Annotated in this window: 48 protein-coding genes, 1 tRNA gene and 1 pseudogene (1 of these 50 running past the window's edge); 30 read left to right on the top strand and 20 right to left on the bottom strand. The window is 69.2% G+C overall.

Annotated elements, in window-relative coordinates; all coding sequences use genetic code 11:
• From ALLO2_RS07970 to ALLO2_RS25460, 4 genes are all read left to right on the top strand, one after another.
• Positions 1-255 (top strand): transposase (locus ALLO2_RS07970; RefSeq protein WP_157493309.1); only part of this gene is annotated, 255 nt, incomplete at its 5' end.
• A 138-nt stretch (positions 256-393) separates the two neighbouring features.
• Positions 394-624: a hypothetical protein gene (locus ALLO2_RS07975; RefSeq protein WP_023841042.1), complete on the top strand. Its 231-nt coding sequence runs from the start codon at positions 394-396 to the stop codon at positions 622-624.
• Positions 625-716: 92 nt separating this feature from the next.
• A complete protein-coding gene (locus tag ALLO2_RS28085; protein WP_349256632.1) occupies positions 717-1,049 on the top strand; it encodes a DUF6527 family protein in 333 nt (110 codons plus the stop codon).
• A 164-nt stretch (positions 1,050-1,213) separates the two neighbouring features.
• The gene (locus tag ALLO2_RS25460; RefSeq protein WP_011435339.1) at positions 1,214-2,011 is read left to right on the top strand and encodes a hypothetical protein; all 798 of its coding nucleotides are present in this window, start codon (positions 1,214-1,216) and stop codon (positions 2,009-2,011) included.
• A gap of 143 nt (positions 2,012-2,154) precedes the next feature.
• Here the strand turns inward: ALLO2_RS25460 and ALLO2_RS07980 are convergent, their stop codons facing one another.
• Complete coding sequence (locus ALLO2_RS07980) at positions 2,155-3,255, bottom strand: hypothetical protein (protein ID WP_011435340.1); 1,101 nt, start codon at positions 3,253-3,255, stop codon at positions 2,155-2,157.
• A 346-nt stretch (positions 3,256-3,601) separates the two neighbouring features.
• On the opposite strand from ALLO2_RS07980, the gene ALLO2_RS07985 reads away from it, so the two are divergent.
• Positions 3,602-3,847, top strand: coding sequence for a helix-turn-helix domain-containing protein (locus tag ALLO2_RS07985; protein ID WP_011435341.1), 246 nt, complete (start codon positions 3,602-3,604; stop codon positions 3,845-3,847).
• Between the two features lie 19 nt (positions 3,848-3,866).
• Here the strand turns inward: ALLO2_RS07985 and ALLO2_RS25465 are convergent, their stop codons facing one another.
• The 6 genes from ALLO2_RS25465 to ALLO2_RS08010 form a co-directional block, all read right to left on the bottom strand.
• Positions 3,867-4,460 (bottom strand): hypothetical protein, encoded by a 594-nt coding sequence (locus ALLO2_RS25465; protein ID WP_011435342.1) that lies wholly within the window; start codon positions 4,458-4,460, stop codon positions 3,867-3,869.
• A 110-nt stretch (positions 4,461-4,570) separates the two neighbouring features.
• The gene (locus ALLO2_RS07990) at positions 4,571-5,395 is read right to left on the bottom strand and encodes an alpha/beta hydrolase (RefSeq protein ID WP_035730995.1); all 825 of its coding nucleotides are present in this window, start codon (positions 5,393-5,395) and stop codon (positions 4,571-4,573) included.
• Between the two features lie 83 nt (positions 5,396-5,478).
• Entirely contained in the window at positions 5,479-6,078 is a 600-nt protein-coding gene (locus ALLO2_RS07995; protein WP_023841041.1) for an ATP-binding protein, read from the bottom strand.
• Positions 6,075-6,422 (bottom strand): recombinase family protein, encoded by a 348-nt coding sequence (locus ALLO2_RS08000; protein WP_011435345.1) that lies wholly within the window; start codon positions 6,420-6,422, stop codon positions 6,075-6,077. The genes ALLO2_RS07995 and ALLO2_RS08000 overlap by 4 nt, the downstream gene beginning before the upstream one ends.
• Before the next feature lie 171 nt (positions 6,423-6,593).
• A complete protein-coding gene (locus ALLO2_RS08005) occupies positions 6,594-6,815 on the bottom strand; it encodes a hypothetical protein (protein WP_035730910.1) in 222 nt (73 codons plus the stop codon).
• A 651-nt stretch (positions 6,816-7,466) separates the two neighbouring features.
• Positions 7,467-8,978, bottom strand: a complete 1,512-nt coding sequence (locus ALLO2_RS08010) for a helix-turn-helix transcriptional regulator (RefSeq protein WP_051874994.1) — start codon at positions 8,976-8,978, stop codon at positions 7,467-7,469.
• A gap of 197 nt (positions 8,979-9,175) precedes the next feature.
• Between ALLO2_RS08010 and ALLO2_RS08015 the strand changes: the two genes are divergently transcribed.
• From ALLO2_RS08015 to ALLO2_RS08025, 3 genes are read left to right on the top strand one after another with little or no spacing between them, the layout of a single operon-like run.
• The gene (locus ALLO2_RS08015; protein ID WP_035730912.1) at positions 9,176-9,856 is read left to right on the top strand and encodes a hypothetical protein; all 681 of its coding nucleotides are present in this window, start codon (positions 9,176-9,178) and stop codon (positions 9,854-9,856) included.
• Positions 9,853-10,995: a radical SAM protein gene (locus ALLO2_RS08020; RefSeq protein ID WP_011435349.1), complete on the top strand. Its 1,143-nt coding sequence runs from the start codon at positions 9,853-9,855 to the stop codon at positions 10,993-10,995. The genes ALLO2_RS08015 and ALLO2_RS08020 overlap by 4 nt, the downstream gene beginning before the upstream one ends.
• A gap of 13 nt (positions 10,996-11,008) precedes the next feature.
• Positions 11,009-11,650 (top strand): hypothetical protein, encoded by a 642-nt coding sequence (locus ALLO2_RS08025; RefSeq protein WP_011435350.1) that lies wholly within the window; start codon positions 11,009-11,011, stop codon positions 11,648-11,650.
• Here the strand turns inward: ALLO2_RS08025 and ALLO2_RS23190 are convergent.
• From ALLO2_RS23190 to ALLO2_RS25475, 3 genes are all read right to left on the bottom strand, one after another.
• The gene (locus tag ALLO2_RS23190) at positions 11,647-12,579 is read right to left on the bottom strand and encodes a PfkB family carbohydrate kinase (protein WP_011435351.1); all 933 of its coding nucleotides are present in this window, start codon (positions 12,577-12,579) and stop codon (positions 11,647-11,649) included. The genes ALLO2_RS08025 and ALLO2_RS23190 overlap by 4 nt on opposite strands.
• A 2-nt stretch (positions 12,580-12,581) precedes the next feature.
• Entirely contained in the window at positions 12,582-13,019 is a 438-nt protein-coding gene (locus ALLO2_RS08035) for an NUDIX domain-containing protein (RefSeq protein ID WP_011435352.1), read from the bottom strand.
• A 2,996-nt stretch (positions 13,020-16,015) separates the two neighbouring features.
• Positions 16,016-16,558, bottom strand: a complete 543-nt coding sequence (locus ALLO2_RS25475) for a hypothetical protein (RefSeq protein WP_131728909.1) — start codon at positions 16,556-16,558, stop codon at positions 16,016-16,018.
• A 186-nt stretch (positions 16,559-16,744) separates the two neighbouring features.
• Between ALLO2_RS25475 and ALLO2_RS08045 the strand changes: the two genes are divergently transcribed.
• The 11 genes and pseudogenes from ALLO2_RS08045 to ALLO2_RS28095 all read left to right on the top strand — a co-directional run.
• The gene (locus ALLO2_RS08045) at positions 16,745-17,035 is read left to right on the top strand and encodes a hypothetical protein (RefSeq protein WP_011435354.1); all 291 of its coding nucleotides are present in this window, start codon (positions 16,745-16,747) and stop codon (positions 17,033-17,035) included.
• A 233-nt stretch (positions 17,036-17,268) separates the two neighbouring features.
• Complete coding sequence (locus ALLO2_RS08055; protein WP_023841038.1) at positions 17,269-17,469, top strand: hypothetical protein; 201 nt, start codon at positions 17,269-17,271, stop codon at positions 17,467-17,469.
• Complete coding sequence (locus tag ALLO2_RS27775; RefSeq protein ID WP_023841037.1) at positions 17,462-17,590, top strand: hypothetical protein; 129 nt, start codon at positions 17,462-17,464, stop codon at positions 17,588-17,590. Before ALLO2_RS08055 ends, ALLO2_RS27775 begins: the two co-directional genes overlap by 8 nt.
• A complete protein-coding gene (locus ALLO2_RS08060; RefSeq protein WP_011435356.1) occupies positions 17,587-17,817 on the top strand; it encodes a hypothetical protein in 231 nt (76 codons plus the stop codon). Before ALLO2_RS27775 ends, ALLO2_RS08060 begins: the two co-directional genes overlap by 4 nt.
• A 179-nt stretch (positions 17,818-17,996) precedes the next feature.
• Positions 17,997-18,155, top strand: coding sequence for a hypothetical protein (locus tag ALLO2_RS25480; RefSeq protein ID WP_023841036.1), 159 nt, complete (start codon positions 17,997-17,999; stop codon positions 18,153-18,155).
• A gap of 451 nt (positions 18,156-18,606) precedes the next feature.
• Positions 18,607-19,326: a hypothetical protein gene (locus ALLO2_RS08065; protein WP_023841034.1), complete on the top strand. Its 720-nt coding sequence runs from the start codon at positions 18,607-18,609 to the stop codon at positions 19,324-19,326.
• A gap of 339 nt (positions 19,327-19,665) precedes the next feature.
• Positions 19,666-21,963 (top strand): type IV secretory system conjugative DNA transfer family protein, encoded by a 2,298-nt coding sequence (locus ALLO2_RS08070; RefSeq protein WP_011435358.1) that lies wholly within the window; start codon positions 19,666-19,668, stop codon positions 21,961-21,963.
• 157 nt (positions 21,964-22,120) lie between these two features.
• Positions 22,121-22,903, top strand: coding sequence for a replication-relaxation family protein (locus ALLO2_RS08075; protein ID WP_035730919.1), 783 nt, complete (start codon positions 22,121-22,123; stop codon positions 22,901-22,903).
• An 89-nt stretch (positions 22,904-22,992) separates the two neighbouring features.
• Positions 22,993-23,358 carry a helix-turn-helix domain-containing protein gene (locus ALLO2_RS28090; protein ID WP_035730921.1) on the top strand — a complete coding sequence of 122 codons (366 nt, stop codon included), beginning with the start codon at positions 22,993-22,995 and terminating at the stop codon, positions 23,356-23,358.
• A 50-nt stretch (positions 23,359-23,408) separates the two neighbouring features.
• Complete coding sequence (locus tag ALLO2_RS08085) at positions 23,409-24,074, top strand: ImmA/IrrE family metallo-endopeptidase (RefSeq protein ID WP_011435361.1); 666 nt, start codon at positions 23,409-23,411, stop codon at positions 24,072-24,074.
• Between the two features lie 18 nt (positions 24,075-24,092).
• Positions 24,093-25,109 (top strand): annotated as a pseudogene (locus ALLO2_RS28095) (recombinase family protein); the annotation flags it as partial.
• Positions 25,110-25,809: 700 nt separating this feature from the next.
• On the opposite strand, the gene ALLO2_RS08095 reads toward ALLO2_RS28095, so the two are convergent.
• Positions 25,810-25,893: transfer RNA gene (locus ALLO2_RS08095), tRNA-Leu, on the bottom strand.
• Between the two features lie 427 nt (positions 25,894-26,320).
• Between ALLO2_RS08095 and ALLO2_RS08100 the strand changes: the two genes are divergently transcribed.
• The gene (locus ALLO2_RS08100; protein WP_011435363.1) at positions 26,321-26,833 is read left to right on the top strand and encodes a hypothetical protein; all 513 of its coding nucleotides are present in this window, start codon (positions 26,321-26,323) and stop codon (positions 26,831-26,833) included.
• 71 nt (positions 26,834-26,904) lie between these two features.
• Here the strand turns inward: ALLO2_RS08100 and bcp are convergent, their stop codons facing one another.
• From bcp to ALLO2_RS08120, 4 genes are all read right to left on the bottom strand, one after another.
• Positions 26,905-27,396 (bottom strand): thioredoxin-dependent thiol peroxidase, encoded by a 492-nt coding sequence (bcp, locus tag ALLO2_RS08105; RefSeq protein ID WP_023841032.1) that lies wholly within the window; start codon positions 27,394-27,396, stop codon positions 26,905-26,907.
• A 154-nt stretch (positions 27,397-27,550) separates the two neighbouring features.
• A complete protein-coding gene (locus tag ALLO2_RS08110) occupies positions 27,551-28,363 on the bottom strand; it encodes a thioredoxin domain-containing protein (RefSeq protein WP_011435365.1) in 813 nt (270 codons plus the stop codon).
• Complete coding sequence (locus ALLO2_RS08115) at positions 28,320-28,886, bottom strand: MauE/DoxX family redox-associated membrane protein (RefSeq protein ID WP_023841031.1); 567 nt, start codon at positions 28,884-28,886, stop codon at positions 28,320-28,322. The genes ALLO2_RS08110 and ALLO2_RS08115 overlap by 44 nt, the downstream gene beginning before the upstream one ends.
• Positions 28,883-29,653 carry an SCO family protein gene (locus ALLO2_RS08120; protein ID WP_011435367.1) on the bottom strand — a complete coding sequence of 257 codons (771 nt, stop codon included), beginning with the start codon at positions 29,651-29,653 and terminating at the stop codon, positions 28,883-28,885. Before ALLO2_RS08120 ends, ALLO2_RS08115 begins: the two co-directional genes overlap by 4 nt.
• A 453-nt stretch (positions 29,654-30,106) precedes the next feature.
• Here ALLO2_RS08120 and ALLO2_RS08125 point away from each other — a divergent pair, with 453 nt between their 5' ends.
• Complete coding sequence (locus ALLO2_RS08125; protein ID WP_035730926.1) at positions 30,107-30,532, top strand: DUF3618 domain-containing protein; 426 nt, start codon at positions 30,107-30,109, stop codon at positions 30,530-30,532.
• Positions 30,533-30,592: 60 nt separating this feature from the next.
• Here the strand turns inward: ALLO2_RS08125 and ALLO2_RS08130 are convergent, their stop codons facing one another.
• The 3 genes from ALLO2_RS08130 to ALLO2_RS27780 form a co-directional block, all read right to left on the bottom strand.
• On the bottom strand, positions 30,593-31,936 hold the full coding sequence (locus ALLO2_RS08130; RefSeq protein ID WP_035730927.1) for a YbhN family protein: 1,344 nt from the start codon (positions 31,934-31,936) through the stop codon (positions 30,593-30,595).
• 63 nt (positions 31,937-31,999) lie between these two features.
• Positions 32,000-32,428, bottom strand: a complete 429-nt coding sequence (locus ALLO2_RS08135; RefSeq protein ID WP_035730929.1) for an ATP-binding protein — start codon at positions 32,426-32,428, stop codon at positions 32,000-32,002.
• 301 nt (positions 32,429-32,729) lie between these two features.
• Positions 32,730-32,858, bottom strand: a complete 129-nt coding sequence (locus tag ALLO2_RS27780; RefSeq protein WP_023841030.1) for a hypothetical protein — start codon at positions 32,856-32,858, stop codon at positions 32,730-32,732.
• A gap of 499 nt (positions 32,859-33,357) precedes the next feature.
• Here ALLO2_RS27780 and ALLO2_RS27785 point away from each other — a divergent pair, with 499 nt between their 5' ends.
• On the top strand, positions 33,358-33,492 hold the full coding sequence (locus ALLO2_RS27785; RefSeq protein ID WP_255361186.1) for a hypothetical protein: 135 nt from the start codon (positions 33,358-33,360) through the stop codon (positions 33,490-33,492).
• A 915-nt stretch (positions 33,493-34,407) separates the two neighbouring features.
• Here the strand turns inward: ALLO2_RS27785 and ALLO2_RS08145 are convergent.
• Positions 34,408-35,073 (bottom strand): hypothetical protein, encoded by a 666-nt coding sequence (locus ALLO2_RS08145; protein WP_011435372.1) that lies wholly within the window; start codon positions 35,071-35,073, stop codon positions 34,408-34,410.
• Positions 35,074-35,495: 422 nt separating this feature from the next.
• On the opposite strand from ALLO2_RS08145, the gene ALLO2_RS08150 reads away from it, so the two are divergent.
• The 3 genes from ALLO2_RS08150 (at position 35,496) to ALLO2_RS27020 (ending at position 40,457) form a co-directional block, all read left to right on the top strand.
• On the top strand, positions 35,496-35,885 hold the full coding sequence (locus ALLO2_RS08150; protein WP_035730931.1) for a co-chaperone GroES: 390 nt from the start codon (positions 35,496-35,498) through the stop codon (positions 35,883-35,885).
• Positions 35,886-36,317: 432 nt separating this feature from the next.
• Positions 36,318-36,617, top strand: coding sequence for a DUF4193 family protein (locus tag ALLO2_RS08155; protein WP_011435374.1), 300 nt, complete (start codon positions 36,318-36,320; stop codon positions 36,615-36,617).
• A gap of 123 nt (positions 36,618-36,740) precedes the next feature.
• The gene (locus ALLO2_RS27020) at positions 36,741-40,457 is read left to right on the top strand and encodes a LuxR family transcriptional regulator (protein WP_232234968.1); all 3,717 of its coding nucleotides are present in this window, start codon (positions 36,741-36,743) and stop codon (positions 40,455-40,457) included.
• A 72-nt stretch (positions 40,458-40,529) separates the two neighbouring features.
• Here the strand turns inward: ALLO2_RS27020 and ALLO2_RS25490 are convergent, their stop codons facing one another.
• Positions 40,530-41,003, bottom strand: a complete 474-nt coding sequence (locus ALLO2_RS25490) for a hypothetical protein (protein WP_011435376.1) — start codon at positions 41,001-41,003, stop codon at positions 40,530-40,532.
• A gap of 936 nt (positions 41,004-41,939) precedes the next feature.
• On the opposite strand from ALLO2_RS25490, the gene ALLO2_RS08170 reads away from it, so the two are divergent.
• The 5 genes from ALLO2_RS08170 to ALLO2_RS08190 all read left to right on the top strand — a co-directional run.
• Positions 41,940-42,833 carry a LuxR C-terminal-related transcriptional regulator gene (locus ALLO2_RS08170; RefSeq protein WP_011435377.1) on the top strand — a complete coding sequence of 298 codons (894 nt, stop codon included), beginning with the start codon at positions 41,940-41,942 and terminating at the stop codon, positions 42,831-42,833.
• A gap of 1,476 nt (positions 42,834-44,309) precedes the next feature.
• On the top strand, positions 44,310-51,848 hold the full coding sequence (locus ALLO2_RS08175) for a type I polyketide synthase (RefSeq protein WP_035730934.1): 7,539 nt from the start codon (positions 44,310-44,312) through the stop codon (positions 51,846-51,848).
• Positions 51,841-57,078, top strand: a complete 5,238-nt coding sequence (locus ALLO2_RS08180) for a type I polyketide synthase (protein ID WP_051875006.1) — start codon at positions 51,841-51,843, stop codon at positions 57,076-57,078. The genes ALLO2_RS08175 and ALLO2_RS08180 overlap by 8 nt, the downstream gene beginning before the upstream one ends.
• Positions 57,079-57,080: 2 nt before the next feature.
• Complete coding sequence (locus ALLO2_RS08185) at positions 57,081-57,458, top strand: acyl carrier protein (RefSeq protein WP_235186826.1); 378 nt, start codon at positions 57,081-57,083, stop codon at positions 57,456-57,458.
• A 6-nt stretch (positions 57,459-57,464) separates the two neighbouring features.
• On the top strand, positions 57,465-57,671 hold the start of the coding sequence (locus ALLO2_RS08190) for an alpha/beta fold hydrolase (protein ID WP_011435381.1). 747 nt of this gene lie beyond the right edge of the window; 207 of the gene's 954 nt are visible here — the first part of the coding sequence; the start codon lies at positions 57,465-57,467; its stop codon lies off the right edge, out of view.

Here is a 57,671-nt window from a genome sequence, read left to right on the forward strand (position 1 = left end):
GACATGATCCTCCGCTTCGTCGTCGACCTGACCGTGCCCTTCTCGAACAATCAAGCAGAAAGGGACGTCAGGCCGGTCAAGGTCCAGCAACGCACCTCCGGTGGTTGCTGGCGGACCCTGGCCGGCCTCGTCGACTTCGCGGTCGTGCAGTCCTACCTGTCGACCGCGACCAAGTGGGGCCTCGACACCCTCGACGTTCTCGAACGACTCTTCACGACCGGCCCCTGGCTNCCGCCCGCCGCTGAACCCGGCTGACGCGGCCAGCCTGCCATACCGTCAAACGACGAACCCCGTGCGCATCGCGCACGGGGCGCTCCGCCTGCCCTGACGCCGATAAGCGCCAAGCGCACCGCCTACCACCCGAGCTGAACAGCTACCACGACTCTGAGCACCGTGGATTCGCGCAAGCATCTTGACGCCGACCACCGGCTGCCGTTCGGGAAAGCGAATGATGCCAACGACTACAACCGCAACATTCAGATTGCCGATCTGAACGCACTCAACGCCGCGCTGGCTGTGATCAAGTGGAAGAAGCTGGCCGGCTTCTACCTGGACCTGGAACGCGAGCACTACAGCGCTTATGCTGTGAACGGCAATACCTTGATCAATGAGGACCTGGGGTGACCAGGCTGGACGCAGTCCGGCATGAGTTCGTGGAGTGTATACCTGAGACCCTGATTCAGGGTGTTGTCTACGTGTCAATAGCCTATGCCACTGTGGCCCATAGTTGCTGCTGTGGATGCGGAAACGTGGCTTACACACCGCTGGCGCCTGGCCGGTGGGCGTTGACTTTCGATGGAAGATCGATCTCTTTGGACCCGTCGATCGGCAACTGGAGTTTCCCATGCCAGTCGCACTACTGGATAGAGCGCAACCGCGTCCACTGGCACGCGGCGTGGACGGCGGAGAAAATCCAGAAAGGCCGAGCGCGGACATTGCAAATGATCAACAAAGACATTGAACGAACCGATGGTGCGAAAAGCGCTACAACCGCAGTCCAAACGAGGTGGCGCGGCTGGTTTGCGCGGCTTCGCCGCCGGTTCAAGTAGGTCGCGCCCTCCTCCAGAAAGCATGCTTGCGGCGTCGATCGACGCCGCGACGGGCCAACGGAGGCGTAAGGTCTCAGATGTGAATAGTTTGGCGTCTGTATCGGTGATTTTTGGATCGCAGTAAACTCTCGCATAGATGCGAGACGGAGAGATGTAGGTGTGCAGTGGGCGAAGAGAAGGACGCCGTCGTTGCAGTCGAGACTGTCCTAGCGGCTGCAACAGTGGGCAGTGTGAAAGTAAGACTCCGAAGCTACTTTTCCTCGCACTACCTATACTCGGCGCAGTTCTTCAGCAGTGAGGCCGGCCGGATCGAGGTGGCAGCGAGAGAAAGAGGCGAATCGCCGCTGTTCGACCCACGCCATCGGGCCTTCGTTATCAGTTCTATTACCGCGTCCTGTGCGTTTCTGGAGGCGATGGTTAACGAGTTGCTGGAGGACATCGCGGACGGTTTCGCAGACGGAGTCTTCAGCGACTATGTTTCACCCCTCCCCGACAACACCAAGCGTGTTATTGCGGTGTTCTGGCGAAAAGAGAAGGCTGGCCGAGTCGAGACGGTACTTGAGAAGTCGGACGTCCTGACGAAGCTCGATATGATTCTGGCCACGGCTGGCTTGCCGCGGATCGACACCAGTCGGCGTCCCTGGCAAGAGGTCGACCTTGTCATCAAGATCCGGAACGCACTGACGCACTACAAACCTCAGTCGCTCGGAGACGATGACGTACATTATCTAACTAAGAAGCTGCAAGGTGGTGATCGATTCCAACTTAACCCGCTTGTGTCGTCGGGAAACCCGTACTTTCCGGACAAGGCGCTTGGGCATGGCTGTGCTGACTGGGCTTGGCGTTCCTGTAAGCAGTTGGCGGACGAGTTTAGTGACGCGCTCGGGATAATGCCGAACTACCGGCGAGCTGTGTTGTCGCCTGAAAGCCTGTCTCCTGATGCCTCGCGACTGTTGCCGTAGTGGTTACGTTAGCCGTCCGGCGAGATAGTGCGGCGCTGATTGAGCGGGCGGGATGGCGCTGGGAGATCATCCTGCGAAGCTTTGTCGGCCTTCGATGTGCAGTCCGCGCATTCTCAGAAGGGCGCGAACTGGCTCCGATCGAGTCAGAAGTGGGCCAACTCCCGGTCCAGGACCCAGCCGAACGCCACCCCGCTCTTCGGGAAGACCCATCCGTCGTAGCGGACGCCGACGGATGGCGAGCTGGTGCCCTTCGGGCCGCGGGTGATCCGTGTTGGCTGTGCTCCAGCGATGAAATCCAGGACGTTGACGTGCCGGATGCCGCAGTCTGCGTAGGTGAAGTCGATGTCGACACCCTTGCAGGGCGCGCCAAAGTCAAGGTAGAGCACGTGCCCGTGCTGCTGGACGAGGACGCGGTAGGTGTAGGCGATTTCGACCTCGTGGTCGGTGCCAGTCTGGGCGTCCAGCGTGACCGTAAAGGACTGGCCGCCGGAGCGCTTGCTCCGGCGGGTCGGCCGCGGCCGACCGTCGACGGTGAAGTCCAGTAGCTCGAAGACTCCGGGAGAGGCAGCGTCCAAGCCGGCGACGGGTTCGAAGTACCACGCCACCGCGTTCGTGGGATCGAGCAGCAGCTCCCGGTACTCGTCCGGGCTGGAGGTGCAAGCGAAACGGCGGGTGGTCTCGGCCAGCTCGGCGCGGTACTCCCGGCGGATCGTGGCCACGAACATGCTGCCGTGACCGGAGACCGGTCCCTTGTCCCACGGCGACAGGCTGACCGAGACGCGCATGTCGTGCCGCCGCTCGGTGGCGGTAGTGACCTGGTGCCGAAGATCGGCGTAGAGGTCGTCGGCCATGGCTTGGTCGCCGAGCTGGATGGCCAAGGTGTTGCGGACCACCCGGTCCAGCGTCTCCGGCGACGCTACGGCGGTCAGAGCGTCCGGCGCGAAGGCGAAACCGTCGATCACGGCATCGCGGATAGCTGGAGCCTCTTCCTTGAGCACCTTGCGAAGGCGTTCGTTGGCCCGTTCGTCGGCGTCGGCCTCGCTGATGTAGTTGAAGGCCACCACAATCAGGCCGCTACCGAAGAGGGTCGAGCCGATCTCGGAGAGCGGCAGCCACATCAGCCACGGGACGGCTGCGGAGAGGTCCGCCTGCCGGCTCGCGATCAGGAAGGCTGCGCCCAACCCCGTGAGGATCACGGCGAGCAAGGTGAGCTTCGTGCGGTAGAGACGTTGGAGCGGCGTCATAGGTTCAAGATCAGTTTATCATGAGTTGATCTTGTCCGCGTATGCAAACGGCACGGCGCTCCTGTCCGCTGGACTCGGAGCGCCGTGCCGCCGCGTGACGTAGGAACTCGGCTCAGCCGCCCGTACCCCCGCCGCCGCCTCCGTCACCACCGCTGCGAAGCGTCATCGGTCNCCNCCTCCCTGGGACTCGCGTCATCGACGGCNGGGCCGGCAACTCTGGCGGCCCCGCCAATCCCGGCTGACGCCGGGACGAGACTCAGGCTAGATGCAAAGTCATGGGACGTATATGCATGGGACGTATGCGCTCTGGATGCAGACACGCTAGACGTATGGGCTTGGGGTCGTCATGGCGACCCCACCACTCTCAACGGCTGCGCAGACGTTCGGCGAACGGGTGCGTGCCCAGCGGCACGAGCTGGGCCTGAGCCAGGAGCAACTGGCCGACGAGTGCGGCTTGCACTGGACGTTCGTTGGCCAGGTGGAGCGGGGCCGGCGGAACATCAGCTTGCACAACATCCTCAAGTTGGCTGACGCGCTGAAGATCGATCCTGCGGAGTTGGTGCGTGGGTTGCAGGCGCCATCCAACGAGTAGACCCTCTTCGTGGTGGCGATCACGGCCCGGCGCTGGTCTCGCTTCGGGGTAGCGGCGGTATCTGCTGCAGAACGCCTATCATCTCTGCGGCCAGGCGGGCGTATTCCTGGGCGGAGGCGGTGGTCAATTGCACGAGCTGAGGTGCGTGGACTATCTCGTTCCGAAGGCGCCCAAGACCCTTAATAGCGTCGGCTGCTTCTCGATTGATAGCGCCAGCTTCCTGTAGGAGCTGGACACTGCCGAGGGGTGATCGTCGTCTACCTGACTGAACATTCGTCCGCTCTAGGGCTGCGACGATTTCCCGTTCAACAGCAGTCCATGCCAAAGGTATGGCGGCAGCCGGCGAAACTGCAGCTACCGCGTTGACTTCAGTCACGAGATCGGAAATCTCGTCCCCGACTTCCGGACTTGTGTCAGGTCTGGCCGCCTGCGCCTGCTCGTCAATCTCTGACAGCTCTTGCCGAAAGGCGAGTTCAAGATCCTTGTACTTTAGATTGGACAGCCTCGGCAGCAGCCTGAGAAGGGGTCGACGGACCACCAGCGCGATGACGCAGACAGCCATCGGCCAAGCCAATGACGAGATGACTGCCGCAACGAACTGTAAGGCGCTCACGCCGGTACCCCCGATTCACGCGAGCCCTCTTCCATCGGCGTCGCGCTGCTTGGGAGATCATAGGCGGCCGTGGAGCCCACCCTGCCAGCAGGGCCGTCCAGTGCGGCCGTCTACATACCGTCCGTCATCCACTCGGCCACGGTCCGGATCNCGAACGCCTGCCACTCCTGGCTCTGCGGCTGGAGATACCGAGGATCGTCGTGCACGGCGAAGCCGTGCTGGGAGCCTTCGACCTCCACCAGGCGGGTCTTGGCGGCGAACTTTTCCAGGGCTGCGCGCGTCGACTCGATGGGCACCAGCGTGTCCTTCGTGCCGTGTACGAGCAGCGTAGGCGCGACGATCTCCCCGATGGCCTCGTCGGGCCGCAACCAGAAGACCTCGTTGAGCATCGGCCGGCCGTGCTTGAGCGTCGGCGTGAAGGTGATCGCGCCCTGCTCGTCCAGCGTCCGGGCGGCCTCGTCGTCGATGTGGTCGTCGTGCCAGTACGGCCGGCTGTCGATCGTGCGCCACTTGTAGTTGAACTGCGGGTTGAGCAGCACCAGCCGGGACACGTCCTCCGGTCGTTTGGCGGCNTAGTAGCCGCAGATGCCACCGCCGAAGCTCGCGCCGAGCAGGCTGACGTGGTCAACGTCCGTGGCGTCCCGCGCCTCGGCCAGGGCCACCCGGATGTCGTTGAGGATCGACGACAGCGTCAGCTCCTCCTGCCGCCCCTCGCTCTCCCCGTGGCCGCGGAGATCGAAGCGCAGCGATGCCACACCGGCCTCGGCCAGCCCCGCGGCCAGCCGAGTGAAGAAGCCGCCCTCCTCGCGGGTGACGCCGCCACCGTGGACGAGGACCGCGGCGCGTTCGGGAGCCACGTCCGGCGTCGCCAACGTGGCCGTCAGGTGCAACCCGTCCAGCGTGCGGAGCGAGATCACGGTCTCGTGCACGGGCATGGCACNCCTTCTGGCGTTACGGGCGTCGGCCACGGCCATCCTCTGGCGAACGGTCAGCCTTGGCCAGAGCTACAGCCTGGCAGCTATGACCGGAACCGATCACCGGGCGGGAGGTTCCAGTCCAGCGCCCGCAAGCCGTCGGCGACCCGTTGCAGCACGGCCAAATCGTCGAAGACCTCGATGGGCGCCGGTGGGTCGGCGGGCGCTCGCCGGCGAGGTAGTTCGGGAGCAGGCGAAGCGGTCGCCGTAACCATCGTCAAGGCGAAGCTGCACCACACGACCTTGCCGCCGGTGGCCGGACGATAGAAGGCCCAGCGGGTGCTCAAGGTCGACACCAGGAGAAGACCGCGTCCGCCTTCGGCGTCGAGGGCCGGTTCTCGATGGATGGGCGCGGAAGCGTCGGCGTCCCAGACTTCGATGATCAGGTCTGCGTCGGTGCGTGTCACGCGGGTGGCGATGACCGGCACCCGGCCAGCCGAAGCACGGCAGGCGTTCGTCACCAGCTCGGACGCGAGAAGGGTTGCCGTCTCGACCAGGTCCGCCAGGTTCCACGCTTGCAAGACCGCNGCGACATGCCGGCGAGCGAGGCCCGGCGCGGCGTGATCCGCCTCGAACTGCCGCACCATATGCACCGGCACCGCGGCGGCCGTCTCCCGGTCGGCCGCGGCCATCGCGCCGTTCACGTACGCGGACCGATGGAATGGGCGTCCGAGGCTTCCACCACGAGCACCGCGCCGCCAGCGTTGCCGATCTCCACCTCGATGGCCTTGCGGACCTGCGGGGAGGTGGAGAGGTGCTCCGCCGTGACGACCAGGACGCCGCTTCCCGGGGGGCGCTGGAGCCGCGCCAGCAGCTCGGTCAGGCCGGGGCGCATGATGCGGGCCGGCGGCATGTGCCGGTCCACGTACACGTCGGCCAGCTTCAAGCCCTCGGCTACGGCATGGGCTACGAGGAGATCGTGGAAGCGATCTTCTTCGGCTTCATCGTCATCTTCCAGTCGGATGTAACCGAACACGGTGGCGGACATACGTCCCCTCCATCCCGTCGAGGTGGCGACGTCCCGGACCGAGGAGTCGGCTCGACCCAGTCCGGGACGCCTCCGGCAACGGTGACCGCGGAGAGGGAGTGGGGCTATGCACCCGAGGTATGGGCAGCACGCGGACCAGGTGTGCGCGGTTCGGCAGCAGAACGACGACGCTCAGCGAGCGTCGAGAGTTCCCAAGCCCGCCCAGTCCGCCATCCCGGCTGTGATCAAGGACTTGACCTTGGCCTGGCCCTCCACGCGCACGACATCGGTGAAGCATGCGCACTCTGTCAGGGGGCTGTTCCGCGCCACGCACACCACGATGCCCGTCACCTGGAGCCCCCGGGCAGTGGCGATCAAGTTCTCACCGACCGCCGGCAGTGGCAGCCGCTTCACCAGCTCGGCCGCGAACTGCCGCTCGACGGAGGACCGATTTAGTAGCTCAAGCGTCCGGTCGGTGACCTCAACCAGCCCTTCACGGAGTCGGTCTTGCGCCTCCAGGATGGTCCGCGCCAGCTTGGCAAGGGCGCTACACCGGCGTCCTGACCAGTGACGAGTAAGCCGTTGCCACGTCTGGTCACTGACGTACTCGGTCGCGCGGCCGATGATGAGTTCCCGAAGATTGGGATCGGCGATCAGGCTGCCGAATGACTCCGCGGCGGAGCGTACCCGCAGCTCCTCAGCGTTCGGAGGCGGCGGCGCTGAACGGCCTGGCGCTGATGACGTGGTTCTTGGACCCGCTGGTGTGCGTGCCGTGCTGCGACGCGCACTGATCTGAACGAACGACCCCGACGGGTGATGCCGACAGTGCTGGCCGGCCTCCTTGACGGGATTTCTGCAACTCGTGCCGCGCCGGGTAGTCCCCCCGCACCTGAACCGGACCATGCAATGAGCGTCCGATCTGCCGCGCTACGTAAGCAATAGCCGAGTTGGCCATCCATTGTCTAAGCGAAGTAGTGCACCGCGACCTTCGGATTCGGCCCGTATGCGCTGTTGACCTGGAGTCGCCCACGAGGCTCACCCAGGTAGCAGGACGTGCGCTGCCTGTTACGCCAGCATCGCTTCGCGNANCTCNCGCGNCCCCGGCCGCGACCGCCACGGCGTCAAGCTCTGCGCCACGTCCGCCAGGATGGCCGAGGTGCGTCCGGAGTTGGTGGCACGCGCGATCTGCAAGGCATCGAGGGCGACGGAGGCAGCCTCGTCCGGGTGCCCGCTCAGCGCCAGCGCCGCTGCCCGCCGGGCGCTGAACAGCGCGGTGTCCCGCCGCGACAGCGCATCTCTGGCCAGTATGTCGGCGAAGATCCCAGCGGCCTGGTCGGGCACGCCAGCTTCGGTGTAGACCGCCGCATCCCGCAACTGGAGTGTGACGGAACTGAGACGGGACGCGGGAGCCTCGACCTCAGCATCAAGGGTCTGTCGAGCAATATCCAGCTTTCGCTCGATGACCGACAGCGCCCCTCCGTGCGTGGCCAGCGCCAGCGCTTCCTGCTGTACTTGCTCAGCCCGAAGCGCCGGCGGTGCGGTGGGACAGACCCGGCCCGCGGCCTCAGCCAGGTTCAACATGCGGGCCAGCTCGCGGCTGTCGTAGGCCATCTGCGACTTCTTGACCAGTACATACGCCTGCATCGGGACGTCTTGGGCTTCCTGCGCCCACTCCATCGCCCGGTCGTACCAGTAGCTGGCTGAGCCAGGGTCATGGAGGTCTCGATAGAGCCAGCCGGCGAACTCGGCGCCGTCCGCCCCGACCGCCAGCAGCTGACGACGGACGCCTGGTTGCACATCGCGGGCGTGCTGCTGAATGGCCCCAAGGACGCCGAGCACCAGCGGTAAGACGCGCAGCGGTCCCAGCTGACCGTCGTCGGTCTTGCACTGCTCGAACTGTCGGGCGAAGAAGCCGACCACCGAACCGTCCAGGTAGCGGCGGGCGTCCTCCAGGGCGGCGGCCATGTGTTGCAGCTCGTCCAAACCGGCGAACGGCAGCACGCGCACGGCCTGCCGTCCAACGGACGTGGCTTCAATCTTCCTCGTTCTGGAGGCCGCCACGTCGCCAAGCACGGCGTCGAGGCCATGCGCGGAAGCGGCTTCGGCATCGACCGGCAGCATGACCTCCCGGCCGGCCAGCAGAACGGGCAGCAAGACCGAAGGGCGATCGTCGGCGGCTGAGCGGGTCCGCGGCTCGCCGGGCAGGTCGAACCACAGCAACTCGGCCGGGATACCGAGGATCTGGCTGTAGCGGATCAGCTTGGTGAGCTCTTCGGGCGCCCGGCCGTTCTCGATGCGGCTGAGCTGGGCCTGGGTCATGCCGAGCCAGGTGCCGACCAGCTCCTGGGACAACGTTTGGCCGTGGAACGGATGCGTCCGGTAGGCGAAGAGCACCCGGCCCATGTGCCAGGTCGCCAGGGCATCCCTCATCTTGTCGAGCTGCCAGAAGTCCGGCGGCACGGTGGGCGGCCGGGTCTGAGCCTCCAAGTTGGCGCTCTGGCAGGGGCTGCACAGCTTCCGCGGGTTGTCGCCCGCCAGCCGGTGCCCGCAGCGCGAGCAGTGCCGGGGCTCGGTCATCGCTGGACGGCCTCCCGTTCCACGCGCGCGTTCACGACCAAGGTCAACCTACGACGCTAACACCCGCTGTAGCAGGGTCTATGCGCCGCGCGTATGTCGGTCACCTTTTGTCGGCGTGGTGCCAAACGCAGCTCGCGCTGACGCTGGGGACCGTTCCGCCGAAGCGGCGGCACTCCCCGTGCGAAAGGGGTTCGTCCGTGCCCCTCACCTTGGCTGTCTCCGTCTTCGGCCCGCCGGCCGCCGGCAAGACCACGCTCACCGTGGCGCTCGGCGCGCACCCCGGCGGGGCCGTCTTCCGTCTCCGCGAGCACGTGCCGCAGACCATCCTGGCGGCCACGGCGACCAGCGCCGAACGCCTGGGCTGGATCGACGACTTCACCGTGGTGACGGCGCTGCGTGGTTACCTCGACGCCACGGTCCGGGCCGGCGAGGCGCACACGCTGTTCTTCGACAACTTCCCCGGCAACGGCACCCAGGTGCGGCTGTTCCTACTCGCCCTGCGCCAGCACGCGCCGGAGTGTGTGGTTCGCGCCGTGGAGCTGGCGGCCGATACCACCACCTTGTACCGCCGGGCCACCCGGCGGCGGGTGTGTCACAGCTGCGAACGCGATCCGATCCGTGATCCCCGGCTGCCAGCCGAAGCCCGTGCCGACGACGCCCACGCCTGCGCCCGCTGCGGCGGCGTCCTGCACCCCCGCCGGGGCGATGCCCCGCGGCTGCTACGCGCCCGGCTCAACCGCTACCGCCAGACCGCCGATGGCATCCGCGGTGCCTTCCAGGAAGCCGGCGTGCCGGTCTTCCAGCTCAACGCTGCTAGCGGCGCCAGCCAGATCTTCGAGGACATCACCGCCCTACTGACGAGCAGGAGCACTCCGTGACGACCGTCCACCTTGATCCGCCACGCCTGCGGAGGGATGACGACTACGGCCACGCCCGGATGCCGCGCCGGGCCAGCCTGCCCGCCCCCGATCGGATCGAGCGCATCGCCTACGGCCGCTTCCGCAACGTGTACCTGTACATCACCGAGGCGTGCCAGCTCCGGTGCGAGCACTGCTACATGGGCGAACGGCTGGACCGGGCGCTCAAGCTGACCTTGCCGCAGATCCGGGACACCCTCGCCACGTGGCGCCGGATGGGCGGCAGCAAGCTGACCATCCTCGGCGGCGAGCCGACACTGCACCCCAATTACGTGGACGCCATCCGGCTCGGCCGGCAGCTCGGCTACGAGGACGTCATCACGACGACCAACGCCCAGAAGCCGGCGGCCCGCAAGTTCCGCCAGCTCGAACCGGAGGACTTCGCCTACGTCCAGGTCAGCCTCGACGGCGGCAGCGCCGAGACCCACGACCGGGTACGCGGTGCGGACACCTTCGCCACTGCGCTGGAGACGACGGCCGAGCTGACCGGCCGTGGCTTCGACACCCGGATCATCTGCACCGTCAACCAGGCCAACAAGCCCGACGCCCTGAAGTTGCTGGACATCGCCGACGAGATCGGCGTGTCCCTGGTGAAGTTCCACGTCTTCTCGACCATCGGCGTGGGGCACGGCAACGCCGACATGGCCATCGGACCCGCGGAGTGGGTGACGTTTTGCGACGACCTGAACGGAATTGCGCCGGCCTACCGGACGCGGGTCTGGTACCAGCCGACGTATGCCCGCCGCGACCAGATGGCCCGCTACGCCGCCGAGGGCTACCAGGGCTGCATCGGGCGGACGCTGGACCGGATCTCGATCTTTCCCGACGGCAGGTGCTACGTCTGCTCCTACCTGTTCGACACCGACCTGTACTTCGCCCGGATGCAGGACGGGCAGGTGGTGCTCAACCGCGGTGACAACGAGTTCGATCTCTTCACCCGGCCGCTGGTCACGAGCGCCTGTGGCGGCTGCAAGGCATCAGCCTGCCAGGGCGGCTGCCCGGCCGAGGAGATCGTCATGGGCGGCTCGTCCTGCGCTGCCGAGCCGGACATCGTGCCGGTGTGCCGGCTGTGGAAGTCCAGCGCCAAGCCCGAGGACTGAGGAGAAGATTCAGATGGAACATGTCATCGAGCCACTGCGCGGGCTGGACTGGAACGACATCGACGCCGTAGAGCACGCCACCCGCAAGGCGCTCACCCAGTTCGCCGACGACCCGGATCTGATCCGGGTCGCGCTCCTCGAACTACCGAACCGGCCGGAGCTGCTGGCCTTGTGCGAGCACTACGACATCCTGGACAAGATCGTGCTGTACCAGGATGACGCCGGCATCCGGGTGCGGCTGCATGTCTTCCTGCCCGGCTACTTCGACCGGCCGCACAACCACCGCTGGTCGTACGCCAGCCGCATCGTGCGCGGGGAGTACCGGCACTACCTCTTCGGCGACCTCGACGTGGACGCCGAACCGGAGCCGGGCTCCCTGACTGCGCTCCAAGTCCGGCAGGAGCAGATCGGCGACACCTACGCCCTGCACCACAGCATGGTGCACGCCGTAGTGGCCGAGCCATACACGGTGTCCCTGGTCATCCGCGGGCCGGCCGTGAAGGAGCGCTTCCTGGTCATGGACCGGGGGACCGGCGAGCGCTGGTGGCAGTACGGGGCCGAGCAGGAGACGGCCGGCGACGCGGCCCGTAAGCGGATGACCAGGGAACGGCTGGACGAGCTGACGGGGTTGCTGCGGGAGTGGGATCTCTTCTAGCGGACGGCCGCCGGTAGCTGATCCAGCGATTCACCGCACGCCAGCAGTTCCGTGAGATGCGGCAGCGGTTCGTGGTGGGCTCGCGCACACCGGAGCCCACCACTGGCCGAGGCCAGGGCCAAGCTGTCCCGCATCGGCCAGCCGTGGAGCAGGCCGTAGAGCAGCCCACCGGAGAACGCCGCGCCCGCGCAGTGGGTGTGGCGCACCGTGACCGGGACGGCCGGCACGGAAACAGTGACATCCGCCCCCACCGCGCACGCCCCGGCCGCCCCGGCGGTGACTACCACCCACGAAGCTCCGGTCTGGCCCAGCAGGGTGGCGGCTACGGCCGGGGCAGTTTCGTGCGCGTCGTCGTCGACGTTGGTCTGGATGATCAGATCCGGGCAGTCCCGGAGGACGGACGCCACCATCGGTGTGAGGACCGACCCTCCGAGGTTGACCAGCAGTGGCACGCTGGGCGTCCGCGCGGCCTGGATGGCCCGGATCGCGGCCGGTTCGATTACCTTGTAGCAGTCGACGTAGGCGTAGGAGGCCCTGGCCAGCGGTGCAAGGTCGACCGCGGTCAGGGCCTCGGCGACTCCTTGTAGGTACGGGAACCAGGTGCGCGTGCCGTCCTCGTCCGCCACGATCACGATCTGCGGCGTCGCCAGGCCGGGCACCGTCTCGACGGTGGTCAGCACACGGCCCCGGTGGAGCCAGGCTCTGACCTGGTCGCCCGGCGCATCGTCACCGATGTTGTTGCTGATCACGAGCGCTGGGATGTCGAGCGCGGCCAGGACGGCGGCGACCATCGGGCCATCGGCAGCGATGGAGGCTTCAGACCGCTGCACCTCGGCCCCGTGGTTGGCCTGCGGGAAGCGCTCGACGTTCCACAGTGACGCGGCGGCCAGGTAGCTGAAGCAAACCACCGGGCCGGAATCGGTGGCCACGGCTACCAGCCGTAGGTCGAGAAGGGCTGACCGGCGGCGATGTGCTCCAGGGCGGTGCGGCAGTAGGCGATCAGGTGGGTGGGCAGCTCGTCCAGCGGGAACCAGGCCAGCTCGCTGCACTTGTCGGGCTCGCGGTTGTCCGGCTCGCCGTCCCATTTGCGCACGGCGAAGAAGAAGGCCGCCCGGCCGCCGCTCGACGAATTGTGCATGACGTGCGCGAACTCGACGGCTTCCGGCTCGATGGTCACGCCGATTTCTTCCTTGGCCTCGCGGACGAGGGCCGCGATCACCGACTCACCCGCTTCGAGGTGGCCGGACGGGAGGTGGTAGGCGCCGTCTTCGTAGCCGGTGTTCTGGCGGCGGCCGAAGAGCACTTGATCGCCGTCCAGCAGGAGAAGATGGACGTCAGCGGTGAGCTGGTGACGGTGAGAGGCGGTCATGTGCCGGACCGTAGTGAGCTATGTGGAGCATGTCCATACGTTTGAGGTATAGACCTATCCAGCGAGCGCCCTCTGTGGTTGACGGAGAGAAGCCACGCCGTCATTCAGACGTTACTCTGCACTCGTCCCGAGCCAGCAGCTATTCTCGGAGGAGAAAATATGGCGGCACTCNGCCTACCTTCTCCGCAACGGTCATCTTGTCAGGACGGCTGATCAGCGATGCCGCTTCCTGCGCTCTGGATCGTATTTCCTCCGCTCGCCTGTCAGGTACATCTCCGAGAATAGCGCAAGCCAAGGCGGAACATAGTACATCGGCATGCCAGAAACGGCTGACCTCGACAAAATCTTCTGCGAGAGAAAGCGCCCATTCTGCAAGCTGCGCAAACCGAGCGGGCTTTGCAGTGCCGGCATGTACTGCGATTATGACTTTCAACTGAGTGGCCATACAGACCGTAGTTCCGACCTTATAGCCAGAGTCTCTACAACGGCTACCCAGATCGGTGAGCATCCTGTTCGCCTGCTTGTTGTCGACCAGCGCAGTCATCACCGCCCGAGCAAACTCCACCTCAAGAAGAGGCAGAGAACTGCCAGTCTTTGCGAACTTCAGCATCAGGTCCTGATAAAGGGCCAGGAGTTGGTCGATGTTGCCGCCGCTCGGAGCACCACGCAACATCCGTTCCGACTGTATCCGCAGGCCGGTTTGGGTAATACGTCGACTCAAGAACGCATCCACAATGCCGGACTTGCCAAGTTCAAAGACCTCTGATAGAAGTGCATAGATCCGTTCATTTGCAGAATTCAAATCGCCTCGGCGAAGGTCGAGATCCGCAAGGCGACGCCCCGCTTCAAGCGCATACAGGCCGAATTCAGCCTTCTCGCTAGCCAGCAGTTTGTAGAATTCCGAACTCTGCATGTAGCAGGCTTCGGCCTCCTTCCACTCGCATCGTTGAAAATGGAACACGCCAAGGGCATAGCTGTGCTGGGCGGGAGTAAGAGGCATTTCAGTTGCCAAGGGATGGTCGATGTGCCAGCGAGCATCCTCGATCACGTCGGTCGTGTAAGCCTCGGTTAGCGGCCTGAGATCGCTCGATAGAAGCGCCTCGTACACATACGCATCAGGTCGACGCGCACGCACCGTATTGAGAACATCTCCGACCTCATCAAGGATTCCGAGTTCGAGTGCTTCAGTCTCAAGGGCCGTGAAGCGCCGGGACCAGGGTTCAGATAGGACCGACCGGGCGCCATTGACGGCCTCCGCTGACATCTCTTCGCGCTGCCTTCCACGGCGGAGAAAAAGTGCCGGCACTTGGCATAGCGGATCTGTCTCGTCCCCTTGCGAGAAGGCAATGCCAGTTCTGACCGCCGAGCCGCGAGCCGAAATATCGAAGCTCGCGAGCATGTACTCGACTTCTTGCGGCCAGGAGGAAGGAATCGGTGCACCGCCCATCCAAGATGACAAATTAAGTCGATGTGATGCTACTCTATAGGCTTGCACGGCGACGGCAGCCAGTGCGTCGCCTCGGATCGAGGCAACGAGTTCACGTGTCAGACTGTGTATATGGAGGAATGGTAGCGCGTTTGGGTGTACTAGGTTCCAGCGTTCGATGATTCGCAGGCCTTTGCTAAGGATTGCCTCATCTTCGAGATTTAGCTCTTTGCTGATTTGGCCTTCGACCACGTCCGATGGCGGCCACGATAGACGCAGAGCTTCCTGGACAGAGCGCACGGGGTACGCAAGGATCACCAGGTCGAGTGCAAGAAGCACATACTGCGGCTGGCGCTTCAGGGCGTCGACAATCATGCGGTAGATCGCTGTGATCGTCGTATCCTCGTCGTCGCCGTAGCTCTCTAGCACGACCGCTACATTCTCGCGCAGACTTTCAAGGAAGGCTGTGAGATCACCATTGTAAGGAGCGTTTATCAGACAGGCGCATCCGTGCACTATCGCGAGCGGCCTGAAGTCTAGCGCCTCAGCAAGATATTTTTTACCATCCTCCTGCAACCCTTGACTGTGCAGGGAAACTAGCTGAACAGCCTCATCGTTCGCCATATTCATGACTTCGATTGGCGCGATGTTTACCACTTTGCTGTCGAGATTCTTTCGACTGGTAATAATTATCCGTGACCGCACTCCCGGCGGCACGAATCTCTCCAGTTCAGTACGAGAGTCTATGTTGTCGAGTACAACGACCGGTGGCGGTGTTTCACTGGTGACGAGTTTTCTGAAGGTTACAACTAGCTCACTTACGCCGACATCCGAAACCGCAAATCCGTGACGATCAAGCATCTCGCGGAATGAATCTTCGACTGGCCCCTTACCCCCTTCTTGAAAGGGTATGACCGGAATCCAGTCGTGCGCCGCAAACCGAAGGAAACTCCGAGTCAGGTGGAGCGCCAGTGTGGTTTTTCCGGTACCCGCCTCACCGTGAATCAGAACCAGACGCTCTCCAGAGGAAAGCACCTCAGAAAACCTCTTCTCAAGATCCGGTCGCGAAACATATTCCGGATCTTCGGCAAGTACGAAATGCCGATCGGAGATTTCCATCCGCTGCAGGATGGCCGCCAGCCTGTCACGGAGATCTTCAATTGCGCGCTGAACGGTTTTCTCTGATAGGAGGGGCTCGCCGCAACCCGTCCGGATCTCCTGGAACGTTTCGCTGTACGACTTGTTGCTATCTGCAAATATTTCTGCACCGAGCTCACGCCAGGTGAATTTGTCCTGAAGGCGTGCCATGGGAGCAGCCTCAAGCTGAGCGACTGCTTGATCAATAAGGACCCGCAGCGCGCGTCCCGGGTTCTGTGTAAAAAGGCCAGGATCGCGGCTATCGAGGNTACGACGCAGCATCGGGATCGCAAGCGGCGGACTTTGGAAGTGCCGCGTGAAAGTGTGTGGGATCGAGCGTCGCGCTACTTCGTTGAGTTCGTCCGCGAGCTGGTCTTTATCTGACTTCACCGACCCATGATGGCCTACATCCGTACCGAAGGCAAACGGCTGTCTACGGCTGACCGATCTGGATGCCGTTGGGAGTCAACCTCGCACCGTCAGGTAGCCGAGAGAAGGACCCCGAGGCTTCCGATTCAAGGTCGGCAGCCTGTTCCGCGTTTCCGCGTTCCCTAATCTCTGCTGCCGCGAACATAGCGGAATCACCGGAAATCCCAGCGCTCGGCGTGCCGCCCACGTAGGCGATGAGTTTTCTCGCGAACGGGTAGTCAAATTCGGCCAGCCCTACGGCGCAATCCACGGCAGTCGTCCGTTGATGACCGTTACCGCTGTTTGCCCAGCGGCAAATAAGTTCTTTTCCACGCGACGGTTCACGCTCCGCAAGTTGAACCACAGCGCCCACCAGAACGGCGGTAAGTCTGTCAGCGGCCGCTTCGCCTTCCGGGCTCATCTCATATCCTGCCCAGCCCAATGCTTCGGCGAGCACCGTAACCTCGGTATCGGTCATGCTATCGAGGTCAAATAGTTGGCGCTCAGAACCCGACTCGCGCTCGGGCAACGGCGCGAAGAATTCGGGCTGTGGTGGCAATTCGGTCATTTCTTTACTGATTTAAACACGGCGGGTTGCTGCGGTCAATGATCTTTCAAATTATGGAGCTTCGAGTTGCCGGACACCCCTTGTCCGGCAACTTGTCCAGTAACCATCTTTCCCGGACATGCGGCTGATCCATAGCTTCCTCTCGTCTGCTGGGAAATGGGTCCCGGCGTCGAGAAAGGGAGTGACATGAGCGGAAGCAGTCTCGTTCCGCGCGGTGGAGGCGGTACACCGATTCCCCGCGAAACAGCCAAGGCCCTGGTGCGGCTCAACGGCGCGGTCGTGCACGAGCAGGCCGTGCTGCGTGCGGTGTCCAGCGTCACCGAGGCGGCGATGTCGGAGGCGGCCTACCTGATGCGGGTGCGCGGTCAGCTGGAGGCGGCTGCGCCGGACGCGAAGGAGGCCCTGGACCTCATCGCGAACACGACCAACATGAACCTCGCCCGCATCGTGCACCGCTTCGGCTCGGAGGTGAGCTGAGTGGCCGCGCTGATCGTGATTCTCGTGGTCCTGGCGGTCATGGGCGCCTGCGGCATCGCGTACGCCTGGAAGACGGCGCGGGAGGCCGGGATGCCCTGGCTTCGTGCCCGTCACATCCAGGACACCGCGCAGGCGGCCATGAACGACATCCGGGAGGAGACGCGGCGTGCGGAGGAGCGCATGCGGCGGGCCGCCTTCTTCCACGCCCGCAACCAGGGNGGCAGGTGGGGTCAGTGATCACGCAGATCACCCTGATCGCCCTCGGCGCAGTTCTGCTCCTCCTGGTGTGCGTCGTGTTCGTCCAGTGCCTCTGGATCAGTCGGCTGGACAGGGAAAACACGATTCGCGTGGCGCAGAAGGAGCTTGAGCGCCGACGGGCACGAGCCTCGGAGACGCCGCGTGACTCTGACGAGCGGAGCCACCCCGATGACTGACCTCATCTTGGTTGTGCTGATCTTCGTGGCCTTCTGGGCGGGCCGGCTCTACCAGTGGGTTCGGGATGCCCGGTCGACCATGGGCACTCCGTCCCGCAAGCGCTCGAAGGGCAAGCAGTGAGCACGCGCCGGCTCCACGACGAGGTGGTGGTCCGCGTGCCGCTGGAGGCGCTGCGGTCGGAGACCATTTCGGTCCTGACCGACTCGTACCAGACCCTCTTCATGAGCTGCTACGGCGAAGAGAAGGCCCGCCGGAAGGCCGCGGCCGTCCGGCTGGGCGAGGCACTGGCCAATGTGGACATCCTGCCGCTGATGGCCGAGAACCACGAGGATTATCGGCCGGCGTAGGCCGGCTCCCTCGCCGATTCCCCATTCACTAATCCCTGTCCCACCTGGCGGCAGGCTGGCGATAGCCATGCCTGCCGCCAGGTGAAAGGAGTTTTCGGTCTGGGGCGACGAAGTCGACAGCGACGTGACGCTGTAGGCGGTACCGCATTTCCAACCGGGAGAGAAAGGACTCTACGTAGATGGATTGGGACTCGCCGGTGGTGAAAGCCATCGTGGCGTTCACCGTGCTCTGCATCGCCCTACGGGTCGCCTACGAGGCAATCCAGCCGCTGGTCATCCCGGGCGCCATCGCGGCGGCCGTGGGAGCCGTGGTGTGGCTCGTGCTGCGGCGCCGATAGACGGCCAGGCGCCGGCAGCGNGTTTTNCACAGTTTCAGCAGGGGNCGTCGTGGGCGTCATCTATTTCTTCCTTGACAATGCGATCTTGTCGCGCGCATAAGGAGAAGTGGGGGGGTGTCGCCCATCATGGCCGGTCGGACTTCCGGATCGTTTGCGGCGCGTATGCCGTTCGCGCGACGCCAACAAGAGGTGCAACTACAAGGAGGTCTATGGTAAAAGGCGACAAGATCCGGGTACGTGGGAAGCCCCGGAAGGACATCGATGTAGAACTATTTATCCAGGCGCTTCTGCTGGCGTGCCGGGATATCGAGGAACAAGAAGGGGACGAGGTACGCNCCCCGCCCCCGCCAGCGACCGGCCAGAGTGCCGACGGCCCGGCGATCTAACCGCCGAACCGATTCTCCTGGCGGATGTATTCCTTTCTACTCTTCAGAGGAGCGTCATTACAAGCATGGACAGGACCGAACCCAAAACGGGGTCGGATTCTGTGGGCAGCGCCACGCCGTTCACCGGACGGACGGCTGTGGCGGTGCGGCACGGCATCACGGGCGTGGTCTTCGTCATCGCCGTCCTGGCGTTCGCCTTTGGCTTCGGCAGCGGCTGGTCGCTCGGCCTCCAGTTGGGCGTCCCCGGCTGGACGGCACCCTTGGTGGCCCCGGCCGTCGATCTGTCGGTCATGGCGCTGCTGGCCGCGGTGCAGTATCTGCGGGCCAACGGCGCACCGGGACGATTGGTCGGTCCCCGGCTCCTGCTCGTGCTCTGCGGCCTCATGACCTTCGCCCTCAACACCACCAAGCCGCTGCTGGACGGTGCTTGGGGACGGGCAGCCTTCGACGCTATAGCCCCCGGCCTGCTCATCGGATGGAGCGAGGTCGCGCCGCGCCTCTTGGCGCTGCTACACCAGCCGGCCGTCCCGGACGGTCCATCTCCCGCCGTCCCGGCCATCCGGGACGATGACGGGACGACCGAGGCCGAGGTCCCGGACCGGCCGCGTCCGCAGACGGTCCTGGCTCCCGCCCTTGTGCGCCGGGCGCGCCAGGCCGATGCCGCGCACCGCAAGGCCACCGGGCGGCCGATTACCCGCGATGCCCTGCGCGAGGAGCTACGGATCTCCAATGCCGTAGCCGGACAACTGGTCCGGACCATCCGGGCCGAGCGCCGGAACCAGTAGGCGGACGTTGCGGAATTCGCTACGGATCTACCAGAGGTACAAATACCGGGCGGCCTATTTCGCGCTTGACAGCCCGCTTTTGCGGCGAGCATAAGGAGAAATAGGGTCCGTCGCCACACTGCCGGCCAGCATCAAGGCCGCCCTCGGCAGGTTTGCCGCCCGCGACACCTGAAATCCAACCAGTTAGTAAAGGAAACGTATGACAGGACAAGAAACAGTCCGGGTGCGCCGTGCACCCAGGGCCAGCATTGCTATTGGTTCCGGCGCCCGGATGCCGAACCAGGCGGCCCGGTTCATGGTCGGGACGGCCAGCGGCCGAAGCGAGACGGAGGCCCGCCCGTGATCCCGGCCATCGTCGTGGCGGCCAGCACCCTCTTGGTGCTCGGGACCATCATCGGGATGCGGGCGCTCGACGCCCGGCGCTGGCGGACGTCCCTGGTGGCCTACCGCTTGACCATCCCGTTCGACCTCAAGCCCGACGACGTAGCTCAGTGGCTGGCGCTGGTTGCCGCAGCAACCCAAGCGCCGCGCTGGTCGCTGCTGGTTCTGCCGCCGCTGGGCCTAGAGATCGTGGCCACCCAGCAGGGGATCACGCACTACGTGCTGCTGCCGAAGGCTGCCGAGGCCCGTCTGCTGAACACGATCCGGGCGGGCTTGCCCAGCGCCAGGCTGGAAGCCGCCCCGGAGTTCCTGGACCGCCAGCTGCGTTGCCGGATTGCCGGCGAACTGACCATGACCTCCCGCCGCCGGCCGCTGTCGCGCGATCGAGCCGAGAGCATCACGGCCAGCCACCTGTCGTCGCTTCAGCCGCTGCGTTCGGGCGAGGAAGTACGGGTGCAGTGGGCGCTGACCAGCGCCGGGAACAGCGCTCCGGTGCACAGCGCCTCGGCCCGTGCCGGCGACGGCTGGTGGAGTACCTACCTCGTGGAGGGCACGGTGCCGGCCAATGCCGAAGCTGTACGCGCCCAGCGCACCAAGGAAGCCGATCCGCTGCTGCACGCCGTAGCCCGGGTTGGAGTCGTGGCGGCCGATCACCGGCGGGCCAAGACCTTGCTGGCGCGTACCTGGTCGACGCTGCACGGGCCGAACGCCCCGGGCGTCAGCATGGTGCGCCGCTGGCTGCCGGCCGACATCGTGGCCCGGCGGATGGAACGGCGGGCGCTGCCGTTGACCCGCTGGCCGCTGCTACTCAGCAGTGTCGAACTACCGAGCCTGGTCGGTTTTCTGCTGGGTTCGGTGTCGCTGCCGGGCATGCCGCAGGGCGGTAGCCGCCTCCTGGCTCCGTCACCGGGGATGCCCCGCACCGGCACGATACTGGCGCAGAGCAACTACGGCAGCGAGGCCGTACCCCTGGCGATGCGGACGCCGGACCGGCTGCGCCACCTCTACCTCTTGGGGCCGACCGGCGTCGGGAAGTCCACCCTGATCGACAACGTGGCGCTCCAGGATGCCGCCGCCGGCCTCGCCGTCCTGCTGATCGACCCCAAGGGCGACCTGGTGGACGACTTCCTGGCCCGCGTGCCGGAGGAACGGGCGGACGACGTCGTAGTGCTCGACCCATCGGCCACCGCCCGGCCGGTGGGCTTCAACCTCTTCGGGGGCCTGCGCACGGAGCAGGACAAGGAACTGGCCGTAGACAACGTGGTGCACATCATGGCCGAGCTGTGGCGCAGCTCGTTCGGCCCGCGGACCACGGACGTCTTGCGCAGCTCCCTGTTGACATTGACGCACACCACGGCCGCGGACGGCTCAGCCTTCACCCTGGCCGAGGTCCCAGAATTGCTAATGAATCCGACATTTCGCCGCTCCGTGACCAACCAGCCGAGTGTGCCGGCCGGGGTCCGACCCTTCTGGCACGCCTACGAGGAGATGAGCGACGTCCAGCGCTTGCAGGTCATCGGGCCAGCCATGAACAAGCTGCGGGCCATCCTGACCCGTTCGCCGTTGCGCCTCATGCTGGGGCAGAGCCAGGGCTTCGACCTCACCGAACTGTTCACCAAACGCCGCATCGTGCTGGCCCCGCTGTACAAGGGCGTCATCGGCACCGACACGGCGCAGTTGCTCGGCGCGCTGTTGGTGGCCCTCTTCTGGCAGCGCACCCTGGCACGGGCCGCCGTGCCCGCCGAGCAGCGGCGGCCGGTCATGGTCCACGTAGATGAATTCCAGGATGTCCTGCGGCTGCCACTGGACATCGCCGACATGCTGGCTCAGGCCCGCGGCCTCGGTGTCGGGCTGACGCTGGCGAACCAGCAGCTCGGCCAGCTCTCGGACGCCATCAAGTCGGCGGTACTGGGGACGGTGCGCTCGTCGGTCGTCTTCCAACTCGACTACGACGACGCCCAGAAGATGGCCCAACGGTTCGCGCCCCTGACCCGGGACGACCTCATGGGCCTGAGCGCGTACGAGGTGGCGCTCCGGCTCAACATCAACAACACCACGTATCGGCCGGTGACCGGGAAGACGTTGCCGCTACCGGATGCACTGCGTGACGGCCGGGACTTGGCCGAAGCCAGCCGCCAGCGCTTCGGCACGGCCCGCGAGGACGTCGAAGCGGCTTTGCGCGCCCGTGTCGGCCGCCCGGACGAGACCGGCACCGGCGGGACCATCGGCCGCCGTCGGCGAGGGGGCACAGCATGACCACCCACCCGTTCGCCCCACCGCTCGCCCACCCGATCCCGTCGACCACAGCCCGGCTGTTTCCGCTGTCCTGCCGGCATTCTTATCCTCTTCGTCCAGTGACACATGNCCNCCCCTANGGAGGTCNCCTATGNCCGCCGCCCGCCACTCACCGGCCATGATCGAGCTGCTGGTCGATCAGCTCAGCGACCGGGACCGAGCCATCCTGTACGACGTCGGCAAGGTGCGGGTGCTCAGCGGCGCACAGCTCACCCGACTGCATTTTCATGATCTCACTGCTACATCGCGTGACCGCACCCGGCGCGGAGTACTAGCCCGACTCGCCGGCCATGACCTTGTCGCCCCGCTGGACCGCGCGGTCGGCGGCGCCCGTTCCGGCAGCGCGGGATACGTCTACGCCCTCGGCGTCGCCGGCCAACGGGCCTTGCCGTTGCTCCATGCCGATGCGGTAGGTCTGCCGACGCGGGCGCGGCGACCGTGGACGCCCGGCCAGTCCTTCCTGAAGCACACACTGGCGATCTCCGAGCTGTACGTCCAGCTCGTGGAAGCGGAACGGGCCGGCCGGCTGACGCTGACCCGTTTCGCGGCCGAGGCTGGGGCCTGGTGGCCGGATGGGGCTGGCGGCCTCGTGAAGCCGGACGCCTCGGCCTGCGTGGCGTTCGGTGACGTCGAGGACTCCTGGCTTGTGGAGGTGGACCGGGCCACCGAGTCACCCGAGACGTTGTACCGGAAGCTGCGGCGCTACGTCGACTTCGCCGGTGCCGGTCAGCTCGGGCCGGACGGCGTCACGCCGCGGGTGCTGGTGACCGTCCCGCACGATCGCCGGCTTCAAGTGGTACGGGACATCCTCGCCCGGCTGCCGCCACCGGCTGATCAGCTCCTTGCCGCTGTGCTCTTTGACGAAGCGGTGAAACAAGTGGGGCGGGTACTGCGGGAATGAGCCTGATGATTGTCAACTATTNACAACGATAAGTATTGCAAGCTTGCAACGATAGAGGGATACTGGCAATGTGAAAGGAGGGCCGAGGCGTGAGTGAAGCTGGGCATCGCGAACCGCTGGGACAGCGTATCCGGCGTGCACGTCTTGACCGACAGCTTTCTGGTGTACAGCTCGCCAGGCGTGTCGGTGTTCACCCCTCCAACATCTCCCGCATTGAAAACGGCGACACGACGTCTCCAACGGCTGAGCTGTTGCAGCGCATTGCCCACGCCTTGGAGCTCGACCAGGCTGAACTGCTTGTCTNCCTCGGCCTGACCGTNCCTCGGGCTATCCCGCCACTGCATGCCTATCTCCGTGCGACCTACCCGGGCCTACCAGACGAAGCTATCCAGGAGGCCGAAGACGCGGTCACCCGGATCGCAGAGAGGTATGAGGCTGGCCCGCGCGAGACGTAGCTATCTATCCCAGCATTGACATGTAAGGCGTACCAAGAAAGGGGGAAGCCTTGAACAAGGACATTCTGACACGAGTCCGGGAGATCATTCCGGTGCGAGCCATCACCCAGGGCGAGGCCCTGATCTTGGCGGAGCGGCAGGCAGCGCTACTGCTCCAGCTCCTCGCCATCCGCGCAGTTCCAGTCGATGTCTTCAAGATCAGCGAACTGCCGAACGTCGAGGTGCAGGTGAAGCCGCGATACGAGATGTCGGCCATCGCTGAGCTACCGGAGACCTCGGAAGTCGGTGGTGTCACGCATATGCGACGCGATGGTCGAACGGTTTTTACCATAAACCGCGAGGACCCCGTGGGCCGGCGGCGTTTTAGTCTGGCGCATGAGGTGAAGCACCTCATCGACGATCCCGCGGTCGAGATCATGTACGCCAAGTTCGGGTACGGGAAGCCCGAGAATCGGGCGCGGCAGATCGAGCGGGTGTGCGATCACTTCGCCGCCTGCTTCCTCATGCCGCGGACGGTGCTCAAACGAGCCTGGGTGAACGGGCTCCAAGACCTCGAAGCCCTCGCGGAGCAATTCAAGGTGTCGATGTCGGCTATGCAGATTCGTCTGAAGTACCTCGGCCTGACGGACGAGGAGGAGCGGCCAGCCTCGGAATACTTCCGGCTGGACGGACCGTCCTTGATCTTCGGGGCTGACTGCCCCGACGTGGCAGCCTAATCGCAGAAAGGAGGAAGAGTGATCAACCAGAGACCACCAGCGATCCGCGGCGAGCAGGCCATCGCCTACTACCGCGTCTCATCTTCCGGGCAGGTCAATACCGACTACGACCCGGAAGGCATCTCGCTGCCGGCTCAGCGGGTGGCCTGTAAGCAGCGCGCCCGAGAGCTGGGCGTCGTCCTGGTGGACGAGTACATCGACCCGGGGAAGAGCGGCAAGACGATTGACCAGCGGCCGGCCTTCCAGGAGATGATCGCCCGCATCAAGGCCGACCGGCACATCAAGCACGTCTTCGTCTACGCCCTGTCGCGGTTCGCGCGGAACCGCTACGACGATGCGATCATGATGATGACGCTCGAACGGCTCGGCGTGCAGCTCCACTCGGCCACCGAGAAGAACCTCGACACCACGCCAGCCGGCCAGGCGATGCACGGCATGATCGCCGTCTTCAACGAGTACCAGGTGCGCGTCAGCGGCGAAGACATCAAGTACAAGATGGGCCAGAAGGCCAAGAAGGGCGGCACGCTCGGCGTGGCGCCCTTGGGCTACCTCAACGTCCGCGAGCAGTTCGAGGGCCGCGAGGTACGCACGGTGGCGCTTGATCCGGAGCGCGCGCCGTTCGTGGTCATGGCCTTCGAGCTGTACGCCACGGGCAAGTTCAACTTCCATACCCTCCGGGACGCCCTGACGGAGGCCGGCTTCAGGACCCGGCCCACGAAGCAGTGGGCGAGTCGCCCGATCTCGATCAACAAGATTGGCGAGATGCTGCGTGACCGCTACTACCTCGGCTACGTCCGCTACGACGGCGAGGAGTACGAGGGGCGGCACGAGCCGCTGATCTCCCAGGAGCTCTTCGACCGGGTACAGCGGGTGCTGTACGCCGAGCGGCGGGCCGGCACGCGGCACCGGACTCATGATCACTACTTGAAGGGTCTGGTCTGGTGTGACCGTTGCCGACGGCGGCTGATCATCATGCCTGGCAAGAGCAAGAGCGGCGTCCGGTACTTCTACTACATCTGCCAGGGCCGGCTCGATCACCAGTGCGACTTGCCATACATGGCCGTCAGCAGGGTCGAACGGGCCATCGAGGACTTCTACGTCAACGTCCGGCTGACGCCCGACTTCCGCGCGACGGTCCAGGCCCACCTCGACGAGATGATGGCCAGCACTTCGGACGCCAGTCGCCGCCTGCGGGCCCGGTACGAACGGCAGCTCAAGGAGCTGGACGTCCGGGAGGACGGTCTGCTGGACCTCGTGGGCGATCCCGACTGGCCCAAAGAGAAGTTGACAGCCAAGATCCGTGCCGTACGCGAGGAGCGCACCCGGCTGGAAGATCGGCTGGCCGAGAGCGACCGGCCGCTGGACACCGGGCACGAGGTGCTGGCCACCGTGCTCCGGCTGCTCGAAGATCCGCAGACACTGTACCGGCGCGCGGGTGTCCGTGCCCGCAAGGTCCTCAACATGGCGATCTTCACCAAGCTGCACGTCGATGTACAAGGCGAGCCGGTGGTGACCTCCGATGACCTCAAGGAGCCGTTCGCGGCCACGGTCTCGGCGCACCGCGCCTGGAGTCTCACCGAAGCCGTGGACGGCGTGCTGGCCGATCGGGAGCGCCAGGTTGCCCCGGCACGACAAAGCGGCGCTCCCCAGGGGGATGACGCCGCTCTCGATGATCTTTCTGACCGTGACCTCTTGATCACTGCTCTTTCGGGCGGGTGTTCAAGTACGGGGGTTCTGGTGCGGGAGGGGGGACTTGAACCCCCACGCCCGAAGGCGGCAGATCCTAAGTCTGCTGCGTCTGCCATTCCGCCACTCCCGCGTCACCTCCAGAGTAGCGATCGCCTCACCTGGGGGGCGCTCCGCCTCCCGCCGGGTTATGCCCCGCATCCTCACCAGGACCGCGGACAACCGCGGACAACAGTGGACAACCGCGGACAACNGTGGGCAGCCGTGGACGACCGTGGGCAGCCGCGGGTAGCCATGGAGGCTGCCCCAGTCCGGCCACGAACCTTCGTAGTGAGCCATTCACGAGGTTTACCGGTATCGGCCGGGTTTGGTGGACGCCAGGGCGGACAGATATCGACAGTCCAGAGGGCTCACGCCGCCGGTCGCCGAGGCTCGTCCCGCGGTCGTCGGGACGACAACCGTGAGAGGGCCGTTGTCGTCAGCCTGACTCGCACGGCTATCCGACCGGCGGCAGGGTTGTTTCGCGCCGGTTTGGCCAGGACGACTGGGAGACGATTCATATGACCCTCACCGAGGTCCCGCGCTCCGCCCCCGCCGATGTTCCGCCCACCGGCGAGGCACCGGCACAGGTCGAGAGCCCGCCGGCCAAGATCAGGGCCAAGATCAGGGCCGAGGCCAACGTCAGGGCCGGGAACGAGACCGGGAACGAGGCCCAACGGCTGGTCGGCCCCGGCCCCCGCCACGCCGCCCAGCGTGCCCTCCTCGAACGGAACCGGGCGTTGAAGCTCATCGACACCGGTCGGGCGACGACCGCGGCCGTCTGCGCGGTCCGTGACACGGGCCTGCGGGTGAACGGCAGGCCGGTCGCCGAGGTTCATCTGCTCATCGAACGCCCCGGCGCGTGGGGCAACGTGTATCCGGTGGTGCGCAGCACGGTCCTTCCCGACCCGGACGTCGACCTGAGCGAGGCGGCGACGGCTTCGTCGGGCCGCCCGCGTCGTATCCCCGTGCTGGTCGATCCGCACCGTCCGGAGAACGTGCTGCTGGGCTGGGATCTGCGGCCGGCGAGCTGACGAAGCCGTCAACGAAGCGGCCGACGAAGCCTGCGGGATGGGTCGGCCAGGCGCCTCAGGGACGGTCCCGGTCAGGCGGCTGCGAGGCCCAGGTCGCGCAGCAGCTTGGCGACATGACCGGTCGCGCGGACGTTGTACTGCGCCACCTCGATCGTGCCGTCCGTGCCGATCACGAACGTCGAGCGGATCACGCCGATGGTCTTCTTCCCGTACATTGTCTTCTCGCCGAAGGCGCCGTACGCGGCGAGCACCTTCCGCTCCGGGTCGGAAAGCAGCGGGAACGTCAGGGCTTCCGTGTCGCGGAACTTCACCAGCTTGGCGGGCTTGTCGGGAGAGATCCCGAGCACGTCGATGCCGGCGTTGTCGAGCTGGGCGAGGCTGTCCCGGAAGTCGCAGGCCTGCTTCGTGCACCCCGGGGTCGACGCGGCCGGATAGAAGTAGACGACGACCCGCCGTCCCCGGTAGGACGCCAGGGACACCTCGTTCCCCTCGGAGTCGGGCAGGGTGAAGTCGGGTGCGATGTCGCCGGGGACCAGACGGGCGGCGTTGGCGGTCTCAGTCATGGCCCGAAAAGTAGCCGTGGCCCGCGCGGGACGGCAAACCCCCGGCGGACAGATCCCCAACGTGGCGAGGTTCGGGGGACCTGGGCACGGTCTGTGCACCGTGGACCGTGCCCAGGTCCCCCATCTGCTCAGGCTGCCCTGCTCAGGAGCCCGGTCAGGCTGCCGCGTCGACCGCCGCGCGGAAGCCCTCCGGGGTGAGCTGCTCCCCNGACAGCCGCTTGCCGTTGACGAAGACGGTCGGCGTGCCGGTGACGCCGGCCTTCGATGCGTCCTCGTCAACCTTGGCGACGTACCCGTCGTAGGTCCCCTCGTTGACCGCTTTCCGGTACGCCTGCGAGGTCAGCCCCGCTTTCGCTCCGAGCGTGATGAGCGTGTCGTTGGTGAAGCCGCCGGTGCGCTCCTCGGGCTGGTTCGCGTACAGCACATCGTGCAACTGCCGGAACCTGCCCTCGTTGGCGGCTGCCGCCGCCGCGTTCGCTGCCCGCTTCGACTCCGGCCCGATGAACGACATCATGTGGTAATCGATCTTGATTTTGCCGTCGTCAAGGAGCTTGCCGATGGTCGGCCCGGTTGTCTTCTCCAGCGTCCCGCAGATGGGGCACTGGAAATCCTCGTACAGGTCGACGGTGACCGGCGCGGACGCCTTGCCGACGACGATGCCGTGATCGGTGCCGGTGGCGCTCGCTGGCAGGACCACCGGCTTCGACTCCTCGCGGGAGTTCTGGACGGCGAAGCCAATCACGCCGACCAGGACGAGAACGGCCAGCACCACGCCGGTGATGATGCCGCGCCGCCGTCGCCGTTCCCGCGCTGCCGCCGCGGCCCGCGCCGCCGCGGCCTTGGCCCGTCGCTCCTGTCCGCTGACCGTCTTGCCTCCACTTGCCGGGGGGGTCGCGTCGGGCCTTGCGCCGCCGCCAGGGGCCCTACCGCCGGTTGTCAACGGTGCCTTCTTCGACTTCGCAGCCATCAGCGGTACTCCCGGAAAGATCGTTCACTGGTTGGTCGAGGAGACGGTCCACCGCCAGGTAGCCGCTCGGCCGCCAGGCCAGCAGCCCGGCGGCGGCGAGCAGCAGGCTGTCGCGGATCAGCTCGGAGGTGTAGTGCGTCGGGGCGTCGGCAGTGAGATCACCCCCAGAGGAGAAGCAGCCGCAGTCGATCCGCAGCCCCCGGGTGGCGGCCGACGCGATCGCTGCGATGTAGACGGCGAACATCACCGCGGACACGACGGCGGACAGCCGCACGGCGAGCCCCACGACGAGCAGCATCCCCAAGGCGATCTCCAGGAACGGGACGCCGTACGCGATCGGCTGCACGAGGGCATCGGGCAGGATGCGGAACGCCCGCACGGAGCGCACCATCCCGTCCGGGTCGTTGACCTTCAACAGCCCGGCGACCAGCCAGACCACGCCGAGGCCGAGGCGCAACACTGTGGAGACGGCGCGACTGGCCGGCTGCATGGGGGTGACAAGGCTGTAGGTGATCGGATTCAAGACCGTGCTTCTTCTGATCCGGACCGCTCGGCGGTCAGTTTGGGCAGGTCGTCGATGTATTCCTGGACGCTGGTCCCCGCCAGGTACAGCGCGCGGATCCTGTCATCCCGAGAGAAGACGATGACCTGGGCGCCATGGGTGACCAGAACGGAGCCGTCGGCCTGGACCTCCGGTTTCTCCAGGGGAACGCCCAAGGCCTCGGCCTCGGTACGGATCCGGTCGAACGGGCCGCGGACGCCGATGAAGGTTGCGTTGAACTGTTTAAGCCAACGGCTGAGGACCGCCCCCGTATCCCGATCAGGGTCGGTCGTCACGAAGACGACCGTCACCTGGTCACGCACGTCCGGTTTCACCTCGCCGAGTGCCGACGCGAGGTCCGCCATCGTGGTCGGGCAGACGTCCGGACAGTGGGTGTAGCCGAAGAACAGCATAGTGATCTTCCCCTGCGTGCGTGTGCGCAGGTCGAAGGGACGGCCGTCGGCGTCGGTGAGGTTGAGGGCCGGCTTGGCCAGCCGCCTGGCCGGGACGGTGCCGTGCAGGCTGCCGTCGCCGCCGTTGCCCACATCGACGATCTTCACTCCGGTGTCGGTTCCCGAGCCGGCGCAGGCGGTGAGCAGCGCCATCGAGGAAGCGACCAGGACCGTGGCAATGGTTCCGGCCAGCGCCGGACGGCGCCGCCGGGAGCGCGACGGGGGGAACTGTCCAGGCGGGGAACCGGCGTCGTGACGGGAACCCGTGTCGTGACGAGGATGGTGGACTGGGGACATGACGCTCCAGGGCAGGGCCGGGCAGGACGGATCGGGGCCACGGAAAACGTGTCCGCCTGACTGCGGCAGGTGCTGACGGTGGGAGTCGCCCGGGGCGACTCCCACCCGGGCCAGAGCACCGCTGGCCGTCGCGCACAGCGTTCAGCGTAATGTCCCGCCGGACGGATTCCGGTGTGCGGTTGCTTCCGCCTGTGGCGCCAGCTGCGCGGTGTCTGCGGCGCCAGCTGCGCGGTACGGAGACCGGGACCGGACGGGGCGAGACGCCGCGCGTCAGGGCGCCCGCGTGACGTGTCGCGCCACTGGCGGTTTNGTCTCGCCGGGCGGNGATGTGTCTGGCACGATCGTTGCAGGCCGGTCGCACCCGACGGAGATGTCCGTGGCGTCCATCGACGCCGATCGACGCCAGCCGCGGGAGCGCGTCCGCCATTCGCAACGGACGAGAGGGCGACATCGGTGCCGCAGGACCCGGCCGTGATCCAGCAACAGATCGAAGAGACCCGCGCCGAACTGGCGGAGACGATCGATTCCATCACGGAGATCGTCAGCCCGCGCCGCGTCGCCGAGCGGGCCCAGATGCAGCTGCGGGTGAAGACCGCCGAACTGCGCCACAGGTACGGTCCGGCCCTCGGGATCGGCCCGGGGCCGGCGCTTCCCGAACTGGAAGCCGGCGTCGGAGCCGATGGCGTGGACCGGCGGGGGGNTGCGGGCACGCTGACCGGGGGNGCGCTGGACGGCAGGGCGGNGCCCGGCCCCTCTGGCGGCGCCACCGTGGTCCGGGTGGTGCGCTGGGAGCGGGTCGTTCTCGTGGGTGGAGGTGTGCTGCTCCTGGTGGGTGGGATCCGTCATCGCCGTCGTCGCCGGTCGTCCCGGCGCGGGTGAGCGGCCCGCCCGCCCGCCTGGGCCGCTCCCGGGCCGGTCGCGCCGACTCCCTGCCCCCGCCTACAGGTCGCCGGTGCGGCGCAGCCAGGCCAGCATGAGGATCCCCGGCAGCACCGGCAGCCAGAAGCTGATCAGGCGGTAGACGAGGACCGCGGTGAACATGGACGCCGCCGTACCGCCCGCGGCCGCGAGCCCGAAGGCCAGTGCCGGTTCGATCGCGCCGATGCCGCCGGCTGTCGGCGCCGCGCCGGCTACCATCGAGCCGNTGAGGTAGACCGCGGCAACGGACAGCAACGTCATGCTGGTGCCGAATGCCCAGACCGTGCAGGCGAGCGCGAGGATCTGGAAGAAGCGTGTCCCTGTTTGGGACAGCAGCAGCAGCAGAGCCCGGCACGGGGAACGGGCGAGGATCTTCAGATGGGTGTCGAAGGCCCGCACCGCCGGCCGGGCCTTCGACCGGATCCGTGGATGGGCCACGGTGCCCGTCACGAGCGCGCAGACCGCCCCACAGCCGAGCACGAACGGCCCCGGCCCGAGCCCCTGGACAGTGGACCGCAGCGGGTTGGCCACGGCAGCCCCGATGCCCGAGTCGCTGAGGGTGCCGGCGACCAGGACGATGCCCCCGAGGTGCGCCACCCCGCCGGCCACCTTGATCGACGTGATGGCCGCCAGGGCCGCGGGACGCGTCATCCCGCGCCGTTCCAGGAAACGCAGATGGATCGCGATGGCCCCGAGACCCGCGGGCACGATCCGGTTCGCCGCCGCTGCCGCGACCTGCAGGCCGGTCACGGTGCGTAGCTCGATCCGCAGGCCGCTGGCCGCCCGCGTGGACAGGCCGTTGGCGAAGTAGAACAGGACCGAGGAGAGCGCGCAGATGACGAGCCAGTGCCAGCGGGGCGTGGGAACGCCGGCCAGCCGTGAGGCCATGTCGCCGCGGAAGCGCACGGCCAGGATGGTGAGGGGCACGGCGAGCACGCCGGCGAGCAGGACGTTGCGCCGCCGGGACCGGGACGATCGAACCGGTCCGAGACGGAGCGCGAGCGGTTCGGCGAAGACGTGGACGTCACCGGCCGGGGATGCGACGAGCTCGCCCCTCGGTGTCGTTGTAGAGCTCGGTTTCGTTGTAGAGCTCGGTGTCGTTGCAGCCACGTCGTCGGAGTTGTCGTCCGGGTGGGCACCGGGGCGTCGTAGTAGCTGCCGGGTCAGCACCACCGGCGGTGGAAGCGGGGGCGCGGGCGCGGCGGCGCTCTCGGCGCTGACAGCGCCGAGCAGGACCGGAGTCTCGATGACTACCCCCGTAGGATCGACAGGCGCGATCACGGTCGTGATGCAGAGGAGACGTACGTCACGGTACGCGGCTTGACGGTATGCGGCTTGGCTGAACAGCAGCTGAAGCAGTCTCATTGCCAACCTGGCCACCGGAAGTCGCGCGACGACGCTTCGGGAGGAATCGGTCGGCGGCCCTGGTCAGGAGCCGCAGACCGCCTCGATCGGATCCTGTTGGCGTGGCAGGTCGAACCAGACCTGCTTGCCTGACCCCCGGGTGTCCGGTACCTCGACGACACCCCACTGCATTGCCAGCGCGGCGACCAGATGCAGGCCCCGGCCCGACTCGTCGTCGTCGTGGGCGGGCTTCAGCACCGGCCACAGCGAGCTTCCGTCGTCGACCGCGATGCGGATCCGGTCGTCGCGCAGGGACAGTGTGAGGCACAGGGCGGCGCGGGCGCCGACGAAGCGCACCGCGTTCGTCACGACCTCACTGACGAGTAGCTGCGCGACCTCGACGGTCTCCGGGCGGCCCCAAGCGGCGAGCAGCTCGGTGACCAGCCGGCGGGCTCGGCTGGCGGCGCGGGGATCGGCGGGCAGGNCGAAGCGNGCGCTGAGAGCTTCGGCCACGCCTCACCTTCCGGGGGGTTGTCAGTCACGGTCGTCGTTCCGGTGCGGGGGTCTGCCGCGTCGCGTTACTGCCACCATGACCGCCCCCCCAAACCTGACCCTCTGTGGTCGTCGAGCCGGGCAACGGCCACGCGACGCATCTGGATACCGCGACCGGGACGTCCGGGCGACGCGACGCGCCGAGGACGGCATCGGCGCTTCCCCCGCCGGGGTGCCGGGCCGGGGTGGCAGGCCGTCCCAGCGGGGCGGGTCGGCCTGCCCCGCTGGGACGGCCGGGCGGGTGACCACGTCGGGGATGGCGTCAGATGACGTCGATGCCGTCCAGCACCGACTCGCGGCGAGCCATCCAGGCCCGCGTGACCTCGTCGACCGCGGTCTGGTCGATGCGGGCCGCCGCCGCCGACAGATCGCTGCGGGGGGACGGCACCATGTCCGCATCCGCATCCGCTCGCGCGGCTGTTCGCGGCATGGCAGCCCGACCGGGGTGTGACGAGTTCGGCGGGTCGATCCCAGGTTGCGCGTACCGGCTACCGTAGCCATGCGGTACACCACCGGTTCCGTCCGGGGCGCGCCCGTCGGGCGGGGTCGGGTTCCGATCGAAGGCCGGCCCGGGGTGGTCGGGACGGCCGATGGGCCGTGGGCCGGGCTGGTCCCTCGTCGGCTGCCCACCCGGTTCCGCGCGCCGCTGCGGTGCTCGGGGACGGTCTGCCCAGGCTCTCGCCCCGTTCCCCGCGGGGCGTCCCGGGGACTCGGCCGGGCCCGGCCGTCCGCGGTCGGGCTGTCCGCGGTGTGTGGATCCCGGCTGCATGGATCCCGACCGGGTGGATTCCGGCGGCGTCGGCCCCGGCTGGGGTGATGGCCGGCCCTGGTGGCGTCCGGGCCCCGGCAGCGCGGGACCGGGGTCCGACGGGCCGCCTGGNCCGGTTCCGGTGCCGGTCATCGAGCGCGGCGTCTCGACCCTGGCCGTGGCCATCTCGACCGGACCGGAGATCGAGGGAGCGGGCCGGGATGACGGCACGACGACATCGTCCCGGGCCACCGACGGGTTTACGGCCGGCGGGTAGCCGTCCGCGGCGGACCGGTCCCGGTCCGTGGGGTACCCGCCCGTCGGATACCGGTCCGAGGAGTATCCGTTGGGAGCATGTTGCCGCCCGCCGGGCAGTCGTGGCCGGGCACCGGTTGGCCGCGGAGCACCCCGCTGGGCGGGATGGGCAGCCGGGGGCGGGTAGCCCGAACGGTCGGAGTATCCGCCGGACGGCGGGTGGTCGGAGTCTGCCGGGGACCCCATGGGCAGGTGGGCAGCCGCCCCGGGCATCGGCTCGGGGAACTGTCCAGGAACCGGGACAGGCGGCCTGACCGGTGACTGTGGTGGCGGGGGTGACTGTGGTGGCGGGGGGGACTGTGGTGGCGGGGGTGACTGTGGTGGCGGGGGTGACTGCGGTGCGGGCGGTCTGGCCGCGGGGCGAGCCGGAGGGAACATCCTGGCCTCGTCAACCGCCCGGCTGTCCGGTGCGGCGCCCGGCGACATGCCGGTGATCGCGATGATCGACGCGCAGGGCCAGAGACGGTCGCAGCTCAGGCAGAGGTCGAACTCATTCGGCTGATGAAGGTCGATGAGGGTGATCAGCGAGTGAATATGCTCGACGATCTTCGGGCCGACCAGGACCGGCCCACGGGCGATGACGTCGAGCTCCGAGCGCAGTCGCCCGTGATACTGCTCGACGTCAGCAAGGCGCGGATCCTCCATCACCGGCAGCATGCACCATAGCGGGCCAGCGGGCACGAAGGGTGTAGCCCGTTCGGGTTCACCGTCACCGNTGACTCACGTTCCGTTTCTGACTCGCGGTGCCAGACGCCGCTGATGGTTCCCTCTCCCTTACGTGCGGTGAGGGCGGGAAGTGGGTTCGCCGGGACGGGCCGCATGGTCATGCCGAGCCGGAGTCCGGACGGCGTGGCCGCGGGGAGGCGCTGATCGCAGATCAGGACCGGTCCGGCCGGACCTCGTCCGTGCGGCGGACCTGCCGCATCAGACCCTCCTGAAGCCTGGCGAACTCCTCGATGTAGGGACTTTCGACCTGCCCGGGGGCACCTCCGGGCTCCTTGCCCGGCGCGGACCGGTCGAACGGCTCGAAACCCGCGAACTGCCCGCCGGCACCCGGCGGCATGCGGTCGGGCTGGCCGTCGAACGCGGGATAGTGCCCACCCCCCGCCGCCTGAGCGCCCCGCTCGGCGGGTCCGTCGTACCCGGGTCCGTAGGAGGACGGCAGGCCGTTGCTGCTCTGCGGGACCGCACGGTCCGCGGCGTTGTCGAACGCCGGGTAGTGGGCACCGTTGGCCGAGGCCGCGCGGTCGGTGGGACCGTCGTAGGCGAACCCCGAGCCGTTGGGACTGCCGGCCCCGGGGCTGATCGAGAGCGGGGCGCCGCGCATGCTGTCGCCGGAGGTGTCCGGCTGCTCCGTGGAGAGGAACCCCTCGGATGCCGGGTAGATGCGGGCCGACAGGCTGACCGACATCGGGTCACTGCCGTAGGTGATGACGTCAACCTGGTCCTCCGCGCTGATGCCGCCGCTGCGGGCGAGATCGACGAAGCGGAACAGATCGGCCCACCGTAGCCCATCGAGGTCGACGCTGATACGCAGTGCCATGATCGTGCCCCATCCCTGAGGTTCGTTACGTGCCGACGGTTACCTGGGCGCCAACGGACGATCGAGGGGTGACCGGCTCGCCCCCGTCAGCGCCAGCCCGGGCGGCGATGGGCGGCAGCTTATACCGCGTTGGGAGACCATTCCCCATCCGGGGAGGTTCGGCTGGCTCTGCTCCGATAAGGCGAAGTGGGGGTATCGCGTTCTTCGTCGCGTCCCGTCACCCGAGGGCATTCCCGGGCGGAACGTTGGCGGGGAATCAGGACGGCCGGGCTGGCCCCTCCGGTGAGGAGGTGTGGGGTGCGTGGATGCCGGCCGGGAGGCGTGGAAAGTCTCGGCCGGCGGACGTGGTCGGTCGATCGGGCGGTCGTGAAATGCCGCCTGGGGTGTCACCGGTGATTGGAAGGCGGGTAGTGTCCGACCCTGTGAACGTTGTGTCCGGCGGTGTCAACGGGGTCGGCGCGGCTGGGGTGGGCACGCAATCGGGTGTCATGCAGTCCGGCGCGCTGCCAATCAGGCTCCTGCACGACCGCGTGCTGGTCGAGCCGCGTGAGGATTCCGTGGACCGGCGGTCGAAGGCGGGCATCGTCATCCCCCCGACCGCGCATATGGGGAAGCGCCTGTCCTGGGCGGACGTCGTCGCGGNGGGGNCGGCCGTGCGGACCATCCAGGTTGGCGATCGGGTGTTGTTCGACCCCGAGGACCGGGCCGAGGTGGAGCTGCACTCGACCACCTACGTTCTGCTGCGGGAGCGGGACGTGCACGCCGTCGCGGCGGAGCGGTTGGACGACGGCCTGACGGGTCTGTATCTCTAGATCCGGCCGGTCGGCCCCCAGGCTTGCGTGGCCCTTTCCGACCATCCGATGACGGCGCGGCGTCCAGGTGGTGTACGGTGCCGCATCGATCGAGATGCGGGCGGTCCACCGGAGTCGTGATGTTTGATCATGGCTGTGGCGGGAGNGACACCNCGCCNGCCNGGCGCTGCCTGGCCTGACGCGGNTCCGCCCCGTATCCTTCGCTCGGCTCTGGAGATCCGCGTTCCGGCCGGGACCCTTGGATGTGGTGGAGGCACCCGGAAATGCGGACACAGGGCATCGCGTCACCTCAATCTTTGGGGTCACTGCGTACTGTAACCAGCCGATGTCCTGAGGTGCAGTGTTTCATGGCTCCTCACGCTCGGTCGAACCCAAGACCGATGGGTTGGCATACCCATTGGGTGAACGACGGCAGGGAAAGGAAGGAGACGCATGGCTCGTGACTTCGACGCTCGGCGAAGCACGGATGTCGAGGAGGACGAGCTCCAGGAACAGAGCCTGGAGACGCTCAAGGCGCAGCGCGCCGGTGCGGCGGCGGACCTGGGGGACGACATGGACGCCCTCGAGGCCGAGCTGGACCTTCCGGATGCGGAGGTGCGCGACGAGGAACTGTCGCTGCGGGTACTTCCCCGGCAGGCCGACGAGTTCACCTGCACTCGATGCTTCCTGGTGCAGCACCGCAGCCAGCTCGCAGACGTCCGTCACGTCGTCTGTTCGGACTGCGCGGCCTGAGGGCCGGGTCCCGGGGCGGGGTGTCCCTCGACGGCGGGCGGTGCGGACCGGTTGCCCGGTTGCCCGGTCGTCTGAGTAGGCGTACCACTACCTAGCGCGAGTTTGTCGCTGGGGGTGGTGCGGATGCTCGACGAACAGTCACCGATGTCCGGTTCCGTCCGGTCCCGTCCCGCCGCATTTGAGGGTCGACGGCCCCTCCGCCCGGAGGATGCCGCTCCCCGTCCCGGGGAGGAGGATCCCGCGGACGGTCCCGAAAGCCTGCCGCTGCTCCTGANCCGGTTCGNCCCCCCGCCGGCCCCGCCGGGTCATGTCGATCGACCACGGCTGCTCGACGCACTCGACGCCGCCACCGTCCTGCCCCTCACGGTGGTGCGGGCTCCGGCCGGCTCGGGCAAGACGGTGCTGGTCGCGGCCTGGGCCGCGGCCCGGCGGGGGGAGACGCCGATCGTGTGGGTGCGGGTCGATCCGGCGGTCGTCCCCGGCCCGCGTGGCGGGGGGCCGGGCCTCCCACTGTGGCCGCAGCTGCTGCACGGGCTGGGACGACACGGTCTGCTCCCGGCCGGTGAGGGCTTTGGGANCCGGTACGGTCCCGCGGCCGACGATCTTTATGATCGGCGTTACCGACGGCTCGCCAACATCCTCGCCGACCTCCCGACGTCCTTCATACTGATCCTCGACGACGTGCATCTGATCACCCGGCGTTCGGACCTCGACGGCCTCGAACTGCTGATCGACGGGGCCGCGGATCGGGCCCGGATCATTCTGATGGGCCGGATGGTGCCCGTGGCGCTGCACCGGCTGCGGGCCGCCGGGTGGATCACCGAGATCGGTCCGGCAGATCTCGCCTTCACCCGGGCGGAGGCCGCCGCGCTCCTGGGCCGGCAGGAGATCACGGGCCGGCAGGAGATCACGGCGTCGCCCGCGACGGTGAGCGGTCTCGTGCACGTCACCGAGGGCTGGGCGGCCGGGCTGCGGCTGGCGGCCGGGGCGCTCGCCGCACGGGAACGACGACCACTGCCGGGGGCGGATGGGCGGTGGGAAGCGGCCGTCGCATCCCCGTCCGGTGGCCTCGGTGACACGGCTGGTTTCTCCGGCGCCGTGGCCGGCCATCCCGCGATCGCCGATTTCCTGCGGGCCGAGGTGCTAGCCGGTAAGCCGTCGCCGGTACGCCGCTTCCTCCTGCGGACCAGTGTCCTGGAGCGCATGACCGGGCCGCTGGCGGACGCCGTCGCGGCCGAGCGGATGGACGCGGGCGTCCTGGCGGCGGCTACCGGCTCGCGTGCCGCGCCGGCACCCACGGTGGGCGCACGGGTGAGCGGGAAGGAAGTTCTGGCGGCACTCGCGCATGCCGACGGCTTCGTGGTCGAGCTCGACCACGACGGCGGATGGTTCCGCTTTCACCGGCTGCTTGCCGCGGTGCTGCGTTCCGCGTTGGCCGCGGACGGCGACGAGGACACCGCTGAGCTCCACTTGCGAGCCGCGATCTGGTTCGCCGCNCACCGTCGGACGACGGACGCGGTACATCACGCCGCGCATGCCGGGGATTGGTGGTACGCGGCCTGCCTGCTCGTCGATGGGACCGAGATGGTGGACGCCCTGCATGGCGGCGTCGCGGGGTTCAGCCCGATCATGACGGGGATGCCGGACTCCCCGGCCTCGTGGTCGCCGGAGTGCGCACTGGTCGCCGCCGTGGGCCGGCTGGGCCGGGGACAGGTGGGGGCGGCCACCAGATACCTGCAGGTGGCCCGGGGGAGCATCGCCGCGGCGGTCGTGTCCCGTCGTCGCGCGCTCGCGGTCCGGGCCGATCTCGTCGACCTGCGCCGGGCGGAGCTCGCCGGGGCGTGCGAGGAGATGCTGAGCATCACCCGCCGGTTGCTACGGTCCCCGGGCAGGCCGGGCGCCGTGCCGCAGCCGGTTGGTCCGGTGGTTGCCGGTGTGACGGGGCGGGNGGAGGCTGNGGGGAAGGGCCGGCCACGACCGCCCGCCGACATGCGGCCGCCGGGAGATCCCCGGTTCCTGCCCGCCGGCCCCGTCGGGGGCGCCGAAGGTCCCGGACGGGAGCCGGGCGGTGTTCGACGTGATCACGTCGGGGGAGACGTGGCCCGCCCCGGCTCCGTCGTCGGTGGGGCCCCGCCGGACCGCCCGGCCGGGATCGTCGCGCGATCGACCGGTGGTGGCGTGGATGGGGGCGTGGATGGTTCCGACAGGATCGCGGCAGCCGTGGCCTGGTGTGCGCGCGGGCGGGCGGAGCTCTGGCTCGGCCGTCCCGACCTGGCGCTGGAGGCGTTGCGGGAGGCGATGACGGCGGCCCGGGATACCGGTCTGCGGACGGTCGAGGCATCGGCGTCCGGGGCGATGGCTCTCGCCTACGTGCTACGGGGTCGGTTGCGGCAGGCCGAGTCCAGCGCGGCAGCGGCGGTCGCCACCGCCGCTGTGATCACTGCCAGCCCGGTCGATCCCACGGCCGTCCCCGCATCCTCGGATGGTCGGACCGACATGCCGGCAGGCCTGGTCGAGGCGCATCTCGCCCATGCGATGGTGGCGGCAGCCCGGGTCGACGACGTGCGTGTCACGCACCATCTCGACCTCGCGCGGATGGCCTTCACCCCGGCGCATCCTCCCTACCTGCTCGATCTGATCGTCGTGCTGGAGGCGAGGGCGCGATGCCGGCGTGGGGAGGCGGACGATGTGCGGGCTGCCCGCCGTCTCCTGGCGTCGCGAGGACGGCCGGCCGGACCGCCGCTGTGTCTGTCGCTGTGGCGCGCCGCCGAGACCGACCTGCTGATCGCCGTCGGGAACGCCCAGGCTGCCCGGCAGCTGCTGGGCCAGCTGGCCGACACCCGCCGGCCGGACCATGCTCTCGCGCTCGCGGCGGCCCGGGCGAACCTCGCGTGCGCTGATCTAGAGGGAGCGGAGCACGCGGTGGCGGCTCTGCTGCGGGCGGACGGTGGCGGAGGCGGTTCGGTGGTGTCGGCATGTGTGGTGGCAGCGGTGGCGGCCGCGCGGCGTGATGACCATGCGCGGGCCACCGACCTGCTGGCGCGTGCCCTCGCGCTCGCCGAGGACGAGGGACTCGCTGGCCCGTTCCTCGAATTCGGCGGCGAACCGTTGGCGATCTTGGATGCCCATCCCGGCCTCTCCGCCGCACATCCGTTCTTCGTGTCGACTTTGCGGGCCATGGCCACGACGGAGTCCGCCGCCGCGGTGAACCCGCGGACGCCGACCGACGGCGGACCGGTCATGGCCGTATCCGGGGCGGGGGTGCCGCCTCTGGGGGTGCCGCCTCTGGGGGCGGCCGGCCTGGAGGTGCCGAACGGGGGGNCGCCGAGCGGGGGGATGCCGAGCGGAGAGGTGGCGGTGCCCGCGCCCGCGTGGCCGGCCACCCCACGTCGATCCGTCATGAGCGGGCGAATGGCACGTCCGGCCCTCATGACCCCCGCGGCGCGCTCGGCGCCGCCTGACCGTGACAGGCAGGGGGCCGACGTCCCGCGCGGCCCCTCCGGCCCCTCCGGCCCCTCCGGCCCCTCCGGCCCCTCCGGTCCGGCGGGCTACGGCCTTGGGACGGGAACAAGTCCGATCTCCCTAGGGCAGCCGGGGGCGCGTGAGCGCTCACCCGGTTCCAGGGACGGGCGGGGACCCGGTGCGGGTGGCCGGCTCAGCGACCGGGAACTCGCGGTCCTCAGCTATCTGCCGACGATGTTGACGACCACCGAGATCGCCGCCGAGCTCTTCGTCTCCGTGAACACGGTGAAGACGCACCTGAAGAGCATCTACCGCAAGCTCGACGTGCCACGGCGTCGCGACGCTGTACATCGCGCGCGCGAATTGCGTCTATTGTAAATAGTCATACCGTTTATCGTAAAAATAAATTTTAGGTGGGAGGTCAACGGTCCGGTGGTCGGGGCGCCGCGATCAGGATGACGGTGATTCAGTGAATCGCGGCGGGCACGGGGGTGGGTACCCTCCCCCCGAGCCGGGTCCGTCGTCCACTGCGTCCGCATAGCCGGCATCGGTGCGGTCGCTCTCCGTGTGACCGGGGCCCGTGTGACCGGCATCGAGGTAGCCGGCATCCCTCTGGATCCTGTTGGACCCGGGCTGCGGTGGGCCGTACCGGTATGTGCCGAACGCCGCCGTTCGTTCGATGCGCCGCCCGATCGGGCCGGGACCAGGCCCGATCGGTGTCCGCCCCGCTCCGCGGGTACGTGCGGTGGCCCGTGCCGGTGCCGGCAGGAAGGCGCGGAGCAGGCAGATCATCGATGTCACGATCCCCGTGATCATCAGGATCAGACCCAGAACCTGGAGATCCACTCCGGTGGTGTGCCAGGTGAGCGCGTAGCGCAGGATGGCACCCACCACGACCAGGAAGACCGACCGCCCCAAGGTCATCGCCTTCGTACCTCCGCCTCTCTCCTACCGTGGCTTTGGTCTCCTGCTGTGGCTTCGACCTGTGGCTTCGGCCGGTCGATGATCGGTGCATGGCCACATCGCGCCCCGGCCGCGCTCGATGGTGTCCGCGCTCGATGTGTCGTCGTCGTGGAGCGGCACCATGGGATGGGTGGTCCGTGCGGGGAGCGGAGAACTCCACCCCTCCGGGGCGGGCCGCGGACCGCTGGCGAAACCGTGCACTGCCGCCGTGGATACCCTGCGTGACCAATGTTCATGCTGTCGATGTCGGTCGGGATCCAGGGCTCACCCGCGCCGGAGGACGTTTTCCGGCTTCTTTCGCGGCCGCGATCGAGGCCGGGGGAGCCAATCTCGTACTTGTGAGGTAGCCCCGACGGGCGGTGCCAGCGGGAGGGAAAAATCACCTCGAGCCACTGCCGGGGGGCCGCCGGACGCCGTCATCCCAAACGTTTACGTGCGTTAAGGTCGCGTTTTCCCCGGCTGAGCCGAAGATGCGGGGTGAGTGTGATCGGGGGGGCGTGGGCGACTGCTGGCGTAGCGAGGGAGGTGGGCCCTACGCTTGCCGAACCTGTCCAACTTCGCCGGAAATCAACCTGGCGGCATCGTCCCTAGCGGACGAGGCCTGGCGTCGGTTCTGAGTTCTGACCCCCCCCGGAGGCACGTGTGACCGACCGAGTTTCCCGCCCGCATGATGTTATCGGTGAGGACGCACTACATCGGCCGCGAATTGGCGTGACCGTCGACACATCCGCCGAGGCCGCTGCGGCGGGCCGGGTCGCGAGGCGTGTCTCCGCGAGCTCNCCCGCNCCGCTGNCCCCGCCGCACCGCTCGCCGGCCACCCGGCATTCCGCCGCCACCGGCGCCGGTGCGGGGCGACCGCTGCACCAGCGCTCCGGCCCGCCGGGGAGCGGCGTGCCGATGGGCGGCTCGCCGATGGGCCGCGGCGACGTGCCGAGCGCCACCGGCCGCGCGGTCCCGGCCGGTGGCCCGCCCGTCCGGTCCGCTCCGGTGGCGCGTACCGCGCCGATGCCGCGGGACCTGGCTCTCGGCGCGGCCGAGCTGCGCGGCATCCTGCGCGTGGTGGAGGACTGCGAGCGGGCGTCGTCGCTGGCATCCTTCCGCGAGCTCGCCCTGGACGGCATGGCCCGGCATCTCGGTTACCGGCATTCCGCCTTCTTCCTGGGCTCCTCGCTCGAGACCGCCTTCCAGGACGCCCGGCCCACCGGTCGCGGGCTGGCGCTTCGACTCGCGGGCCCCTACCTGGAGCGTTACCGGGAGCTGGAGGCCCTCAGCAATCCGGACAGCCTGCGTTCGGTCCGCGAGCGGGGGCTCGCCACCCTTGACGATCTCGGCGTCCCGGAACGCCCGGAGGTGCGGATGCGCCTGGAGCGGTTTCTGCGGGCACACGGCATCCACGCGAAGCTGCTCATCCGCCTGTTCGGTCCGTCGAACGTGGGCGCCGTGGTGTCCCTGCTGGATTCTCGGCCGGGCGCGTTCGGACCGCGGGACCGCGCCGTCGGGGCAGTTCTCGGGCGGCATCTCGGTAATCTCCTGCGTTTCTACATCCGGGCGGACCCGGGCCCGTCGGTCGCGGGCAAGCTGTCGGCGCGCGAGCGCGACGTCGTCCGTCTCGTCGCCGAAGGCCGTTCCAACCGCCAGGTCGCCGAGGCGCTGTGCATCAGCATCGACACGGTCAAGCACCATCTCACCCATGCGCTCGTGGCGACGGGGTGCACGAACCGGACCCAGCTGGCGATCGCGTGGCAGCGGGAGACGAGCGCGTTCGCGGCCCCCGGCAACCCGCGGCCCTGAAACTGTGACGTCATAAGGTCATGAGGCCGCTGCCGTGGATGTTCGATCGGTGGGATCCGTGGGATCCGCGGCGGTGCCGATGATCTACGACCTCAGATTCGAGCCGCGAACCCCGGTGCGCCACCGCGCGGGACGCGGTCGCCGGCACCTGATCCTCCGATGACGGCGATCATGATCGACCTCTCCATCGGGGCCGCCGGCATTTCGGCGCGAAGGGATGAGGCGAGAGGCCGGTCCCGATGATCGAGCAGTGGCGGGAACGGACACCCTGCGTGTCCGTTCCCGGTGCCGACGGCCGCGTGCCGATGATCCCACCCGGGTGACAAAGCCGGTCCGTGGTAATCGATCTGGCCTCGCCTGACCGGTCCCGAGGGTCATGTCCTGCACGCCCCGCGACGACTGTCGCTTATTGTGGCTGAAATGTTGCCATTGGCATCCCTATTGAGGTCGTTGCCGGAAAGTTGATCGGATAAGCTTGCGATCGACGGCGCGCTGTGACTAGGTTGGCCGATGTCCCTTCTGGTCCGCATGGGGTCTGAAGGAGTCAGTCTCCGTCCGTCAGCGCCTGACCCGGCCGGCGGCGACCACGATCGATTTTCAGGACGGTGTCCGCCCGTGGTTCCATACCTCCCGGGGCGTCGTCCTCGCATCCGATTTCTCCAGGCCCTGCGCGTGCGGGCGTGTGTTGCCGGAAAGTAGCCACATCTGTTCATCGCCGCATTAGATGATCGATTCTGAAGAGAAACCGCCGCGACCGGCGACCGGGATAGCGACCTGCGTGATACTCATTCGTAACCTCCATCGATGGCCGCAGCGATTGATGACGTCGCCCGGTGCACACCCCTGCGGGCTCTGTGTAATCCCGATCCGCGACATCGTCATCGATGTCCGGCGGTGGGCGAGCCGGCGACTGGATGTCGTCCGAACCTGGTCACGGCGACCGCGCCAGTGGTCCGATGGGCCCACGATCACCGCTGTGGTCCGGCACCGCGCAATGATCCCAACCGAGCCGGCTAGTATTCCGCGCACGTTGGCAATCCCGTGTCGGCTAATCGGATGCGGCCGCCGTGGGACCGGGGGACACCAGTTCCGCGACAGCCTGTTGGGGGTTGGTTCGTTTTTCGCATACTCAGGGCGGATGCGGCTTCCCGGATGTCTGCCGTCCCGACGGCACTGACCAGGAGGTCTGGATGGTGCGGGCGGTCCTGTCGTCCGAAACAAGTCGATCATGCTGGTTCGGTGGGTGAGTTCCATGGCCTCGATGCGCCGCCGCGACGATCGTGCGGCAGCGGACGCGCTGCCGGCCACGGGTCTGCCGGCTGCCCGCCTGCCCTTGAGGTGCCCGCCCACGCGGACCAGCGATTACCCGCCCATCCGGACCAGCGATTGCCCGCCCATGCGGACCAGCACAGCTCCCTCAGCCTCTGCCCCCTCAGCGCCCTGCCTCAGGCGGGGACCGGTCGGGAGGACCAGCCGATGACCACTGCACCCAGCGCGTCACCCGTGGCCTCGCCGGCCAATCCCGCCGACCGCGATCCGCTCGACGCCCGCGAGCTGGTCGTGGTGATCACGCCGTTCGCCGAACCGTCCGCGTCCCTGGTCGCCGCGGTGCAGCGGGCCGGAGGGCTCGGGGTGCTGGATCTCGGGCTGCTGGCCGGACCGGCGCGTGATGCGCTGCGGGACGCCGCGCGGTGGGCGCCGGGCCGGTTCGGGGTGCGGGCTGCCCCCGGCTGCCCCCTCGATCCCGACGAGCTGCCCGCGAGCGTCGGGACCGTCGTACTCGTCGCCCGATCCGGTCCGGATCCCCGATCCGGCCCCGTCGCGTGGGCGGATGCCGGGCCGGGCCCGGGGAGCCGCTGGGACATCGGCGCGCTGACGAGCCGGTGGCGGACGAGCGGGCCGCGTGGAGAGGCGCGGCGCCGGGTCTGGGCGGAGGTCACCTCGGTTGCGCAGGCGCGCGACGCGGTGGCGGCGGGGGTCGAGGGACTGATCGCGCGAGGCAACGAGTCCGGGGGGCCTGTGGGCGACCTCACCACCTTCACCCTCCTGCAACATCTGCTCGCGCAGGCGTTCGTCACCACCGAGGGCGCGCCGCTGCCCGTGTTTGCCGCTGGCGGGATCGGTCCGGCCACCGCGGCGGCCGCGGTGGCCGGCGGCGCGGCCGGTGTGGTCCTGGACTCCCAGCTCGCCCTGGTGCGTGAGATGGAGCTGCCGGCACAGGTCGCGGCGGCGATCCGCGCGATGGACGGCAGCGAGACCACCCTCCTCGCCGGCTNCCGGGTGTACNCCCGCCCCGATCTGCCCGTCGCCGCCATGACGGGCGCCGCCATGGCCGGCGCTGCCACGGCGATCCCGTTCCGGCTGGGTGCGCGTGATCTGCGTAACCAGTTTCTCCCGGTCGGCCAGGACGGAGCGTTCGCCGCCGATCTCGCCGACCGCCACGTGACCGCGGGCGGTGTCGTACGGGCCGTGCGTCAGGGCATCCGCGAGGGCATCGCTGCCGCCGCCCGTACCCGTCCCCTCGCCCCCGGTGCGCCCTTCGCCGCTGCCCGCGGCCTGCGCCACCCGGTCGCGCAGGGACCGATGACGCGGGTCAGCGACCGGGCGGCGTTCGCTCATGCCGTCGCCGACGAGGGCGGGCTGCCTTTCCTCGCCCTGGCGCTGATGAGCGGCGAGGACAGCCGCGCCCTGCTGGAGGAGACCGCGGACCTGCTCGGGGACGCGCCCTGGGGGGTCGGGGTCCTCGGGTTCGCCCCGGCGCCGCTGCGGGCCGCCCAACTCGCCGCCGTGCATGACGTGCGTCCTGCCTGCGCGATCGTCGCCGGAGGTCGCCCGGCACAGGCGGCCCCGCTGGAGGCCGCCGGCATCGACACGTTCCTGCATGTCCCGTCCCCGGGGCTGCTGAACCGTTTCCTGGCCGACGGCGCGCGCAAGTTCGTCTTCGAGGGGCGTGAATGCGGCGGGCACGTCGGGCCGCGGGCGAGCTTCCCGCTGTGGGAGGCGCAGATCGCCGGCCTGCTGGAGTTCGGCACGACCGATCAGGCCGGTCCGGACTTCTTCGCGGGCCTGCATCTGCTGTTCGCCGGGGGCGTGCATGACGCCCGTTCCGCTGCGATGGTCGCCGCGGCGGCCGGGCCGCTCGCCGAGCGGGGCGCGAGCGTCGGCGTGCTGATGGGCACCGCGTACCTGTTCACCGCCGAGGCCGTCGCGTCCGGGGCGATCCTGCCGGGTTTCCAGCAGGCCGCTCTCGACTGCGAGCGCACCGTGCTGCTCGAGACCTCTCCCGGTCATGCCACCCGGTGCGTGGAGTCCGCGTACGTCCACACCTTTCTGGGCCGTCGCCGTGAGCTGATCGCCGCCGGCAACTCCCGCCAGCAGATGTGGGAGGAGCTCGAGGCGCTCAACCTCGGCCGGCTGCGGGTCGCGAGCAAGGGCCTGCGCCGTGAGGGCAGCGAGGTCGTCACGGTCGATCCCGCGACCCAGGCCCGGGACGGCATGTACATGATCGGACAGGTCGCCGCCCTGCGTTCGCGGCGGACGAGCATCGCCGAGCTGCATGACGAGGTCACCGCGCAGGCCACGGCCGGGCTCGCCGCCCGCTCCGCCGAGCTGCGCTCCGCCGAGCCGCGGCCCGCCGACAGGAGCGCGGCGCCCGGCCGCCCGGCCGCCCGGCCGCTCGACATCGCGATCGTCGGGATGTCCGCGATCTTCCCGGACGCCCCGGACCTGGCCAGCTTCTGGGCGAACATCGTCGCCGGCAACGACGCCATCCGCGAGGTCCCGGCCGATCGCTGGGATGCCGAGGTCTACTACCACCCGGACGCGGTGCTCAGGGACGCTGGCCGCAGGACGCCGTCGAGATGGGGCGGTTTCCTCCCGCAGGTGCCGTTCGACGCGCTGGCCTACGGTATCCCGCCGAAGTCGCTGCGCAGTATCGAGACCAGCCAGCTCCTCGCGCTGGAGGTCGCCGCCCGCGCGCTGCGCGGCGCCGGGTACGACGCGGGCCAGAAGGACGTGGGCCAGAAGACCGCCGGCGAGAGTCGGGCGTTCGACCGCTCCCGCACGTCGGTGGTCTTCGGCACGGAGGCCGGGACGGATCTCTCCGGTGCCTACAGCTTCCGCTCCCTGTGGCCGGCGCTGCTCGGGGACCTGCCGGCCGAGCTGGAGGAGTTCCTGCCGGAGCTGGACGAGGACTCGTTTCCGGGCATGCTCGCGAACGTCATCGCTGGCCGGGTCGCCAACCGGCTGGACCTCGGCGGGGTGAACTTCACCGTGGACGCGGCCTGCGCGTCGTCGCTCGCCGCCCTCGACGCCGCCTGCAAGGAGCTCGTCGCGGGCACCTCGGACATGGTGCTGTGCGGCGGCGTGGACACCCACGCGGGCGCCCACGACTTTCTGCTGTTCTCCTCCGTCCATGCGCTGTCTCCGGGCGGTCGGTGCCGCAGCTTCGACGCGGGCGCCGACGGCACCAGCCTCGGTGAGGGGGNGGCCGTCGTCGTGCTCAAGCGGCTCGCGGACGCCGAACGGGACGGCGACCGGATCCACGCCGTCATCCGGGCCGTCGCCGGTTCCTCCGACGGGCGGGCCCTGGGGCTGACCGCGCCGCGCAAGGCCGGCCAGGTGCTCTCCCTGGAACGGGCCTACGGGCGGGCGGGGATCTCGCCCAGCGAGATCGGTCTGCTGGAGGCGCACGCGACCGGAACGGTCGTGGGGGACCGCACCGAGCTCGCCACCCTCACCGAGGTCTTCACCAACCACGGTGCGACGCCGGGCCAGTGCGCGGTGGGTTCGGTGAAGTCGCAGATCGGGCACACGAAGTGTGCGGCGGGCCTGGCCGGTCTGATCAAAATGGCCAAGGCCGTCGAGACCGGGGTACGGCCGCCGACCCTGCACATCGACACGCCGAACGCCTATTGGGACGCCGAGAGCAGCCCGTTCTACTTTGACGACGTCGCCAAGCCGTGGGTTGCCCCGGCCGAGCGGCGCCACGCCGGCGTGTCGGCCTTCGGATTCGGCGGCACCAACTTCCACGTCGTGCTGTCCGCCTATGACGGCGGGCCCGAGCCCGCCCACGGCCTCGACAGCTGGCCCGCGGAGTTGTTCGTCGTCCGCGGCACCGACCGGGCGGCGGCCACCCGGGCGCTGGACCGGCTGGCCGAGCTGATCGTCGCGAACGACGCGGCCGGACGGCCGTTCCGCCTGCGTGACCTCGCCTCCACCGTCTGCGCGGAACGCGGCGGCCCGGTCCAGCTCGCGTTCGTCGCCGACGACCTCGACGCGCTGCCCACCGCCATCGACCAGGCGCGCACGTTCACGTCGAACCCTCGGGCGGGTCTGTTCGTCCGGGACCAGGACGCGGATCCGGGTGCCACCGCGTTCCTCTTCCCCGGTCAGGGCAGTCAGCGGCCCGGCATGCTCGCCGACCTGTTCATCGCCTTCCCACGGCTGCGGTCCGTGCTGGACCTCGCCCCCCGGTGGGCGGACACGATGTTCCCGCCGGCGGCCTTCTCCCGGGAGCAGAAGGCCGCCCAGGCGGCCGCGATCACCGACACCCGTGCGGCCCAGCCGACGCTGGGGCTCGCCGGGCTTGCCGTCCACGACCNGCTGACCAGCCTCGGGGTGCGCCCGGACCACGTCGCCGGGCACTCCTACGGCGAACTGGTCGCGCTGTGCGCCGCCGGGGCGCTGGACCGGCGGGACCTCATCGGCCTGAGCGAGGCCCGTGCCGCGGCGATCCTGGCAGCCGCTGGCGACGACCCGGGCACGATGGCGGCGGTCTCCGCGTCGGTCGAGCAGGTCCGCGCCGCGCTCGACGGGGCCGTTACGGGTGGGGAGGCCGGACCGGGCCGGGTCGTCGTGGCCAACCACAACGCCCCGCGGCAGAGCGTGATCTCCGGGCCGACGGACGCCGTTGCCGCCGCCGTGGCGGCTCTCGGCCGGGCCGGCATCAGCGCCAAGCCGATCCCGGTCGCGTGCGCCTTCCACAGCCCGGTGGTGACGGAAGCGGCGACGGCGCTGGCCGCCCGGCTCGATGAGGTCGAGGTCGAGGCGCCGACCCTGCCGGTCTGGTCCAACACGACCGCCGGGCCCTACCCCGGCAGCCCGGACGAGGTGCGGGCGACGCTCGCCGGTCAGGTGGCGGCGCCGGTCAGGTTCGTCGAGCAGATCGAGGCGATGTACGCCGCGGGGGTGCGGACCTTCGTCGAGGCCGGGCCCGGCCGCGTCTTGGCGCAACTCGTCGGCAGAATTCTGGCCGGTCGACCGCACCGGGTGGTGGCCACCGACGTCGCCGGCGAGCCGGGGCTGCGCCGGTTGCTGCTGGCCCTCGCCGAGCTCGCCGCCGTCGGTGTCGAGCTCGACCCCTCCGCGCTGTTCACCGGCCGCGACGCCCGGGTGGTCAGCGCGACGGACCTGCCGCGCCGTCCCGGCTGGCTCATCGACGGGGCCTATGTGCGCACGCCCGACGGCCGGTTCCTTCCTGGTGGGCTGCGGCCGCCGACCCGGCTGACGGTGCGGACGACGTCACCCGGGGTCGCCTCCGTGCCCGGGGCCGCATCCGTGCCCGAGATCGTCGGCGTGCGCGGGTTCGTCGAGGACACCGTGGCGCCGGCTCCCCCGTTCGACCGCGCCGGCGTGACCGACCACAGCGAGACGACCGACGACCCTGCGGCGGGGCCCGCCGGACTGGCCGAACTTGGAGGNGACGGACCGGNGGACGCCGTGGTGCTGGAGTTTCTGCGGACCACCCGGGAACTGGTCGCGGCGCAACGTGACGTCGTACTGGGCTACCTGGGCATCGACCCGACCGGCCTGGCCCGGCCCGGCCAGCTCCCCGAGGGGCGGCCGGCGGACCTTGTGCGGCCGCGGCCGGGGGTCGTGTCCGACGACGTGCCGGGCTTCGTGCCGCCGCGGCCGGGGGTCGTGTCTGACGACGTGCCGGGCTTCGTGCCGCCGCGGCCGGGGGTCGCGTCTGACGACGCGCCGGACATGGCTGCCGCGAGTCGGGTGGTGCTGGACCGGGCCGCGGTGTCGGCCGCGGTGGTGGGGGTGATCGGGGAACAGANGGGTTATCCGGTGGAGATGCTGGAGCCCGATCTGGATCTTGAGGCCGACCTGTCGATCGACTCGATCAAGCGGACGGAGATTCTGGGGGAGCTGGCGCAGCGGCTGGGTCTGGTGGATGCCGGGTCGGGGGAGCTGGGCGAGGAGGNCGTCGAGGAGCTGGCGGCGATCAAGACTGTCCGCGGCATCGTCGACTGGATCGTCGCGTCGGTGGATCCGGATGCCGCCGGCGCGACCGAACCGGCCGAGCCCACCGGGCCCGGTCGGTCCGCCGGAGTCGCGAAGTCCGGGGGGGCCGGCTCGACAGCCGCGATCCCGCTACGGCGGTTCGTTGTCGAACCGGAGATCGTCCCCGTGCCCTCGACCCCGGAGCCGGTCGGACGTGCCGGGTCGCTGGCCGGGGCCCGCTTCCTTCTCGTCGAGGGTGGTCTCGGGGTCGGACTCGAGCTCGCCACGTTGCTGGAGCAGGCGGGTGCCGAGGCCCGCATCCTCGCTGCCGACGACCGGGGCCTGGTCGGTCAGGTTCGAGCCGGCGCCGGCGCGGACGGCCTGGTGTGGATCGCCTCGATCGATCCCGGTGCCGGCGACCACGCCGTTCTTCCTGCCGCGTTCGCGGCACTGCGGGCCGCGGCCCTCGGCGGCAGCCGGCGGNTGCTCGTCGCGACCGGGCACGGCGGGCGCTTCGGTCGCCCGTCGCCCCACGGCACCGGAGCGCTCGCCCCGGGCGACGCCGGGGACGAGGGGATCCAGCTGACCCCGGGGATGGGCCTCGCCGGCCTGGTGCGCACGATCGCCTGGGAGGTTCCCGACATCGCGGTCCGCCTCGTCGACGTCGAACCGAAGGACGAACCGCGTCGGATCGCCGAGAGCCTGCTCGTCGAGCTGCTCACCCCCGGCGGGCCGTCCGTGGTGGGTTACCGTGACGGGGTCCGCGCGACCCCGCGGATCCGGCCGGTGGAGCTGGGCGTCGCGGGCGACGTCGGCGACGTGGGTGCGGCGGGCTATGCGGGCGAACTGCCCGCCGAGCTCGGTCCCTCCTCGGTGGTGCTGCTCACCGGTGGCGCGCGGGGTATCACGGCGGCCGTCGCCGTGGAGCTCGCCCGGCGCAGCGGCTGCGCCATCGAGCTGATCGGGCGTACCCCACCGCCCACCGGACCGGAGGATCCGGTGACGGCGGATGCGCTCGACGCCCCGGCGCTGCGCCGCGCGCTTGTCGCCACCGGCGTCCGCCGGCCGGCCGAGATCGAGTCCCAGGTGGCCCGGTTGCTCGCCGAGCGGGAGGTGCGCACCACGCTGGAGGTCCTTGGTCGGCTGGCCTCGTCGGTGCGTTACCACGCGATGGACGTGCGTGACGGTGCCGCCGTTGCCTCGGTCGTGGCCGACGTCTACGCCCGCCACGGTCGCCTCGACGGCGTGGTGCACGGTGCGGGCATCCTGGCGGACCGACTCCTGCGGGACAAGACGCCCGAGTCGTTCGACCAGGTGTACCGAACGAAGATCGACGGTGCCCGGGCGCTGCTGGCGGCGCTGCGGGACGACGTCGGCTTCGTCGTCCTGTTCGGGAGTGTCGCGGGCGTCTTCGGCAACCGCGGCCAGGTCGACTACGCCGCCGCGAACGACGCCCTGGACACGCTCGCCGGTGCCTGTGCGGGCCGCTTCGCCGGCCGGGTGGTCAGCGTCGACTGGGGTCCCTGGGGATCCGCGCGGGACTTCGTGGCACGGGCCGGCGGACCGGCCCCCGCGGTGACCGGGGGCGCGGTGGCCGGTGCGGCCGGTGTGACCGGCGGTGGGATGGTCTCCCCGGAGCTTGCCCGGGAGTACGCGCGCCGTGGCATCGGCCTGATCGATCCCGCCGACGGGGTGGCCGCCCTGCTGCGGGAGCTGGCCGCTCCGGCGGGCACGCCCGCGCAGGTCGTCTACATGTGCGCCTCGGTGGAGTCGTTCGATGCCTGAGCCCGGTGCCGGGCCGGGGGGGCGGTCGGCGTCGGGATCCCGGTCCGCGTCCGGGGGCGGCGCCCCACCCATCGCCCTGGTCGGGATGGCGGCGCTGTTCCCCGGCGCCGGCGACCTCGGCACCTTCTGGGGCAACATCGTCGGGGGTGTCGACGCGATCCGGGAGGTGTCGCCGGAGCGTTTCGACGTTGACGACTACTTCCGCCCCGACCTGTTTCGCCCCGACCTGCCCCGCGGTGACCGTCCCGGCGCCGGACCGGGCGGTGTGGGCAGACCCGGCGGTGTGGGCAGCCCCGGCGGTGCCAGCGACGCCTTCTACTGCCGGCGTGGCGGTTTCGTCGAGGAGTTCGCGTCGTTCGATCCGGCCGCGTTCGGCATCATGCCGCTGGCCGTCGACTGGGCCGAACCCGACCAGCTGCTGTCCCTGCGGCTCGCCGCCGAGGCGATCACGGACGCCGGCGGTCCCGAGCGGTTGGGGGACGCCGAGCGTGTCGGGGTGGTGCTCGGCCGCGGCGGCTACGTCGGTCCCGGGGTCGCCAAGCTCGAACAGCGGGTGCGCACCTCCCGCCAGATTGTCACGACGCTGCGCGAGATCCTGCCCGACCTGCCGGCCGAGGCCGTCGAACGGGTCCGGGAGGCGTTCGTCGCCCAGCTCGGACCGCAGCGCCCCGAGGCGTCCATCGGGCTGGTGCCGAACCTCGCCGCCTCCCGCATCGCCAACCGGCTCGACCTGCGCGGACCCGCCTACACCGTGGACGGGGCCTGCGCGTCATCGCTCATCGCCGTCGACATGGCGATGCGTGACCTCGGGTCCGGCCGGACCGACGCGATGATCGTCGGTGGCGCCCACATCGTGCACGAGGCGTCGTTCTGGAGCGTCTTCACCCTGCTGCGGGCGTTGTCCCCGAGTGAGATCATCCGTCCCTTCGACCGGCGGGCCGACGGCATTCTCATCGGCGAGGGCGTCGGCATGGTCGTCCTCAAGCGGCTTGCCGACGCCGAGCGCGACGGCGATCGGATCTACGCGGTGCTGCGGGGATCGGGCACGTCCAGTGACGGCCGGTCCGCCTCGCTGATGGCCCCGGCCGTCGAAGGCCAGACGCTCGCCGTCCGCCGGGCCTGGGCGGATGCCGGGCTCGACCCGACGGCGCCGGGTGCGATCGGCCTCGTCGAGGCGCACGGCACGGCCACCCCCACCGGCGACGCTGTGGAGCTCGCCACCCTCAGCCGGATCTTTGGCACCGCGTCGGGCGGACCGGCCGGGCCGGGTCGGGCGGACATCGGGATCGGTTCCGTCAAGTCCATGATCGGTCACGCGATGCCGGCCGCGGGCGCGGCCGCTCTGATCAAGACCGCGCTGGCGCTGCACCACCGGGTCCTGCCGCCCACGCTGCACTGCGACGAGCCGCATCCGGCGTTCGTGGGCAGCCGGTTCGCGCCGGTGCGCGCCGTCGTCGAGTGGGACGCCCCGGCCGGCGGCGGTCCCCGCCGAGCGGGGGTCAACGCCTTCGGGTTCGGCGGCATCAACGCCCATCTGGTGCTGGAGGAGGCGCCGGCACCCGCGGCGGTGACGGCGGCCCGTACGTTCGCCGCCCCGGCGGTGACCACGGTGGACCGGGCAGCCGACCCGGACGTCGGTCCGGACGTCGAACCGGTGCTGCTGTTCGCCGGGGCCGACGCGGCTGACCTGCTGGCCCAGCTCGACGTCCCGGACGCGGAACTGCTCGCCCGCGACGACGCCGCGACCCCGCCGACCGGTGGGCCGTGGCGGCTGGCCCTGGTCGCGCCGACCGCCCGTCGGCTGGCGCTCGCCCGCACCGTCGTCGAGCGCGGCACCCCCTGGCGGGGACGCAACGACCTGTGGTTCACCCCGGCAGGGATGTTCGCCCCCGCGCGGGCGGGTGGGGACTCCCCGGCGCAGACCGCTTTCCTGTTCTGCGGCTTGGAGGACAAGTTCACCCCGCGGATCGACGATGTCTGCGAACACTTCGGGCTGACGAAGCCGACCCTCGACGACACCGGGATGCTCGGCCGGCATGGCGTCGCGAGCGTTGAGGTCGGCCGGATCCTCGATGTGGCGCTGCGGCGGCTCGGGATCATCCCGGACCTCGTCGGCGGCCACAGCATCGGCGAGTGGAACGCGATGATCTCCTGCGGGCTGATCACCGACGAGTACACCGACGACTTCCTCGCCGGCTTCGACCCGACAGCCCTGGAGGTGCCGGGGGTCGTCTTCGGCGCGCTCGGCTGCGGCGCGCAGCGCGCGACGGAGGTCATCGCCGGGCTCGACGAGGTCGTCGTCTCCCACGACAACTGCCCGCATCAGTCGATCATCTGTGGGCGGGAGGACAGCGTGCGTACCACGCTGGACCGGCTGCGCCGCGACGGCGTGCTGGGCCAGATCCTGCCGTTCCGGTCAGGGTTCCACTCCCCGTTCCTCGAACCGTACCTGGACCCGATGCGGGCGCGGCTCGCCCGCACCACGTTCGTCGAGGCGAGCGTGCCGATCTGGTCGGCGACCACGGTGGCGCCCTACCCGAGCGACCACGACGCCATCCGCGCGCTCGCTCTTCGACACCTGGTCGAACCGGTACGCTTCCGCCAGCTCGTCGAGCGGCTGCGCGAGCGCGGGGTGCGTGCCTTCATCCAGGTCGGAGTGGGCAGCGTCGCGGGATTCGTCGACGACACCCTGCCCGGCAACGACCATCTCTCGTTGGTCACGAATACCGTGAAGCGTCCCGGGCTGGACCAGCTGCGGCGGGTCGCGGCGGCGATGTGGGCGGAAGGCGCCGCGCCCCGGATGGACCTGCTGCCCTGCCGGTCGCGACCCGCGCCGGCGGTGCCGCCGCTCCCCCGGGCGGCCAACGGACCGCACCGCGTCGGCGCCCCGGTGCGGTTGAGCCTCGGCACCCCCCTGATCCGCCTCGGCGGCGGGGCCGGCGACCTGCTCAACCCGGGCAGTGCCGATCGGACCCACCGGAACCCGCCGGCCTGGGCCGAAGGTGACGTGCCGACGCATCCGGTGATTGCCGAGCTGCGGGCCGCGCTCGCCGAGGCGGACGCGGTGATGTCCACCGTGGTCGACCGCTGGTCGCATGGGGCGACGCCGGCTCGGGTCCCCCCGCCCGGATCGGGGGGCAGGGCGATCCCGGGCGATGCGATCCCGGGCGGCGTGCGGTCGGGCGGCGTGCGGTCGGGCGGCGTGCGGTCGGGCGGCGTGCGCGGTGGTGCTCGGTTCCGCGCCGACGATGCTCCCCGGGGCGGTGGCACGTCCGGCGGTGCCGGCGGAAACGGCGACGCGGGTTCGACGGGCGTCCCTCCTCGCCGCGGCGCGAGCGCGGCCGACGGCGGGGCGGCCGGTCGGGGCACGGGCGCCGATCGGACGTCCGCGGTGGGCTGGGTACCCGTGCCCCGTGACAGTCCCGAACCCGGGCCGCGGATGTTCCGGCGACGGCTGTCGCTGGCGTCGATGCCGCACATCGTCGACCACTGCTTCTACCGTCAGCCGCCGGGCTGGGCGGACATATCCGATCTGTTCCCGGTCGTGCCGATGACCGAGGTCCTCGAGCTCATGATCGGCGAGGCCGCCGCGCTGCTGCCGGGCCGGGTGCCGGTCGGTGTCCGAGACGTCCGGGCGTTGCGCTGGCTCGCGATCGAGCCGGCGGTGGAGGTGTCCATTGCGCTCGCCCCCGCGGGGCCGGACGCGGTGCGGGTGACCGTGGACGGCTACGCCCGCGGCACGGTGCTGTTCGCGGCGGNCCNCCTGCCGCCGCCCGAGTCAACCGCGATCACCGCCGATCTGTCCGTGGGCCGGACGGGCCCGACGCTGCCCGTCGAGCGGCCCCCGCGGCATCGTGGCAGGGATCTCTACGGGGCCCGGTTCCTCTTCCACGGNCCCGGCTACCAGGGCATCCATCGGATCGAGGCGATCGCCCCGACCGGTATCCGGGGGCGTCTGCGGGTGCCGTCGGCGTCCGGCGCCCTGCTCGACAACGTGGGCCAGCTCTTCGGCTACTGGGCGATGGAGCATCTGTCCGACGACTCCCTCCTGCTCCCGCAGTCCCTGGCCGACGTGCAGTTCCACGGCCCGGCACCGGTGGAGGGCGACCTGGTGGACTGCGTCGTACGGATCCGGCAGGTGGCCGAGCGCACGGTGACCGCGGACATGGAGGTGCGGCGGGCCGACGGACGTGTCTGGGCGGTCATCACCGGGTGGACCGACCGCCGGTTCGCCAACGACGACGTGCTCTGGGCGATGGTGCGTGCACCGGAGTTGAACACGGTGGCCCAGCCCTCCGGTGAGGGCTGGGTGGTCGCCGTGGACCGCTGGCCCGACGCGGCCTCGCGGGAACTGATCGTGCGCCACTACGCCGATGCCGCCGAGCGTGCCCGGCTCGCCGCGCTCAACCCCAGGGCGGCACGCGGCCGGCTGTTGGGACGGATCGCCGCCCAGGACGCAGTCCGGCGATGGCTGTGGGAACGGGGAGCGGGGCCCGTCTGGGGGATCGAGGTCGGGATCCGTAACGACGACGTGGGTGCCCCGGTCATCACCTCCCTGCCGGCGCGGCCGGGTGTCCCAGCGTTCGACCCCCCGGGGGTGTCGCTCGCCCACAAGCCGGAGCTCGCCGTGGCCTTGGTCGCCGCGGACGGGGAGGTTGGCATCGATCTTGAGCGGATCGTGTCCCGCGCCGCCGGGGTCGAGAAGGCGGCCCTGGCGCCCACCGAACTGCGCCTGCTCGATCGGGTCGCCGGCACCGATCCTCACCGGCGGGCCGTGTGGTTCACCCGGCTGTGGGCGGCGAAGGAGGCGGCGGCGAAGGCCGACGGAACGGGCCTCGCTGGCCGTCCACGTCGGTTCGTCGTGGACGGCCCCCATCCCTTCCCGGGGAAGGCCCATTCCCCGGGAAGGGATGGGCTCGCGTCCTCCCCGGTGGGGGGCACCCCGCCCGACCTGGTCCGGGTCACCGTCTACGGGGATGGTCCCGACGGGTCGGTGCCGGAGCGGACCCGGTGGGTGGCGTTGCGTACGGTGGACGCCGCCGGCCGGATTCAGCCGGAACCGACCGGCCCGGCGCCCCGCGAGGGCGGGGTATCGCCGTCGCGGCGTCAGGACGCTGTGGGCGATGACGTCTCCACCGGAAGAGTCGATATCGCTACCGTCAGTTATGTAGTCGCCTGGACCTCCCCCGAGGTCGAGGCGCATGGTCTCCAGAGCCAGAAGGAGTGTTGATGATGTCTGCGCAGAGCACGACGAGGCAGGGTCCTCCCGGCCCGGATCCGGACGACCGCACCGACGCCGTCACGCGGGCCGAGGCCGAGGCCCGGATCCTCGGCGAGGTCACGGAGCTCCTGCGGGAGGTGATCGGGGAGGAGTACGTCGTGGACATGGAGATCACGATGGCCACCTCGTTCAATCAGGATCTCGAGCTGGAGAGCATCGAGTTCGTGGCGCTGGCCGACCGGCTGCGTGGGCGCTACGGCGAGGCGGTGGACTTCGTCGGCCTCCTTGCCGACATGGACGTCGACCAGGTGATCAACATGCGGGTCGGCGAGGTCGTCCACTTCATCGTCGACAGCCTCCCGACGCTGGCGCCGGCGGGATCGGCCTGAAGGCCCGTGGCTGAGATCATCGCGAACGGGATCCGGCTGCACGTGCAGCGACTGGCGCCCAGGGGCGGAGCGTCCACGGACTCGCCGGTCGTCGTGATGGTGCACGGCATGGTGATGGACAACATCTCCAGCTTCTACTTCACGCTGGGCAACTGCCTCGCCGATGCCGGCTGCGACGTCATCTGCTACGACCTGCGCGGCCATGGGCGCAGC

The sequence above is a fragment of the Frankia sp. Allo2 genome (genome assembly GCF_000733325.1).
Lineage (GTDB): Bacteria > Actinomycetota > Actinomycetes > Frankiales > Frankiaceae > Frankia > Frankia casuarinae.

Coding starts and splice junctions, on each gene's coding strand:
- ALLO2_RS07980 (WP_011435340.1), bottom strand. CDS start 3,255: ATGACGCCGCTCCAACGTCTCTACCGCACGAAGCTCACCTTGCTCGCC.
- ALLO2_RS07985 (WP_011435341.1), top strand. CDS start 3,602: ATGGCGACCCCACCACTCTCAACGGCTGCGCAGACGTTCGGCGAACGG.
- ALLO2_RS08000 (WP_011435345.1), bottom strand. CDS start 6,422: ATGTCCGCCACCGTGTTCGGTTACATCCGACTGGAAGATGACGATGAA.
- ALLO2_RS08025 (WP_011435350.1), top strand. CDS start 11,009: ATGGAACATGTCATCGAGCCACTGCGCGGGCTGGACTGGAACGACATC.
- ALLO2_RS08035 (WP_011435352.1), bottom strand. CDS start 13,019: ATGACCGCCTCTCACCGTCACCAGCTCACCGCTGACGTCCATCTTCTC.
- ALLO2_RS25475 (WP_131728909.1), bottom strand. CDS start 16,558: ATGACCGAATTGCCACCACAGCCCGAATTCTTCGCGCCGTTGCCCGAG.
- ALLO2_RS08045 (WP_011435354.1), top strand. CDS start 16,745: ATGAGCGGAAGCAGTCTCGTTCCGCGCGGTGGAGGCGGTACACCGATT.
- ALLO2_RS27775 (WP_023841037.1), top strand. CDS start 17,462: ATGACTGACCTCATCTTGGTTGTGCTGATCTTCGTGGCCTTCTGGGCG.
- ALLO2_RS25480 (WP_023841036.1), top strand. CDS start 17,997: ATGGATTGGGACTCGCCGGTGGTGAAAGCCATCGTGGCGTTCACCGTG.
- ALLO2_RS08065 (WP_023841034.1), top strand. CDS start 18,607: ATGGACAGGACCGAACCCAAAACGGGGTCGGATTCTGTGGGCAGCGCC.
- ALLO2_RS08075 (WP_035730919.1), top strand. CDS start 22,121: ATGATCGAGCTGCTGGTCGATCAGCTCAGCGACCGGGACCGAGCCATC.
- ALLO2_RS08100 (WP_011435363.1), top strand. CDS start 26,321: ATGACCCTCACCGAGGTCCCGCGCTCCGCCCCCGCCGATGTTCCGCCC.
- bcp (WP_023841032.1), bottom strand. CDS start 27,396: ATGACTGAGACCGCCAACGCCGCCCGTCTGGTCCCCGGCGACATCGCA.
- ALLO2_RS08120 (WP_011435367.1), bottom strand. CDS start 29,653: ATGTCCCCAGTCCACCATCCTCGTCACGACACGGGTTCCCGTCACGAC.
- ALLO2_RS27780 (WP_023841030.1), bottom strand. CDS start 32,858: ATGGTGCCGTCCCCCCGCAGCGATCTGTCGGCGGCGGCGGCCCGCATC.
- ALLO2_RS08145 (WP_011435372.1), bottom strand. CDS start 35,073: ATGGCACTGCGTATCAGCGTCGACCTCGATGGGCTACGGTGGGCCGAT.
- ALLO2_RS08155 (WP_011435374.1), top strand. CDS start 36,318: ATGGCTCGTGACTTCGACGCTCGGCGAAGCACGGATGTCGAGGAGGAC.
- ALLO2_RS25490 (WP_011435376.1), bottom strand. CDS start 41,003: ATGACCTTGGGGCGGTCGGTCTTCCTGGTCGTGGTGGGTGCCATCCTG.
- ALLO2_RS08170 (WP_011435377.1), top strand. CDS start 41,940: ATGGGCGGCTCGCCGATGGGCCGCGGCGACGTGCCGAGCGCCACCGGC.
- ALLO2_RS08185 (WP_235186826.1), top strand. CDS start 57,081: ATGTCTGCGCAGAGCACGACGAGGCAGGGTCCTCCCGGCCCGGATCCG.